Origin of the sequence: Pseudomonas sp. PA-5-4B, from assembly GCF_021606215.1 — a bacterium.
Lineage (GTDB): Bacteria > Pseudomonadota > Gammaproteobacteria > Pseudomonadales > Pseudomonadaceae > Aquipseudomonas > Aquipseudomonas edaphica.
Genome location: NZ_WKDB01000010.1, coordinates 56900 through 114283 on the forward strand (window position 1 = coordinate 56900; position 57384 = coordinate 114283).

Annotated in this window: 52 protein-coding genes and 1 riboswitch (1 of these 53 running past the window's edge); of the genes, 20 read left to right on the forward strand and 32 right to left on the reverse strand. The window is 60.1% G+C overall.

The features are described 5' to 3' along the window. A protein-coding gene (locus GIW28_RS07365; protein ID WP_099548863.1) for a hypothetical protein crosses the window boundary here: on the reverse strand, positions 1 to 227 show its 5' portion. 97 nt of this gene lie to the left of the window's left edge; 227 of the gene's 324 nt are visible here — the first part of the coding sequence; it begins with the start codon at positions 225 to 227; the stop codon falls past the left edge of the window. A 473-nt stretch (positions 228 to 700) separates the two neighbouring features. Between GIW28_RS07365 and GIW28_RS07370 the strand changes: the two genes are divergently transcribed. From GIW28_RS07370 to GIW28_RS07385, 4 genes are all read left to right on the forward strand, one after another. Then, complete coding sequence (locus tag GIW28_RS07370; protein WP_176991397.1) at positions 701 to 1006, forward strand: hypothetical protein; 306 nt, start codon at positions 701 to 703, stop codon at positions 1004 to 1006. A 440-nt stretch (positions 1007 to 1446) separates the two neighbouring features. Then, on the forward strand, positions 1447 to 1671 hold the full coding sequence (locus GIW28_RS07375) for a hypothetical protein (RefSeq protein ID WP_016972449.1): 225 nt from the start codon (positions 1447 to 1449) through the stop codon (positions 1669 to 1671). Between the two features lie 276 nt (positions 1672 to 1947). Beyond that, positions 1948 to 2430 carry a hypothetical protein gene (locus GIW28_RS07380; protein WP_017134903.1) on the forward strand — a complete coding sequence of 161 codons (483 nt, stop codon included), beginning with the start codon at positions 1948 to 1950 and terminating at the stop codon, positions 2428 to 2430. Positions 2431 to 2576: 146 nt separating this feature from the next. After that, positions 2577 to 3851 (forward strand): OmpP1/FadL family transporter, encoded by a 1275-nt coding sequence (locus GIW28_RS07385; RefSeq protein WP_017134902.1) that lies wholly within the window; start codon positions 2577 to 2579, stop codon positions 3849 to 3851. Between the two features lie 88 nt (positions 3852 to 3939). Here the strand turns inward: GIW28_RS07385 and GIW28_RS07390 are convergent, their stop codons facing one another. The 13 genes from GIW28_RS07390 to cobO all read right to left on the reverse strand — a co-directional run bounded on the left by GIW28_RS07390 (position 3940) and on the right by cobO (position 15349). Further along, positions 3940 to 4488, reverse strand: coding sequence for a glutathione peroxidase (locus GIW28_RS07390; protein ID WP_236447267.1), 549 nt, complete (start codon positions 4486 to 4488; stop codon positions 3940 to 3942). Between the two features lie 149 nt (positions 4489 to 4637). Further along, complete coding sequence (locus GIW28_RS07395) at positions 4638 to 5837, reverse strand: MFS transporter (RefSeq protein WP_178075639.1); 1200 nt, start codon at positions 5835 to 5837, stop codon at positions 4638 to 4640. Between the two features lie 64 nt (positions 5838 to 5901). Then, positions 5902 to 6306, reverse strand: coding sequence for a MarR family winged helix-turn-helix transcriptional regulator (locus GIW28_RS07400; RefSeq protein ID WP_017134898.1), 405 nt, complete (start codon positions 6304 to 6306; stop codon positions 5902 to 5904). 42 nt (positions 6307 to 6348) lie between these two features. Next, a complete protein-coding gene (locus GIW28_RS07405; RefSeq protein WP_169984838.1) occupies positions 6349 to 7077 on the reverse strand; it encodes an adenosylcobinamide-GDP ribazoletransferase in 729 nt (242 codons plus the stop codon). A gap of 2 nt (positions 7078 to 7079) precedes the next feature. Beyond that, positions 7080 to 7655, reverse strand: coding sequence for an alpha-ribazole phosphatase family protein (gene cobC, locus GIW28_RS07410; protein ID WP_138453542.1), 576 nt, complete (start codon positions 7653 to 7655; stop codon positions 7080 to 7082). After that, positions 7652 to 8707, reverse strand: coding sequence for a nicotinate-nucleotide--dimethylbenzimidazole phosphoribosyltransferase (cobT, locus tag GIW28_RS07415; protein ID WP_017134895.1), 1056 nt, complete (start codon positions 8705 to 8707; stop codon positions 7652 to 7654). Before cobT ends, cobC begins: the two co-directional genes overlap by 4 nt. Continuing rightward, complete coding sequence (gene cobU, locus GIW28_RS07420) at positions 8704 to 9225, reverse strand: bifunctional adenosylcobinamide kinase/adenosylcobinamide-phosphate guanylyltransferase (RefSeq protein WP_099548861.1); 522 nt, start codon at positions 9223 to 9225, stop codon at positions 8704 to 8706. The genes cobT and cobU overlap by 4 nt, the downstream gene beginning before the upstream one ends. Positions 9226 to 9361: 136 nt before the next feature. Further along, a complete protein-coding gene (locus GIW28_RS07425; protein ID WP_017134893.1) occupies positions 9362 to 10813 on the reverse strand; it encodes a cobyric acid synthase in 1452 nt (483 codons plus the stop codon). Beyond that, a complete protein-coding gene (gene cobD, locus GIW28_RS07430; protein WP_017134892.1) occupies positions 10810 to 11799 on the reverse strand; it encodes a threonine-phosphate decarboxylase CobD in 990 nt (329 codons plus the stop codon). The genes GIW28_RS07425 and cobD overlap by 4 nt, the downstream gene beginning before the upstream one ends. Further along, complete coding sequence (cbiB, locus tag GIW28_RS07435) at positions 11792 to 12700, reverse strand: adenosylcobinamide-phosphate synthase CbiB (RefSeq protein ID WP_236447266.1); 909 nt, start codon at positions 12698 to 12700, stop codon at positions 11792 to 11794. Before cbiB ends, cobD begins: the two co-directional genes overlap by 8 nt. Further along, on the reverse strand, positions 12697 to 13347 hold the full coding sequence (bluB, locus tag GIW28_RS07440) for a 5,6-dimethylbenzimidazole synthase (protein ID WP_236447265.1): 651 nt from the start codon (positions 13345 to 13347) through the stop codon (positions 12697 to 12699). Before bluB ends, cbiB begins: the two co-directional genes overlap by 4 nt. Further along, the gene (locus tag GIW28_RS07445; protein WP_099548859.1) at positions 13344 to 14741 is read right to left on the reverse strand and encodes a cobyrinate a,c-diamide synthase; all 1398 of its coding nucleotides are present in this window, start codon (positions 14739 to 14741) and stop codon (positions 13344 to 13346) included. Before GIW28_RS07445 ends, bluB begins: the two co-directional genes overlap by 4 nt. Beyond that, complete coding sequence (gene cobO, locus GIW28_RS07450; RefSeq protein WP_010208674.1) at positions 14738 to 15349, reverse strand: cob(I)yrinic acid a,c-diamide adenosyltransferase; 612 nt, start codon at positions 15347 to 15349, stop codon at positions 14738 to 14740. The genes GIW28_RS07445 and cobO overlap by 4 nt, the downstream gene beginning before the upstream one ends. A 78-nt stretch (positions 15350 to 15427) precedes the next feature. Continuing rightward, a riboswitch (cobalamin riboswitch) is annotated at positions 15428 to 15678 on the reverse strand. A 99-nt stretch (positions 15679 to 15777) separates the two neighbouring features. On the opposite strand from cobO, the gene GIW28_RS07455 reads away from it, so the two are divergent. Next, complete coding sequence (locus GIW28_RS07455) at positions 15778 to 17091, forward strand: PQQ-dependent sugar dehydrogenase (RefSeq protein ID WP_186617155.1); 1314 nt, start codon at positions 15778 to 15780, stop codon at positions 17089 to 17091. A 138-nt stretch (positions 17092 to 17229) separates the two neighbouring features. On the opposite strand, the gene GIW28_RS07460 is transcribed toward GIW28_RS07455, so the two are convergent. The 5 genes from GIW28_RS07460 to GIW28_RS07480 all read right to left on the reverse strand — a co-directional run bounded on the left by GIW28_RS07460 (position 17230) and on the right by GIW28_RS07480 (position 21847). Beyond that, positions 17230 to 17769: a C40 family peptidase gene (locus GIW28_RS07460; RefSeq protein WP_017134887.1), complete on the reverse strand. Its 540-nt coding sequence runs from the start codon at positions 17767 to 17769 to the stop codon at positions 17230 to 17232. A 144-nt stretch (positions 17770 to 17913) separates the two neighbouring features. Further along, on the reverse strand, positions 17914 to 18558 hold the full coding sequence (locus GIW28_RS07465; RefSeq protein WP_017134885.1) for a C40 family peptidase: 645 nt from the start codon (positions 18556 to 18558) through the stop codon (positions 17914 to 17916). A 213-nt stretch (positions 18559 to 18771) separates the two neighbouring features. Further along, entirely contained in the window at positions 18772 to 19476 is a 705-nt protein-coding gene (gene hda / locus GIW28_RS07470; protein ID WP_017134884.1) for a DnaA regulatory inactivator Hda, read from the reverse strand. A 203-nt stretch (positions 19477 to 19679) separates the two neighbouring features. Beyond that, positions 19680 to 20753 (reverse strand): AI-2E family transporter, encoded by a 1074-nt coding sequence (locus GIW28_RS07475; RefSeq protein WP_026013513.1) that lies wholly within the window; start codon positions 20751 to 20753, stop codon positions 19680 to 19682. A gap of 53 nt (positions 20754 to 20806) precedes the next feature. Continuing rightward, positions 20807 to 21847 carry a DUF2066 domain-containing protein gene (locus tag GIW28_RS07480; protein ID WP_017134882.1) on the reverse strand — a complete coding sequence of 347 codons (1041 nt, stop codon included), beginning with the start codon at positions 21845 to 21847 and terminating at the stop codon, positions 20807 to 20809. A gap of 355 nt (positions 21848 to 22202) precedes the next feature. Here GIW28_RS07480 and purM point away from each other — a divergent pair, with 355 nt between their 5' ends. From purM to GIW28_RS07515, 7 genes are all read left to right on the forward strand, one after another. Next, positions 22203 to 23261 carry a phosphoribosylformylglycinamidine cyclo-ligase gene (gene purM, locus GIW28_RS07485; protein WP_017134881.1) on the forward strand — a complete coding sequence of 353 codons (1059 nt, stop codon included), beginning with the start codon at positions 22203 to 22205 and terminating at the stop codon, positions 23259 to 23261. Then, positions 23261 to 23911 (forward strand): phosphoribosylglycinamide formyltransferase, encoded by a 651-nt coding sequence (gene purN, locus GIW28_RS07490; RefSeq protein ID WP_017134880.1) that lies wholly within the window; start codon positions 23261 to 23263, stop codon positions 23909 to 23911. Before purM ends, purN begins: the two co-directional genes overlap by 1 nt. Before the next feature lie 8 nt (positions 23912 to 23919). Continuing rightward, the gene (locus GIW28_RS07495) at positions 23920 to 24633 is read left to right on the forward strand and encodes a DUF3108 domain-containing protein (RefSeq protein ID WP_017134879.1); all 714 of its coding nucleotides are present in this window, start codon (positions 23920 to 23922) and stop codon (positions 24631 to 24633) included. A 376-nt stretch (positions 24634 to 25009) separates the two neighbouring features. Beyond that, positions 25010 to 25198: a hypothetical protein gene (locus tag GIW28_RS07500; protein ID WP_017134878.1), complete on the forward strand. Its 189-nt coding sequence runs from the start codon at positions 25010 to 25012 to the stop codon at positions 25196 to 25198. Positions 25199 to 25582: 384 nt separating this feature from the next. Beyond that, positions 25583 to 27508 carry an IucA/IucC family protein gene (locus GIW28_RS07505; protein WP_186617156.1) on the forward strand — a complete coding sequence of 642 codons (1926 nt, stop codon included), beginning with the start codon at positions 25583 to 25585 and terminating at the stop codon, positions 27506 to 27508. Continuing rightward, a complete protein-coding gene (locus GIW28_RS07510) occupies positions 27498 to 28724 on the forward strand; it encodes an MFS transporter (protein ID WP_099548855.1) in 1227 nt (408 codons plus the stop codon). Before GIW28_RS07505 ends, GIW28_RS07510 begins: the two co-directional genes overlap by 11 nt. Next, positions 28721 to 30841: a TonB-dependent receptor gene (locus tag GIW28_RS07515; protein WP_138448996.1), complete on the forward strand. Its 2121-nt coding sequence runs from the start codon at positions 28721 to 28723 to the stop codon at positions 30839 to 30841. Before GIW28_RS07510 ends, GIW28_RS07515 begins: the two co-directional genes overlap by 4 nt. 67 nt (positions 30842 to 30908) lie before the next feature. Here GIW28_RS07515 and GIW28_RS07520 read toward each other — a convergent pair whose 3' ends face one another. From GIW28_RS07520 to GIW28_RS07555, 8 genes are all read right to left on the reverse strand, one after another. Continuing rightward, positions 30909 to 31454 (reverse strand): DUF2058 domain-containing protein, encoded by a 546-nt coding sequence (locus GIW28_RS07520; RefSeq protein ID WP_017134874.1) that lies wholly within the window; start codon positions 31452 to 31454, stop codon positions 30909 to 30911. A 25-nt stretch (positions 31455 to 31479) separates the two neighbouring features. Beyond that, positions 31480 to 32313, reverse strand: coding sequence for a nucleoside triphosphate pyrophosphohydrolase (gene mazG, locus GIW28_RS07525; RefSeq protein ID WP_017134873.1), 834 nt, complete (start codon positions 32311 to 32313; stop codon positions 31480 to 31482). A gap of 161 nt (positions 32314 to 32474) precedes the next feature. Then, positions 32475 to 34718 (reverse strand): GTP diphosphokinase, encoded by a 2244-nt coding sequence (gene relA / locus GIW28_RS07530; RefSeq protein ID WP_017134872.1) that lies wholly within the window; start codon positions 34716 to 34718, stop codon positions 32475 to 32477. A 152-nt stretch (positions 34719 to 34870) separates the two neighbouring features. Beyond that, positions 34871 to 36223, reverse strand: a complete 1353-nt coding sequence (gene rlmD / locus GIW28_RS07535; RefSeq protein WP_236447082.1) for a 23S rRNA (uracil(1939)-C(5))-methyltransferase RlmD — start codon at positions 36221 to 36223, stop codon at positions 34871 to 34873. After that, positions 36223 to 37125, reverse strand: a complete 903-nt coding sequence (cysM, locus tag GIW28_RS07540) for a cysteine synthase CysM (protein WP_017134870.1) — start codon at positions 37123 to 37125, stop codon at positions 36223 to 36225. Before cysM ends, rlmD begins: the two co-directional genes overlap by 1 nt. A gap of 105 nt (positions 37126 to 37230) precedes the next feature. Further along, positions 37231 to 43224 (reverse strand): NEL-type E3 ubiquitin ligase domain-containing protein, encoded by a 5994-nt coding sequence (locus GIW28_RS07545; protein WP_236447081.1) that lies wholly within the window; start codon positions 43222 to 43224, stop codon positions 37231 to 37233. 62 nt (positions 43225 to 43286) lie between these two features. After that, positions 43287 to 43886 carry a tRNA-uridine aminocarboxypropyltransferase gene (locus GIW28_RS07550; RefSeq protein ID WP_017134868.1) on the reverse strand — a complete coding sequence of 200 codons (600 nt, stop codon included), beginning with the start codon at positions 43884 to 43886 and terminating at the stop codon, positions 43287 to 43289. 6 nt (positions 43887 to 43892) lie between these two features. Then, complete coding sequence (locus tag GIW28_RS07555) at positions 43893 to 44786, reverse strand: LysR family transcriptional regulator (RefSeq protein ID WP_017134867.1); 894 nt, start codon at positions 44784 to 44786, stop codon at positions 43893 to 43895. Between the two features lie 229 nt (positions 44787 to 45015). On the opposite strand from GIW28_RS07555, the gene speB reads away from it, so the two are divergent. The 4 genes from speB to GIW28_RS07575 are packed head-to-tail and all read left to right on the forward strand — an operon-like array spanning position 45016 to position 49420. Beyond that, positions 45016 to 45966 carry an agmatinase gene (gene speB, locus GIW28_RS07560; protein ID WP_017134866.1) on the forward strand — a complete coding sequence of 317 codons (951 nt, stop codon included), beginning with the start codon at positions 45016 to 45018 and terminating at the stop codon, positions 45964 to 45966. Then, positions 45966 to 46385, forward strand: a complete 420-nt coding sequence (locus GIW28_RS07565) for a YybH family protein (protein ID WP_138448988.1) — start codon at positions 45966 to 45968, stop codon at positions 46383 to 46385. Before speB ends, GIW28_RS07565 begins: the two co-directional genes overlap by 1 nt. 21 nt (positions 46386 to 46406) lie before the next feature. After that, entirely contained in the window at positions 46407 to 48008 is a 1602-nt protein-coding gene (locus GIW28_RS07570) for a purine-cytosine permease family protein (protein ID WP_236490388.1), read from the forward strand. Between the two features lie 29 nt (positions 48009 to 48037). Next, complete coding sequence (locus tag GIW28_RS07575; RefSeq protein WP_017134863.1) at positions 48038 to 49420, forward strand: sodium:solute symporter; 1383 nt, start codon at positions 48038 to 48040, stop codon at positions 49418 to 49420. 196 nt (positions 49421 to 49616) lie between these two features. Here the strand turns inward: GIW28_RS07575 and GIW28_RS30610 are convergent, their stop codons facing one another. Continuing rightward, positions 49617 to 49739 carry a PA1414 family protein gene (locus tag GIW28_RS30610; protein WP_017134862.1) on the reverse strand — a complete coding sequence of 41 codons (123 nt, stop codon included), beginning with the start codon at positions 49737 to 49739 and terminating at the stop codon, positions 49617 to 49619. Between the two features lie 142 nt (positions 49740 to 49881). Next, entirely contained in the window at positions 49882 to 50775 is an 894-nt protein-coding gene (ptrR, locus tag GIW28_RS07580) for a putrescine utilization regulator PtrR (RefSeq protein WP_017134861.1), read from the reverse strand. A 104-nt stretch (positions 50776 to 50879) separates the two neighbouring features. On the opposite strand from ptrR, the gene GIW28_RS07585 reads away from it, so the two are divergent. Next, positions 50880 to 52079 (forward strand): MFS transporter, encoded by a 1200-nt coding sequence (locus GIW28_RS07585; protein ID WP_236447749.1) that lies wholly within the window; start codon positions 50880 to 50882, stop codon positions 52077 to 52079. Here the strand turns inward: GIW28_RS07585 and GIW28_RS07590 are convergent. The 3 genes from GIW28_RS07590 to GIW28_RS07600 all read right to left on the reverse strand — a co-directional run bounded on the left by GIW28_RS07590 (position 51991) and on the right by GIW28_RS07600 (position 54919). After that, entirely contained in the window at positions 51991 to 53433 is a 1443-nt protein-coding gene (locus GIW28_RS07590) for an NCS1 family nucleobase:cation symporter-1 (protein WP_236447750.1), read from the reverse strand. The two genes, GIW28_RS07585 and GIW28_RS07590, sit on opposite strands and share 89 nt — an antisense overlap. Before the next feature lie 198 nt (positions 53434 to 53631). Further along, entirely contained in the window at positions 53632 to 54030 is a 399-nt protein-coding gene (locus GIW28_RS07595) for a DUF2177 family protein (protein WP_099548849.1), read from the reverse strand. A gap of 52 nt (positions 54031 to 54082) precedes the next feature. After that, entirely contained in the window at positions 54083 to 54919 is an 837-nt protein-coding gene (locus tag GIW28_RS07600) for a CvfB family protein (protein ID WP_017134857.1), read from the reverse strand. Positions 54920 to 55243: 324 nt separating this feature from the next. Between GIW28_RS07600 and GIW28_RS07605 the strand changes: the two genes are divergently transcribed. From GIW28_RS07605 to GIW28_RS07615, 3 genes are all read left to right on the forward strand, one after another. After that, a complete protein-coding gene (locus GIW28_RS07605) occupies positions 55244 to 55423 on the forward strand; it encodes a hypothetical protein (protein WP_003193095.1) in 180 nt (59 codons plus the stop codon). Between the two features lie 207 nt (positions 55424 to 55630). Then, positions 55631 to 56353, forward strand: a complete 723-nt coding sequence (locus GIW28_RS07610) for a TorF family putative porin (protein ID WP_236447751.1) — start codon at positions 55631 to 55633, stop codon at positions 56351 to 56353. A gap of 66 nt (positions 56354 to 56419) precedes the next feature. Continuing rightward, positions 56420 to 57286: a DUF6279 family lipoprotein gene (locus GIW28_RS07615; protein ID WP_236447752.1), complete on the forward strand. Its 867-nt coding sequence runs from the start codon at positions 56420 to 56422 to the stop codon at positions 57284 to 57286. The last annotated feature ends 98 nt before the right edge of the window (positions 57287 to 57384 follow it).

Below are 57384 nucleotides of genomic sequence, written 5' to 3' on the forward strand. Positions count from 1 at the left end.
TTGCCGCACTCGCGGCACATCAACTGGCCCAGCCGACTTTGAGCGGCGACCACGCCATCGCGGGCCGGCTGCTTGAGCAAGCGCCCGGCGAAGTGCTTGATGTTGGCGTTATGCCCCAGCCGCGGGCTGTCGAGCAGCCACAAGGCAACCTTCAACGAAAATCGCTTGGGTGTGGTAACAGTTTGAGGGGTATCGGTAACAGAGGGTGATACTGAGCGAAACTTCATAAAGCACTGTGGGACAGATTGGAAGGCGCGCCACTCTACTCTTTTTTTCGCGCAGGTAAAGCTGGATAAATCCTACACGCCCGTTCTAGAGCAAGCGCTCGGGACAATCCACAGAAGCTGTGGATAACTCAGTGGACAACCCACCTTGAACCCGCTCAAAGCCCCATGAAACGGGGGCCGCAGTCAAACTGACGATTTTTTCACCAATAAAAAAAAGCGATGTTTTTCATTGACTTAAATTTTCGTTGCAGGCAAACGACGGCACTTGCGGGCAGTTGACAGAGTGGTTACACACCGCGCAACGAATGTGCACAAGTACCCATCCACTGGTTATATCGCCGACACTTTTTGCTTCAATCTGTCCGAAAATGTTACCGCCACAGAGCAACCAGCCTGCAAAACAGAGCACTTTTCAAAACCGCCCGCGCTCGCCACACTGCTGCACCAACGATGTCACTCTCCTGTAGGCGCAGATGAAAGGAATCCTGTTGTTCGCCGTGTTGTTGCTCGCCACCTGCGCGACATCATTGGGAATCAATGCAGCTTTGCCCTCGCCTGACGGGGCGTTGTTTGCCATCGCCATCCTGTTATCAGCGGCCTTTACTGCGGTAAGCCTGTGCATCGAGCTGGGTGAAGGCCGGATCAATGACATGCGCGACGTGATGAAGGTGATCGAAACCGGCCGCTCCTGGCGCCTGACCCTCGCGGCCTACGTGCTGGGCTGCTCGCTGGCGGCCGCCGTAACAGTGCTGGTCTATCGTGGTTTTCTAGGCAGCTGATAAAAGTTTTTTGCTCAGCCGCTTCCCTTCCCGGTTTCGATCCGTTACTATCCGCGGCGTTAGTACCAAGCTGAAAGTCAATTCTGGTCGAACAACTCCCCTGAACAACACGGGACCGACCACCTCGATGGTTTCCAGGTATCACTTGCGACGACACTGCCTTTGAACATGCAAAGGGTGCCGCGAAGTCTCAATACTCTGACCGAACCAACCTGCAAATTGATCAGGATCTTCACCCCGGGCCCAGAACCTTTGCCCCTGTTGTGCTGCCTGCCCTCCTAAGTACCTACCTGCCAGCCCAAGCGCGCCAACTTAATAGCGCTTCAAACTGGCTGCTTTGTTCCAGTCGGTTCTTCGTTTGATCAATGGTGATCAACGTTACTGGAACGTTTTAACGCTGCACGGTTCTTATCCGTGTCATTTGTAGGAACACCAATAATATGAACACTCAAATCCACACTCAGGATGCCATTCGCACCCTCACCAACGCTTTTGCACCAATGAACTGCCTGATCATGGCCGCTCGCAAAGGCTGCTTCAGCTTCACCCTGGTCAACGAACACGGCATCGCTCGTCACAGCGAACGCCTGTACCCCGATCAATACTCCAGCGCAGAGCCGCTGCAGGCCGTGATCGAGCGTACCCGTCAGGCACTGACTGCCTGATCGACCCGAGTCGCTGAAACACAAAAACCCTGTTTAAAAAGCAGGGTTTTTTATTGCCTGAAATTCGGCATTGAAACATTTTCGCTAAGTTCAAATAGATATAAACGTTATAACTAAATGAAGAAGATGTTTTAAAAACAGTCCTTTACATCGTAAATATGACACTACACTTCAACTCAAGCGGCTTGATCCGCTTGCGACGGGCCTGAGATCCGATTCACAGCTGCCAAGCCCCCTCTCAGGCACCGTCGACCACTTTCATGGACCGAGGCTTGTATGGGTATCGCCGCCAGCGAATTGTGTCGTTATGTGATCCGGCCGACGTTGATTTACCTCGGCCGCCATAATGCGACAGCCGAAGCCCTGCTGCTGGGCATTGCTGCCAGCCAGTCGGAACTCGGCTCGGCCCTGCACGACCGTCGTGGCCACGGCCTGTACAGCATCACCGAACCGCGCCACCGCGCCCTTTGGGACCATTACCTGGCGCGCGACCCCGAGCGCGCCAGCCTGGTACGCGGCCTGGCCAGTCAGCACGCATTCCTCAGTGCGCCCCAGCTTGAGTTAACCGTCAATCTGCGTTACGCCACCGCCATCGCCTGGCTGCTGGTGGAGCAGCACAGCCCTGCCCTGCCGCAGCCGGGCGATGTACTGGCAATGGCACGTATCTGGAAAGAAATTTTTCACCCACAAGGTCGGCTGCGGGACTTCACCCAAGCCTGGCAGACCTGTGTTTCACCCATGAATCAGGTCACTTGTTGACCAGGCGTTTTGCAAGATTCGGCTAAAAACCCCGATTTTGGTCGGATTGTCCTACAAAACCGCTCTATCTCCTGCATTACAGCCTATAGCGCTAACCTAAATTTATTGTTACTTTCCGCAGCGGTGATCACCACGGAGTTCTAATAATGAAAAAAGTAATGCTCAAGACCACACTTAGCCTCGCCGTTGCCATGGCCTCCACCCAACTGTTCGCGAGCGGCTTTGCCCTCAACGAGCAAAGCATCAGTGGGATGGGTACAGGTTTCGCCGGGCGCTCTTCATCTGCCGATGATGCAAGCACTGTCGCTGGCAACCCTGCCGGCATGTCACGCCTCAAGCGCGATCAAATCACTGCCGGTGTCGCAGCTATCGACGCCAAGACCGATATCAAAAACACCAGCGGTGGCCCACCCGGCAGCAGCAACGACGGTGACATGGTTCCTTTTACCAAAGTCCCGATGTTGTTTGCCGTGAAAAAAGCGACCGATGACCTGGCGTTCGGCCTGGGCGTGTATGCGCCGTTCGGCCTGATCACCAACTACGAAGACAGCTTCGGCGGCCGTTACTACGGCAAGAAGAGTGACGTTAAAGTCGTCACCCTCCAGCCGACTGTCAGCTACGCCTTCAACGAATACGTGTCCGTGGGTATCGGCCCGACGTTCAACAAGATCAGCGGTAACCTGACCTCGTCGACGCCGCTGGCGCAAACCTTCGGCCGCAATGATGGCCTGGTGGACATCAAGGGCGATGACACCGCATGGGGCTACAAAGTCGGTATCCTGGTGACGCCATGGGCGAGCACCAACATCGGCCTGACGTACACCTCCAAGGTTTCCTACAACCTGTCGGGTCACACCGATATTTCCGGCCGTGGTTTTGGTCCGTTCAACGGCGGGCGTTTTGACGCCAAGTTGAACATCACCACCCCAGAATCCTACGACATGTCCATCACCCACAAGCTGGATGACCAATGGACGTTGTATGCGGGTACCACATGGACCCGTTGGAGCCGCCTGAAAGAAATCACCGTCAACAACTCGGGCGTTTCGCCTGCACTGGGTGGCGCGGCTGGCCCGATCGGTCGCATCAACGAGCCACAGAACTGGCATGACACCTGGGCCTCGGCCATCGGTGCTTCGTTCCAGGTCAACAAACAGTGGGTACTGCGCACCGGTTTCTCGGTTGACCAATCGCCTACCAACAACACCGACCGTTCGGTGCGTATCCCGACTGGCGACCGTAAGGCTGTCAGCTTTGGTGCCGGCTTCAGCCCTACTGAAGACTGGACGATCGACGCTGCCGTCTCCTACCTGTGGGAAGAAGAAGTCAACGTCAACCGTACCGGCAAGGGCAACGCCTACAACGCCGAGTACAAAAACAGCGCTTGGGGTTACGGCCTGGGTGCGACTTACAAGTTCTGATTCACTGCGAGCCTGACCGGCTCGCCAGCTGAATCTAAAAAAGCCCCGCTCTCCTGCACAGGAGGCGGGGCTTTTTAATCGCCGACGATCAGGGTTTGGAAGCCAAGGCTTCTTCCACTGCATTGATCAAGTCCGGGCTGTCCGGCTTGGTCAAACTGGAGAAGTTGGCAATTACCTTGCCTTGGCGGTCGACCACGTACTTGTAGAAATTCCATTTCGGCGCGCTGGTCTGCTGCGCCAGCACCTTGAACAGGTGTACCGCATCCGGTCCTTTGACTTTTTGCGGTTCGGTCATGGTGAAGGTCACGCCGTAATTCACGTAACAGACCTTGGCGGTCTCTTCACCGGTCTTGGCTTCCTGCTTGAAGTCATCGGACGGCACGCCAATCACTTCCAGCCCCTGGCCCTTGTAGCGCTGGTACAAGGCTTCGAGGCCTTTGAACTGTGGCGCGAACCCGCAGAAGCTGGCGGTGTTGACGATAACCAGGGGTTTGCCGGCAAAGCGCTGGCACAAATCGATGGATTCCTTGGCGCGCAGCTTGGGCAATTGGCCCTCAAGCAACGGTGGGCAATCAGCGGCCATGGCAACACTGCCAATGGCCATCAGGACGGGTACTGCAAGCCAGCGCATCTGCATGTCGTGAGTCCTTAACATTTCCAGACCACGAACTTAACAGATCGACATACCCAGTTGCATCAATGCCAGCCCACCACGCTGCCAGCCCCACCAGGCCAGCAGCATCAGCACGACCAGCGCCGCTACCGTCAAACACCGTGCCGTCACACTCATGCCGCCTCCATCTGCGCCTGCAAGCGCGCCACCGGCCGCTCGCGCACCGGCCAGTTCAGCGCGGCGGCGAGCACGCTCAGCAGAATCGCCACCTGCCAGATCAAATCGTAGTTGCCGGTTCGATCATAGACCACCCCGCCCAACCAGCCGCCGAGGAACGACCCGATTTGGTGGAACAGGAACACGATCCCACCGAGCATCGAGAGGTTTCGCACACCAAACAAGGTTGCGACGGTGCCATTAGTCAGCGGCACCGTAGACAGCCACAAAAAGCCCATGGCCATGCCAAACAGGTAGGCCGTGATTTCGGTGACCGGCGCCCACAGGAACAACACAATGACGACCGCACGCAGCAGGTACAGGCCGGTAAGCAAGCGCGGCTTGGACATGCGCCCGCCGAGCCAGCCGGCGGTGTAGGTGCCGAATACATTAAACAGACCGATCAAGGCCAGCACCGTGGTGCCCACCGTGGCCGGCAAATGCTGGTCGACCAGATACGCCGGCAGGTGCACGCCGATAAACACCACCTGGAAACCGCACACAAAAAAGCCGAATGCCAGCAACCAGAAGCCGGAATGGGAACAGGCTTCCTTCAAGGCTTCACGCAAGGTTTGCTGGCCAGTCACCACCGGCAGCGGCTTGTCCTTGAGCATCGCCACCAGCGGCAGAATCAGCGCCACCATCAGCCCCAGCGCCAACAAGGCGGCCGACCAGCCCAGCCAGCCGATCAAGCCCAATGTGCCGGGCACCATGGCGAACTGACCAAAAGAGCCTGCGGCGCTGGCGATGCCCATGGCCATGCTGCGTTTTTCCGGCGGTACGGCGCGGCCCACCACGCCGAGAATCACCGAAAACGAGGTGCCCGACAGGCCGATACCAATCAGCAAGCCGGCACTTAGTGACAATGACCACGCCGAATCGGACATGCCCATCAACACCAGGCCCACGGCGTACAGTACGCCGCCGACGAACACCGTTTTGGTCGCGCCGAAACGGTCGGCCAGGGCGCCGGTAAACGGCTGCGCCAAGCCCCAGATCAGGTTCTGCAGGGCAATCGCGAAGGCAAACGTCTCACGCCCCCAGCCAAATTCGTTGCTCATCGGCGCCAGGAACAGGCCGAAACCGTGCCGCACGCCCAAGGACAACGCCAGGATCAGCGCACTCCCCACAAGGATCCAACCACTGGTGCGCCACATCGAGGTCATGTTCTTATTCTCCGCTCGCGGGTATATACCCGCTTGTAATCGAACAAACCCGCGCTCAGGCGAGTTCATCCAGCAAGGCCAGCAAGGTTTCGCGCTTTTCGGCGCCTAACTGATCAATCAATTTTTGCTGCGCCGCTTCCCACGCCGGCAACGCCGCAGCCAGCCGTTCTTCGCCGGCTTGCGTCAACAGCACCAGGCGGTTGCGCAAGTCATCACCCTCGACCAACTGCACCAGGCCTTCGCCTTCCAGCACCCGCAAGTTGCGCCCCAAGGTGCTGCGATCCAGGCCCATGGCGTCGGCCAGGCTGGAAATGCTCGGTTGGTCGAGACGCTGCAAGTTGCACAGCAAAGAATACTGGGCGACGTTGATCCCGAAGCCGTCGAGAGCGCCGTCGTAATGCCTGCTGACGCCACGGGCGGCACGTCGCAGGTTGGTGCATAAACATTGGGAGGCAAGCATGGAACGTGTATATACCCGCGATTAAGGAAATGCAAGAAAGTGTTACAGAGCCAAACCGATCAACACCGCGACTTCCAGCAACTCCAGGAGTGCGCCAGCTGTGTCGCCGGTGGTGCCACCCAGCCGGTTGACCATCAATTGGCGCAGGCCGATAAAACACAGCGCCGTCAGCAGAACAGCCATGCCGCCGCTGAAACCGCCGATCAGAATGCAGGCCAGGCCACTGAGGATCAGCACCTGTTGGCCGACAACCCGCGGTAAATGGTCCGACAGCGCCTGACCCAAACCGCCTGCACGCACATAGCGCGTGGTAAGGAACAGCGCCAGCATCGACGCCCGCCCGATCAACGGCGCCAGGATCAATGCCGCGTCATTACGTTGCTCGATCAACGCCACCAGCGCGGTGAACTTGAGCAACAGCACCAAGCCCAGGGTAACCACCGCAATCGGCCCGCTGCGCGGGTCTTTCATGATGGTCAGGGTGCGCTCGCGGTCGCCGAAGCCACCGAGCCAGGCATCGGCGCTGTCCGCCAGGCCGTCCAGGTGCAGGCCACCGCTAAGCAACACCCACGCGGTCAGCAATAAGGCGGCATGCAGCAACAACGGCGCGCCCATCAATACGCTGTTCAGCGCCCATAACAGCACGCCGAATAACAGCCCGACCACGGGATAAAACAGCAGCGAACGCCCCAACTCTTGTGGCTGCGGCATGCCCGGCAAACGAATCGGCAGGCTGCTGAGAAATTGCAGGGCGATCCAGAATGGCAGCATCGTCAGGTTCCTTCCTTCAACACACCATCGGCAGCCACATGCAGGCTGAACAGCCCACCATGGCCGACCTCGACATTCAACAACTGCTCGCGCGGCAAACCTCGCGCTCGCGCCAATAGCAGACGCATCACACCACCGTGGCTGATCAGCAACACGCGCTCACCGGCGTAAGCCTGGTGCAAGCGCGAGACGGCGCTGAGGACACGGTGTGAAAAGTCGCTGACCGGCTCGCCCTCAGGCGGTGTGAAGCTGTAGGGGTCGGCCCAGAACAGGCCGAGCCCTTCGGCGTCGGTTTCCATCAGCGCCGCTGCGCTATGCCCTTCCCAGGCGCCGAAGTGCAATTCCTGCAGGTCTTTTTCCAGGCTCACCGGCACATCGAGGCGTGCGCCCAACTCTTGGGCGAACATCGCGCAACGTTGCAGCGGCGAGCTGACCAGGCGGTCCCAAGGGCCCTGCTCTGCTACGGCGGCGCGCATCTGCGCCCAGCCCTTGTCGGTGAGCGCGTCGTCGAGGCTGCCGCGCAGGCCGCCGCCCAGCTCGGTTTCGCCGTGGCGCAACAGGTCCAGGTGCAAGGTCATGCCGGGCGGTCTGCCACGGCCGCTTCGGCGAATGTCGCCATTTGCCCGTGGAGCGCACACGCAAGGCGCAGCAACGGCACCGCCAGCGCCGCACCACTGCCCTCGCCCAGGCGCAGGCCGAGCTGCAGCAAGGGTTCGGCGTTGAGGCTTTGCAGTACGTGACGATGGCCCGGCTCGGCGCCACCATGGCCGAATACCAGCCATTCTCGACACGCCGGGTTCAGGCGCGTGGCGACCAGTGCGGCGACGGTGCAGATAAACCCGTCCACCAGCACGACGATGCCTTCTTGTGCGCAGGCCAGGTAGGCACCGACCAGCGCGGCAATTTCAAACCCGCCGAGGTTGAACAGGGTGTGCAATGCGTCATCGCGCTGTCCGGCATGCAGCGCCAGTGCGCGCTCGATAACTGCCACTTTGTGGCTGACGCCCTGGGCGTTCAAACCGGTGCCCGGGCCTGTAAGGTCGCTGACCTTGCAATCGAGCAGCGCACAGGCCAAGGCGCTGGCGGCGGTGGTATTACCGATGCCCATTTCACCGCCGATAAACAGCTGGGCGCCACCGGCCAAAGCGCGCCGAGCGCTATCGCGACCGGCTTGCAGCGCCAGGCAGCCCTGAGCTTCAGTCATGGCTGGGCCGTTGACGAAATTGGCCGTGCCCGCGCCGATGTTCAGGTGACGCACTCCGGGCAGGTTCAGCGAGGGCGTCACCGTGCCGAGGTCGACCACTTCCAGCTGCGCATCCAGCTGACGTGCCAACACACTGATGGCCGCGCCGCCAGTGACGAAGTTGTGCAGCATCTGCCCGGTCACTTCCTGGGGAAACGCCGACACGCCTTCTGCGACGACGCCATGGTCACCGGCAAAAATGGCGATCCACACTTGGTCCACCAACGGTTTGACCTGGCCTTGCAGGCCGGCCAGTTGCACCGCTACAGCTTCGAGCTGGCCGAGCGAACCGGCCGGTTTGGTCAGCTGTTGTTGGCGCGCCAGCGCTTGTTCGTACGCTGAGGCGTCGACAGCCTTACAAGGGTTGAGCCACCAGGTGTCAGTCATAACGCAGTACCTTTCAAAGTCAGGGGCAGGCCGGCAACCGTCAGGACAACACGCTGACACCGCTCGGCCAAGGCTTGATGCAGCCAACCGGCTTCATCCACATAGCGGCGAGTCAATTCGCCCAGCGGCACGACACCCATTCCGGTCTCGTTGCTGACAAAAATGATTTCACCCGGCAGTGCAGCCAGGGTTTGCAGCAATTGATCGCGCTCCAGCGCCAGGCGCGCCGGGTCTTCGAGCATCAGCAGGTTGGTAAGCCACAGGGTCAGGCAGTCCACCAGCAGGCAGCGATCGGCAGCGGCGTTTTCGCGCAGTACGCGGGCCAGCTCGATGGGTTCTTCAATCAGGCCCCAATGATCGGGACGCCGCGCACGGTGATGCGCGACGCGCGCGCTCATCTCGCCATCCAGCGGCTGGCTGGTGGCGATGTAGATGACGGGCAAGGTGCTGTCGCTGGCAAGTTTTTCGGCCAGGCGGCTTTTGCCGGAGCGGGCACCGCCGAGGATTAATTGATGCATGGGGTGGCACCTTGTTCGGCGGGTGGAGAGGTTGAAGTGTGCCGCGGCAAGTGGGGTGAGTCAGATAGGCATGCAGTGGCTGAGCCATGGCCATCGCAGGCAAGCCAGCTCCCACATTTGGACTGGGTGTACACCGTCAGAGCCCGCATAGCTTGCGCAACAACGCGGTATCCAGATGATTTTCCACCAGGTCCGCCAAACGCTCGATATCGCGCTCGCGCAAGGCGTGGTAATCCACCTCCTGCACGTCCTGCAACCCAGCCCAGCGCAACAAGGCGCTGCACGCCGCGGGGCTTTCGAACAGGCCATGCAGGTAGGTGCCGAGAATCTGCCCGTCGGCACTCTGGGCGCCGTCACTGCGGCCGTCATCCAACCGCACGGCGGCGTTCGCCAGCGCTTCACCGCAAGTCACGCCGGCGTGAATCTCATAACCACTGACCTCGGCATCTTCCAGCAACAAGCGCCCACGCACATTGCGCAGCTGCTTCTCTTCCTCCAGCGTCGTACTGAACGCCAACAGCCCCAAGCCTTCACTGGAGCCAGCCGGCCCTTCCAGCCCGAGCGGGTCATGCAGCTGCTCGCCGAGCATCTGCAAGCCGCCGCAAATCCCCAGCACCTTGCCGCCATAACGCAAGTGCCGCACCACGGCAGTGTCCCAGCCGTTGGCGCGCAAATAGGCCAAGTCACTGCGCACGCTTTTGGAGCCCGGCAGGATAATCAGGTCGGCAGGCGGAATCGGCTGGCCCGGCCCGACAAACTGCAAATCCACCTGCGGGTGCAGGCGCAGCGGGTCGAAATCGGTGTGGTTGCTGATGCGCGGCAATACCGGCACCACCACCTTGAGCACTTGGGCGGCCTTGTCGATCTGGCGCTGGTCGATGCCGTCTTCGGCTTCCAGGTGCAGGTCCATCACGTAGGGCAGTACGCCCACCACTGGCTTGCCGGTGCGCGCTTCCAACCAGTCGAGGCCAGGCTGCAGCAAGGCGATGTCGCCGCGAAAACGGTTGATAATGAAGCCCTTGACCCGCGCCTGTTCGGTTGGCGAAAGCAATTCCAGAGTGCCGACCAGATGGGCGAACACGCCGCCGCGATTGATGTCGGCAATCAGTAGCACCGGGCAATCCACAGCCTCGGCAAAACCCATATTGGCAATGTCATTGGCGCGCAGATTGATCTCGGCGGGCGACCCCGCGCCTTCCACCATCACCACCGGGTAAGCCGCGCTCAGGCGTGTGTGAGAGGCTAGCACCGCCTGCATCGCGATGGCTTTATAGTCGTGATAGGCCACGGCGTTCATGCTGGTCACGGCGCGGCCATGGATGATGACTTGGGAGCCGGTGTCGCTGTTGGGTTTGAGCAGCACCGGGTTCATGTCAGTGTGTGGCGCCAGGTTGGCGGCCTGGGCTTGCACCGCCTGGGCGCGGCCGATCTCGCCACCTTCAGCGGTCACGGCACTGTTGAGCGCCATGTTCTGCGGCTTGAACGGCGCCACCGCGATGCCTTGGCGCACCAGCCAGCGACACAGCGCGGTCACCAGGGTACTTTTGCCCGCGTCGGAGGTGGTGCCTTGCACCATCAGCGTACTCATGGTGCTTCCTTGTAGACAGCCAGGGCTTCGTCGAGTCGCAGCCAATCTGCCTCGGTATCGGGCAAGCCAAAGCGCAGGCTGCTGTCGTGGACAAACAGGCGCAGCAGAATGCCGCGCTGGGCCATGAATTCATGCATGCGTTCGGCGTGCGGGGTGATCAGCCACTGGAACAGGGCGCAGCCACCGTGGGGTTGAAAGCCGTGGCGTTCGAGCAGGTCAAACAAGCGCCGGCCCGCTTCGACACAGCGCTCACGCTGACGAACCTGCCCGGCGGTATCACGCAGGCACACTTGCCCGAGCACGCGGGTCGGCCCGCTGACGGCCCACGGCCCAACCTGCTCGGCCAACAGCCGCAGCAACCGGCGCTCAGCCAGCACGAAGCCCAGGCGCACACCGGCCAGGCCGAAAAATTTGCCGAACGAGCGCAATACAATCAGGCCGACATGATGGGTGTGGCTGGCCAGGCTGAGCTCTGGTGTGACGTCCATGAATGCCTCGTCCACCACCAGCCAACCGCCGCGTTGGGCCAGCCGCGCGTGCCAGTCCAGCAGGCGTTGCGGGCTCAGGCTAAGGCCGGTGGGGTTGTTGGGGTTAACCACCACCAGCACGTCAAGGCTGTCGAGAAAGAAGTCGACTTCCTGCTCCTGCACTTCGCGCACTACATACCCGGCGCGGCGCCAGGCTTCGGCGTGCTCGGCGTAACAGGGCGACAACACGCCAACCTTGCCGGAGCGGCGCAGGCGCGGCAGCAGCTGGATCGCGGCCTGGGAGCCCGGCACCGGCAGCAGGTGGGCGGCACCGTAATAGTCGCAGGCGGCCTTTTCCAGGCCGTCGTCGGCTTCCGGCAAACGCGCCCAGGCGCGCAGCGGGATGTCCGGGATCGACCAGGGCCAGGGCGCGAGGCCGCTGGACAGGTCAAGCCAATCGGCCTCGGCAATCCCGTATTCAATCACCGCCTTACGCAGGCGCCCACCGTGCTCAAGCATACAATTGCGCCCCCGCGCAGAGGATCAACAGCCATAACCAAACGCCACGCTGCACCAGTTGCCAGCCACGGTCGATGGCGTCGGCATCGGCGGCCGGGCCTTCGCCCAACTGCGGACGCTGATGCAGCTCGCCGTGATAGATCGCCGCGCCACCCAGCTCGACGCCCAGGGCGCCCGCCCCGGCCGCCATCACCGGACCCGCGTTGGGACTGTCCCAGGTGGGGCCTTGGGTGCGCCAGCATTTGAGCGCCAAGCGAGTTTTGCCTAAAACGGCGTAGGTCAGCGCCACCAGCCGTGCAGGAATATAGTTGAGCACATCGTCGATCTTGGCCGCTGCCCAGCCGAAGCGCTCGAAGCGTTCGTTGCGATAGCCCCACATGGCGTCGAGGGTGTTGCTCAGGCGGTACAGCACCACGCCCGGCACACCGGCGACCACAAACCAGAACAACGCGGCGAATACCGCGTCGCTGCCGTTCTCCAGCACTGACTCGGTGGCGGCGCGGGCGACTTCGGTGCTGTCCAGCTCGCTGGTCTGGCGACTGACCAGATAACTCACACGTTTGCGCGCTTCATCCAGGTCACCGCTGCGCAACGCCTGCGCAACCGGGATCACATGTTCACCCAGGCTGCGCATGCCGAGCGCCAGGTACAGCGCCAGGATTTCCAGGACCCAGCCGATATAGGGCGCCCACGATAACGCGGTCGCCAGCAGTGTCAGCGGCACCACGGCGATAAACCATGCGGTCACGCCGTGGCTGCGCCAGCCACGGCCACCGGTGTTGAAACGTTGCTCGATGCGCCCGGCGAAATTGCCGAACGCCACCAGCGGATGCCAGCGCCTGGGTTCACCCAGCAGCGCATCCAGCGCCACCGCAGCGACACACAGCAAGGCCACACTCATTGACTCACTCCCCACACATTCTCATACAACATGTCACTCAGCGGCCGTGGTTCGGTCCAGCCTTCGAGTTGCAACATCGGTGCCGGGTAGAACTCGGCCACCGGGCCCAGGCACAACACGGCCAGGGGTTTGGCGCCGGGCGGCAGACCCAGCAGGTCGGCCAGGGCTTGTGGCTCGAACAGCGAGACCCAGCCCATACCAATGCCCTCGACACGGGCGGCCAGCCAGAGATTCTGGATCGCGCAAGACAGCGACGCCATGTCCATCTCCGGCAAGGTGCGCCGGCCAAAAATATGGCGCTCGCGGTCGTCCATCAACGCGGCCACCAATACTTCGGCGCAGTCGTGGATGCCTTCGACCTTGAGCTTCATGAATTCGTCGGAGCGCTCGCCCAGGGCTTCGGCGGTGCGCACGCGTTCTTCCTCCACCAATTGCTGAATATTCCCACGCAGTTGACGGTCGCTGATGCGGATAAACCGCCAGGGTTGCATCAAGCCCACGCTGGGCGCCTGGTGTGCGGCCTGGAGCAGGCGGTGCAGCAATTCGGGCGCGACCGTGCCGCCGGTGAAGTGGCGCATGTCGCGGCGTTCGGCGATGGCGCGGTAGACGGCTTGGCGGTCGGCTTGGGGATAGGCGTTGTCCGTCATGGCCCTATCGCGGGCAAGCCCGCTCCCACATTTGCAATGCATTCCCCTGTGGGAGCTGGCTTGTCGGGTCGCCGCATCGCTGCGATAGCGGTCTCAATGCTCGGCGCAAAGAGTGCGGCCACCGCCGTCGGGTTAGACGGAAAATAAAAGTGCACATATGAAGCCGTCATCCGCCCCTGCCGATACACCGCCTCCGCCCCGCGCCCGCCATTGGGGCTCAGGCCGCGGGCAATCGGCTGCCATTCGGTGCTGGTCAGGGAATGGTGATAGGTATGGCCGCGCAGCACGCCTTCGGGCAACTCGACACTTTGCAGGGCCAGGGCGGCAAGTTTCTTTTGCATCACCGCATCGCCTTGCAGCAGGCCGACCAGTTCGGCACGGGCGCCGTCCACATCGGTGAGCGAATCCAGCAGGTAGAGCATGCCGCCACATTCAGCCAGCAGTGGTTTGCCAGCCGCATGATGGGTGCGAATAGCCGCAAGCATCCGGGTGTTTTCAGACAGTGCCTGGTGATGCAATTCGGGATAGCCGCCGGGCAAGTACAGGCTGTCGGCGTCGGGCAATTGGTGATCATGGATCGGCGAGAAAAACTTCAACTCAGCGCCCATTGCCCGCAACAGATCCAGGCTGGCGCCGTAGGTAAAAGCGAAGGCTTCATCACGGGCTACGGCAATACGCACACCGGCCAACAGCGGCTCAGCCTCAATCAGTTGCGGCGCGGCGAACGTCACCGGCGGCGGCAACGCCACTTCGCAGCTGCTGCCCAGCGCCTGGGCTGCGGCGTCCAGGCGCGCATCGAGGTCATTGAGTTCACTGGCTTGCACCAGGCCCAGGTGACGACTCGGTAATTCAATCCCGGTTTCACGGGACAGCGCGCCATACCAGCGCAGGCCTTCGGTGAGGCTGCCCTCGAGCAGCTGCGCATGACGCAGGGTGCCGACACGGTTGGCCAGCACACCGGCGAACGGCAAGTCCGGCTGGTAGCGCGCCAGGCCCAAGGCCAAGGCACCAAAGGTCTGGGCCATGGCGGTGCCATCAATGACCCCGAGCACCGGCACACCAAAGTGCCGCGCCAGGTCGGCGCTCGACGGTGTGCCGTCAAACAGCCCCATTACGCCTTCGATGAGAATAAGGTCAGCCTCGCCGGCTGCTTCCCACAGCAAGCGGCGACTTTCTTGCTCGCCCACCATCCACATGTCCAACTGATACACCGGCGCACCGCTGGCGCGCTCGTGGATCATCGGGTCGAGAAAATCCGGCCCGCATTTGAACACGCGCACCTTGCGCCCCAGGTTGCGGTGCAAGCGGGCGAGCGCGGCGGTGACGGTGGTTTTGCCCTGGCCGGACGCCGGTGCGGCGATCAATACGGCTGGGCAATGACGGGGCTGATTCAAAGTTCGACGCCCTTCTGTGCCTTGATACCGGCTTGGAACGCGTGCTTGAGCATGCCCATTTCGGTGACGGTGTCGCCCATTTCGATCAGTTCAGGCTTGGCGCCACGGCCAGTCACCACAACGTGCTGCATGGGTGGGCGGGCCTGCAGGTCGCTGAGCACCTGGTCCAGATCGAGGTAGCCGTGCTTGAGGGCGATGTTCAACTCGTCCAGCACCACCAGGCCGATGGACGGGTCTTGCAGCAATTCGCGGGAAACTGCCCAGGCGGCTTCGGCGGCGGCGATGTCGCGCTGGCGGTCCTGGGTTTCCCAGGTGAAGCCTTCGCCCATTACATGGAAACGCACTTGCTCGGGGAAACGCCGGAAGAACAACTCTTCGCCGGTGCTGTTACGCCCCTTGATGAACTGCACCACGCCGCACTGCATGCCGTGGCCCATGGCGCGGGCGAGCATGCCGAATGCCGAGCTGCTTTTGCCTTTGCCGTTACCGGTCAGCACCAGCAGCAAGCCGCATTCGTTTGGGGAATTGGCGATACGCTCGTCGATCACGGCTTTTTTGCGCAGCATGCGCGCCAGGTGGCGTTCGTCGCGGTCGGGGGAATCAGTCATGGCAGCTCTCCGTTGGGGCTGGACAAAAACGGCGGGCAGGAAAAAGAAAAACAGACAGCCAAGCATCGCCCACCGTGATGCTGTTGGATGATCCAGGCCGGTCTCCGGGCTCATGAGTGGCGCTCTGCTGATAGCGCGAGCAGGCCAACGGCGCGCCTTCCCATATCACGCGGATACAGTGGCAAAAGGCACCGTTTTGACTCATTTACCGTTGCGGGGGCAGCGCCGGAATTGCGGCTGCGCTGTGTACAAACGCGCTCACTCACCGGCTTCCCTGTTTCACTCTGTCGGCACATGGGCCACAGAGCACCTGGAACAAGCCGCGAAGGTTAGTGGGTTGGGGGTGGAGCGTCAATTAAAGCTGGCCTTGCACTTGAACCATCCGACTGCCGCGCTTCTCTACCTTTACAGGTATTAAGGAGAAAACCATGTACAAAACCAGACTCGCCTTACTGATCATGCTGGCAGGCACCCTCGCCGCCTGCGGTGAAAGCTCTACCCTGCAGGTCTCGGACGGCACCGGGCCATCGCCCAACCTGCCGGAGCCGAACAAAACCCTGATCCCCACCGTAAACATCGCCCCGGCGATCGGCTGGCCGGAGGGTGCCAAGCCGACAGCCGCTGCCGGGACTCAAGTAGCGGCATTTGCCGAAGGCCTGGATCACCCGCGCTGGCTCTACGTTTTGCCTAACGGGGATGTGCTGGTAGCCGAAACCAATTCGCCACCCAAACCGGATGACGCCACGGGCATTCGTGGCTGGGTGATGGAGAAGGTCATGGGCCGCGCGGGCGCGGGCGTGCCGAGCCCGAACCGCATCACACTGCTGCGCGATGCCGACCATGATGGCGTGGCCGAGACGCGCACGGTGTTTCTGGAGAACCTCAATTCACCGTTTGGCATGACCCTGGTGGGTAACGACCTGTACGTCGCCGATTCGGACAAGCTGCTGCGCTTCCCTTACCAGCCGGGTGAAACCGCGATCAAGGAGGCCGGTACCAAGGTGGTCGACCTGCCGGGCGGCAGTATCAACCACCACTGGACCAAAAATGTGGTGGCCAGCAAGGACGGCAGCAAGTTGTATGTGAGTGTCGGCTCCAACAGCAATGTCGGTGAGAACGGCCTGGCGGCGGAGGAAGGCCGAGCGGCGATCTGGGAGGTCGACCGCGCCACGGGCCAGCACCGTATCTTTGCCTCCGGTTTGCGCAACCCCAATGGCATGGCCTGGGAACCGCAGAGCGGCAAGCTGTGGACGGCGGTCAACGAGCGCGATGAAATCGGCAGCGACCTGGTGCCGGACTACATCACCTCGGTCAAGGATGGCGCGTTTTATGGCTGGCCCTTCAGTTACTACGGCCAACATGTGGACGTGCGGGTCTCACCGCAAAACCCCGACCTGGTCGCCAAGGCCATCGCCCCGGACTATGCCGTGGGGCCGCATACCGCGTCCCTTGGGTTGACGTTTGCCGAGGGCAGTAAACTCCCGGCACAGTTCAGCAACGGCGCTTTTATTGGCCAGCATGGTTCGTGGAACCGCAAACCGCACAGTGGCTACAAGGTGATCTTCGTGCCGTTCGAGGGTGGGCAACCCAAGGGGCAGCCGGTGGACGTGCTGACCGGGTTTCTCAATAAAGACGAAAAAGCCATGGGCCGGCCGGTGGGCGTGGTGATTGATCAGCAAGGGGATTTGCTGGTGGCCGATGATGTGGGGAATAAGGTGTGGCGGGTGTCGGCGGTTAAGTAACTGCCTTGTATGGGGCCCATGTGGGAGCTGGCTTGCCTGCGATGGAATCGCCTCGGTTTAACTGACAGACCGAGCCGCCTGAATCGCAGGCAAGCCAGCTCCCACACAAGCCGGCTCAGACACTTGGGCCCGAGTGGCTTAAGGATTACGCGCCAGGCTTGCCGGCAACACGCGCTTGGCGCTCAGGTAGGCATTCTGCCAATAGGCCTTGGACAAGGTGTCCAACTTCACCGTACCGCCCGTTTGCGGGGCATGTACGAATCGCCCCTCACCCACGTAGATACCTGCGTGGCTTACCCGCGAGCCGCCACCGGTGGCGAAGAAGATCAAGTCGCCGGTTTGCAGGTTGTTCTCGCTCACATCCTGAGCGCGCATCACGATCAGTTCGCGGGTGGTGCGCGGCAGGCTGATGCCGGCGGCGTCACGGTACACAAAGCCGATCAGGCCGCTGCAATCGAACCCGGAGTCCGGGGTGTTGCCGCCCCAACGGTAAGGCGTGCCGACCAGGCCCAGCGCACGGAAGAGCACGTCTTCGGCAGCTGGCGAGAAATTTTGGGTCGAATAGTTGAACACCGGCCTGGGCTTGACCGCGACAGGCGCAGGCGGCGGTGGACGGCTTGCGCAGGCGCTGAGGAGCGCGGCGCAAACAAGAAGAATGAGGCGGGCTGAGGTCGACATGGGCAGAACAATCCTGATCTGGATGCGGCTTTCGCTGCCGAACGCTGAAAACCAGAACGCGCAAGCAAAGCTCGCGCGAACGGATTACAACAATGTCCAGGGATTCTAGCGCTTACGCGTCAAACTTCAAGTATCACTTTAACTTTACTTACTAGCGGTAACCGTAGTCGGGGCCATGGCGAGGGCGCGCTTGGCTTCGATGAAGGTTTTGCTCCAGTAGCTGTCACCCAGGTTGTCGACTCGAACACCGCCACTGCGACGGCTGCTGGAGTGGATAAACTGGTTATCGCCCAAGTAGATACCGGCGTGGCTTACACGACCACGGCCTGCCGTACTAAAGAAAAGCAGATCACCGGGCTTGAGGTTGTTGCGTGCGACCAACGGTGCATCCACGTTGATCATTTCGCGTGTCGAGCGTGGCAAATTCATGCCGGCTTCTTCACGGAACAGGTAGCCGATAAAGCCGCTGCAGTCGAAACCGGCTTCAGAGGTACCGCCGAAACGGTAACGGGTACCGATCAGGGACATGCCGCGTTCGAGGATGCTGTCGGCCAGAACGGGAAGCTGGTAAGGCTTGTTGCCGGCGAAGGCAGCCAGTTCTTTCTCAGTAGCCTGCTCTTCTTTATAAAGAGCTTCTTCATAGACAGTAGAAGACTGCGCTGCAACGAACTTTGCCTGATTTTGAACCTGTGGTTTTTGCTGCTCAGCCACGTTTTGAGTGTGGGTGGCGCAACCAAACAACAGGGTAACGAGTGCGAGAGGCACGAGGGGTGCGAAGCGATTTAGCATGGGCACGACCGTGGCTGATGTGTAAAGAAGTCGAGACTATGCCCTCTATCACATCGATTTGCAAATTCAATCGTGATCTATGTGACTTCTGGTTTGGACTATGACATCTAAGCCCTTAACACCCTATTCATGCCTGTTGCGTGGCCAAACCGGCCCAAACGCAGGTTTTCTGGCGCCTGGAAGTTGCCGAAAACCCCACTGGACAAGGGCTGGCTACCAGCCGAGGGTTTCCTTGAGAAACGGAATGGTCAGCTTGCGCTGGGCCTGCAGCGAGGCCTGATCGAGCTGTTCGAGCAAATCGAACAACGCGCTCATGCTGCGGGTGCCACGGGTAAGGATAAAGTGCCCGACCTCATCGGTCAGGTGCAGGCCACGACGCGATGCACGCAATTGCAGGGCACGCAGCTTGTCTTCGTCGGAGAGTGGGCGCATTTGAAAGATGAGCGCCAGGGTCAGGCGTGACTTGAGATCAGCCAGTTTCACCGGCAGCTCACGCGGCGAGGTGGACGCAGCAATCAACAAGCGCCGGCCGCTGTCACGCAGGCGGTTGAACAGGTGAAACAGCGCCTCTTCCCAATCTGCCTTGCCGGCGATGGCCTGCAGGTCATCCAGACACACCAGTTCGTATTGCTCAAGGTGGTCGAAGATGCCGATGCCACGGTCCATCAGCTCAGCCAGCGGCAAGTAAACCGCCGGCTCGCCCATCTGCTCGAAGCGCAGGCACGCGGCCTGCAACAGGTGGGTACGCCCCACGCCGTGTTTGCCCCACAGATAGATCAGGCTTTCAGTCCACCCGGCGTCGGCTTCGCAGAGTCGCTCGACATAGCCGAGTGCAGCGGCATTGGCGCCTGGGTAGTAATTGATAAAGGTGGCGTCGTCACGCAGACGCACACCCAAGGGCAGCTGAATCGGTTTCATGCTGACTGAACGGCTCCAAACGAACCGTTAGTGGCCTCTGTGTAAAGTTTGCAAAGTTTATACCCGTGAAGCCGGGCGCACAATGCAGCAGACCACAAGCAAAATCAAAGGTTTGCGTTAACTTGGGGCGATTTGCGCAATTTGTTTGACACCCCGCCCCAGAAACAACAAACCCGGCTTAGGCCGGGTTTGTTGCGAAACGGTTACAGGTCCGGGTCTTCAACCCCGGTATACGCATCCGAATCCTTATATAGATCATGGACGTGACGCACCAACACCATGATCACCGCCGCCACCGGCAGCGCAAGCAAGATGCCAGTAAAGCCAAACAGCTCACCACCCGCCAGGATCGCAAAGATCACCGCTACCGGGTGCAAGCCAATGCGGTCACCCACCAGCAACGGCGTCAGTACCATGCCTTCCAAAGCCTGGCCGACCATGAATACCGCCACGATCCCAAGCATCGGGTACAGGTCGCCGCCAAACTGGAACAGCCCGGCCACCAGCGCGGCGCCGATGCCAATCACAAAGCCCATGTACGGCACGATGGCGGCCAAGCCGGCGATCAAGCCGATCAACAGTCCCAGCTCCAAACCAATCGCCATCAAGCCGGCGGCATAGATGATCCCCAGCGCCAGCATTACCAGCAACTGACCGCGTACAAACGCGCCGAGCACCTCATGGCACTCTTGTGCCAGGGAAACGATGCGCTCTTCGTTATTGCGTGGCAGCAGGCTGCGGATCTTGGCCATCATGATGTCCCAGTCACGCAGCAGGTAGAACGCCACCACCGGGATCAGCACCAGGTTGGTCAGCCAGCCGATCAATGCAAGGCTGGAGGCCGTGGCCTGACTGAGCACCACACCGACAATGTCGGTGGTCTGGCCCATATGCTCACTGATCGCGGCCTTGACCTTGTCGAACTTCCAGAAGCCATCCGCCAGCCCCAGCTTGGCCTGAGCCCACGGCATCGCCGTGTGCTGCAACCAGTCGAGCATTTGCGGCGCCAGCTCATAGAGACGGAACAGCTGCTTGGCCAGCATCGGCACCAACACCAACACCAGCACCGTGATGATCAATGTGAACAGCGCAAACACCGTCACCACACCCCAGGTGCGCGACATGCCGATTTTCTCCAGTCGATCCACCACGGGATCGAACAGGTAGGCGAGCAGCAACGCCACCAGGAACGGCGTCAGGATCGAATGCAGCAAGAACACAAAAACGCACAGCAGGACAACCCCACCAAGCCACACCCAACGACGCGTATCCGCCATAAACCACTCCATCTATCATTTGTTTCCTTCTATCTATATAGAAGGAAGATCACCTACCAACGAAAACGTAACTGCGCCTGGGGCTCCGGGGCAGCCGGCGGCTGCGTACCATCGGCCACCGGCGGTTGAACCGGCGCTTCGCCCGCAGGCACTTCCTGCAACTTGGCCAGGCTCAACTGAGTGCGCAACTGATCGGCACTGCCGTTGACCCGATACACAATGCGATTGCCATCCACCCGCTGTGGCTGAGCGCCAAAGGGTTCAAGCAGATGGCCCAAGGCGGCATAGCGCTCCAGATTCATGCCCTGCACTTCGAGCAGCTGTTCGGTGCTCACACCTGGTTTGACGGCAAAACGCGGTGCCAGTTTTTGACTGACCGCCAACATCACGGCATCGGCCACCGCGCCAGTGTCAGCGCCCTGGGCGGTGCCCTGCTCGCTTTTGTCGCCCAGCCACAGGCGCCATTTGGCCTGCCACTGGCTGCCTTCCTGGCGCGCGTGCACGGCCAGCAACGCGTCGGCGCCGTAGCGTTCGGAGGCGGCGCGCAAGGGCGTGGCATCGGCACTTTCCAGATTCGGTGCAGTGGCGACGACCTGCTCATCCAGGTCACCCAAGGGCAAACGCAGCGGCAAGCCGCGGTGTTGCGCGGCACGACGCAGTGCACCGGCTATCGCCTGGCCATCACCGACCAGGCTGCTGCCGTCAGTGGAATCGTTGAGCCACCAGCCGAGGATCGACGGCCGATTGCTGCCCCAGATCGACAAGCCGGCCTCACGCAATGCGCGATCAGTGCTCACAGGGTCGAAGTCTACTTGCAGGCTTTCCGGCGGGCCGGCGTCGTAGCCGTATTGGCTGATGATTTGCTGCGGGTCTTTGCGAATCGCCGCCAGGCCTGGGCCGTCGGCAGCCTTGGCATCGCCGGTCAGGCGGATCACCAGGGTTTGCACGGCGCGCTGGGTGGCCTGGTCACGCTCTTGGGGCGACTGGCTGGCAACCGGTTCAAGTACTTGATAAAGGCCATTGAGGGTTTCGGCATGACTCGCCAGGCTGACCAACGACAAGCAGCCTACAAAGAAGAAATTACACAGACGCATGGAAGATTCCCGAACGACAAATTTAGCGGCTGGAACAGACCGCGTGAACTCGGCTTGGCAAGGCTGTGACCACAGCAGCCGGTAAAACATTCACAGGGTCATGGCAGTTTTTGTACTGTCATAACGATAGCGGGTTAAAGGCTATACCTTAATACACGCCATTACCGGCACGTTTAGCATTTTTTTAACCGGCTTTTTTAACCTATATGGCCCTGCCCGTCGGCCCGAGGATGGCCGCTGCCCCTCAAGCCTGATAAAATCGCGCGCCTTCGCAGACCGTCAGCGGCTGGGCCTTTTACCAAAAGCGCCTGCCGGCTCGGTCGTTACCCAGAAATCCCCCCTAAAGGCCTGGATCATGAGCAAGCAACCCTCCCTGAGCTACAAGGACGCCGGTGTAGACATCGACGCCGGTGAAGCATTGGTCGAACGCATCAAGAGCGTCGCCAAGCGCACTGCGCGCCCCGAAGTCATGGGCGGCCTGGGCGGTTTTGGCGCCCTCTGCGAAATCCCGGCCGGCTACAAGCAGCCTGTGCTGGTGTCCGGCACCGACGGCGTGGGCACCAAGCTGCGCCTGGCGCTGAACTTGAACAAGCACGACACCATCGGTATTGACCTGGTTGCCATGTGCGTCAACGACCTGGTGGTGTGTGGCGCAGAGCCGCTGTTCTTCCTCGACTACTACGCCACCGGCAAGCTGAACGTGGACACCGCTGCTCAAGTGGTCACCGGCATCGGCGCCGGCTGCGAGCTGTCGGGTTGCTCTCTGGTCGGCGGCGAAACCGCTGAAATGCCAGGCATGTACGAAGGTGAAGACTACGACCTGGCCGGTTTCTGCGTCGGTGTTGTCGAAAAAGCTGAAATCATCGACGGTTCCAAAGTCGCAGCCGGTGACGCCCTGCTCGCCCTGCCATCGTCCGGCCCGCACTCCAACGGCTACTCGCTGATCCGCAAGATCATCGAAGTGTCCGGCGCCGACATCGAGAATACCCAGCTCGACGGCCAGCCGCTGACCGACCTGCTGATGGCCCCGACCCGTATCTACGTGAAGCCGTTGCTCAAGCTGATCAAAGACACCGGCGCCGTTAAAGCCATGGCCCACATCACCGGTGGCGGCCTGCTGGACAATATCCCGCGCGTGCTGCCAAAAGGCGCACAGGCGATTGTCGACGTGGCAAGCTGGACCCGTCCTGCCGTGTTCGACTGGCTGCAAGCGCAAGGCAACGTCAACGAAACCGAAATGCACCGCGTACTGAACTGCGGCGTAGGCATGGTTATCTGCGTGGCTCAAGAGCACGTTGAAACCGCGCTGAACGTACTGCGTGAAGCGGGCGAGCAGCCTTGGGTTATCGGCCAGATCGCAACCGCTCCAGAAGGCGCGGCCCAGGTTGAACTGAAGAACCTCAAGGCTCACTGATGCCTGAGACCTGTGATGTCGTGGTGCTGCTCTCCGGCACCGGCAGTAACTTGCAGGCCCTGATCGACAGCACGCGCACCGGCGATAGCCCGGTGCGCATCGCTGCGGTGATCTCCAACCGCAGCGACGCCTACGGCCTGCAACGCGCCAGGGACGCGGGTATCGACACCCGCTCCCTGGATCACAAGGCTTTCGAAGGTCGCGAGGCCTTCGACAGTGCCTTGATCGAACTGATCGACGCCTTCAACCCCAAACTCGTGGTCCTTGCCGGCTTCATGCGCATCCTCAGCGCCGATTTCGTGCGGCACTACCAAGGGCGCCTGCTCAATATTCACCCGTCCCTGCTGCCCAAATACAAAGGGTTACACACACACCAACGCGCCCTTGAGGCCGGCGACACGGAGCATGGCTGCAGCGTGCACTTTGTCACCGAGGAACTCGATGGCGGGCCTCTGGTCGTACAGGCAGTGGTTCCGGTAGAGTCTGCAGATTCGGCGCAGACACTTGCGCAACGGGTTCACACCCAGGAACACAGGATTTACCCGCTGGCTGTTCGCTGGTTTGCCGAGGGACGATTGATTCTCGGCGAACAGGGTGCATTATTGGACGGTCAGTTACTCGCGGCCAGCGGCCACTTGATTCGAACCTAGGAGATTTTATGCGTCGCGCCCTGCTCTTCGCTTTTGCGCTGTTCGCCTTGCCCGCTGTGCAAGCAGCAGACCTTCACCCGTTCTCCGCCAGCTACACCGCCGACTGGAAGCAGTTGCCCATGAGCGGCTCGGCCGAGCGCAGCCTGGTCAAGAATGACAATGGCTCGTGGACCTTGAATTTCAAGGCGTCCATGATGATCGCCAGCCTCACCGAGACCAGTGTTATCCGTCTCGACAAAGATGCCCTGCAGCCCGTGAGCTACAGCTTCGAACGTGGCGGCCTGGGTAAGTCGAAGAAGATCAACCTGGACTTCGACCAGACGGCCAAGAAAGTCACCGGCTTTGAAAACAAAGACCCGGTCAACGTCGCCCTGCAAAGCGGCATGCTCGACAAGTCGACTTACCAGTTGGCACTGCAACGCGATGTGGCGGCCGGCAAGAAGAGCATGAGCTACATCGTCGTTGAAGGCACCGACACCGACACCTACGACTTCCGCGTGATCGGCCCGGAAAAAGTCCAGACCAAGGTCGGCGCCATCGATGCGATCAAGGTTGAACGTGTACGTGACCCGACGCAAAGCAAGCGCATCACCCAGATGTGGTTTGCCAAGGACCTGGGCGGCATTTTGGTAGCCTTGCGCCAGGTGGAAACCGACGGCAAGGAATACAACATCATGCTGCAGGACGGTACCGTTGATGGCCAGGCTATCAAAGGTAGCTGATACCGTGATGTGATTAAAAAGAGCCTCGCTGAATGCGGGGCTTTTTTTCGCCTGGAGGTTTTGTGTTGAAACCACTACCGCTATCGCAGGCAAGCCAGCTCCCACAGGTGAATGCATTTCAAATGTGGGAGCTGGCTTGCCTGCGATAGGGCCAACACGGTCACCACAAGACTTTAAGCCCATCCGAACATGAAACTTTTGTCATAAAACTCAGCACCCTGCGACGCAATGTCGCGATTTGCGTGGCCTGCAGCACTGTTGCATTTCCTGCAATAAATAGTTGCGCGCAAAATCGGTTTACTTAGCAAGCTAACAAAACATATAAAAGAGACCTGCGACGACTTGCCGCAGATCAACCAGAGATTGGAGCAAGCAGATGACTGTAAAAGTAACTGAACGCGACGATGCACACATGTCCCACGAAGCACTGGGCCATGGGATTCACATCTGGGATGTACATCAACAAGACCAACTGGTCGGCATGTTCCACAACGAGAACGAAGCCCACAATTATAAAAACGAGCTCGAATCTCTTGAGATGAAACGCCAGGCTGAAGGTTCCTGAAACTCTGAAATCTGCCAGTCACCCAGCCCCACACAGCAGCTGGTGTGCCTACACACAAAAACCCCGCCTTTGAGCGGGGTTTTTCGTTTCTAACAGCCACCGTTTTCCTGTGTTCTGCCACGACCGCATGAAAGCAGATACACCCTACAGAACCCCAGGCTTCGTACTACAAGTCACCTCAAAGACACTGAACCAGCCTGACTTAGCCCCTTCAACCCTGATTCCAGACCTGCATGGTCGCTCTCTCCGGCTTCGAACCGCCCTCCTTTCGCCCCTGAATAATCGTTTCCGCAAAAAGCGTAACAACAAATAGACATTTGGTAATGATTCTCGATAGTATCCGTTCGCTTTTCACTCAGCCCTACGGATAAGGAGTTCGATTTGATGCACGGACAGGTCGCCACACCGGAAAAACTACTGCTGGAACGCTGGGGTGAAGCACTCTCCACTCGCCAATTCCTGGCTAAGCACGTCACGCTTGATGCCCTGATCGATACCCTCGCACCTGCCGCCGAACGCAGCTTCCAGCGCCTGATCCAAGCCCTGTTCCGTGAAGGCCTGCTCAACCCCACCACACGCACTTATGACGAACACAATCGCTGCTGGCTGGAGCTACCCGACCACACCCGCCTATGTTTTGATCACCTGCGCCCAGGCCGCATGGCCAGCTGGGATTTGCGCGGCACGGTGAGTGTCCTGCGCGCTGGCCAGCCCGAACAGAAAATCCGATTCCCCTCGCAGTTGCTGACATTACTCAACAGCAGCCTCGAATCATCTGCCGCCCCAGACGTCTTGAGCCGCCTCAACCGGGAGATAGACGACAGCTTTATCAACGATACGCTGTGCCTCGCCTTCCACGAGCAGTGGACCCTCGAGCTGCACGCCGCAATGGCCCCCGCGCATCAAAACAATTTGCTCAGCTACCTCAAGAACAACCCAAGCGTTTCCAACCCGACATCAGTACTCGAGCAGTGGGGCACCTTGGGCCATCCATGGCACCCCAACTACAAGACGAAGTTGGGCTTGGGTACAGAGCAGGTGATTGAATTCTCGCCGGAGTTCGAGGCGCGCTTTCCGGTATTACTCTGCGCGCTGCACCGCCAGTTCGCCCATGTCGAAAGCCTGGCCGGTACTGCAGATTACTGGCAGTGGTGGCAAAACCACTTCCCGCAGGCCGCCCGCCAACTGACAGCGCACTTAAGCGCTCAAGGCCTTGAGGCTGGCGACTACCTGCCGATGCCCGCTCACCCTTGGCAAGCTCGCCAAGAGCTGCCGCAACTGTTCGCCAATGAAATCGGTGACAGGCTGCTGGTGCTGACCGACATCGTCGCGTTCACCGCCCACCCCACCATGTCATTCAGGACCGTGTTGCCTGAAGGCCGGTGCGACGCGCCAATGGTTAAACTTCCCGTGTCGCTGCGCTTGACCAGTGTGCAGCGCACAGTGTCGCCACGCTCCGCGCGCATGGGGCCACGGATCAGCCATTTACTGCAAACCATCCTGGCACGCGAGCCACACATTCAAAAAATCCTGAGCATCGTGCCCGAACGACTCGGCGTGCATTTCCAACCACAACCTGCCAATGACGAGCACTCCCGGCACCTGGCCGTCCTGTACCGTGACAACCCGCAGAGCCTGCTCGAACCGGGCGAAATGGCCATTCCGGTAGGCAGCCTGTTTGCCATTGATCAGCATGGGCACCCCTTGCTCAAGCAGTGGGTACGCCTGAGCAAAGGCGCTGATGACGCGCAGGCCATGCAGGCGTTTTTTAAAGACTATGCATCGATTGCAGTGCCGGCACTGCTGGGCATGTACTTGCGTTATGGCGTGGCCTTCGAGGCCCATCAGCAGAACTCCTTTATGGTCATGGGCACAAACGGGCAAGCAAACCGCCTGTTGCTGCGTGATTTCGGTGATATCCGCATCGACCGCAAGACCTTGCATGCCCATGGCCTCGACATCGAACTGCACGACCCGAAGATGACCTTGTACGACGATGCCGGCTTCGTGCGCGACAAGTTGCTGCACACCGTGTTCATGTGCCACTTGGGCGAACTGGTATTGCTCAGTGCGCGCCATTTCGATATTCCGGAGGGGCTGCTGTGGGACGAGCTGTCAGCCCAGGTCCGCGAGTGTTTCGATGATTTGCGCAGCCAGGTCGAACCCCAACGTTGGCAGACCGAACGTGCCGCGCTGCTGGAGCAGGACTGGCCAGCCAAGTCGTTTATGCGCATGCGCCTGATGGAAAGCCACGCCGATATCGTCGGACGCCTGCCGAACCCGCTGAGCACTGCCGCCAATGTCGGCTAACAACACTGCATTGCGCCTGTTGGTGGTGATTCAGTTGGTGTCGATGGGCGCCATGGAGATGAGCGGCCCCTTCTGGCCGTTGCAGATCCAGAAACTGCTGGGCGTTGCCAACGCCCAGTACACCGGCCTGCTGTCGTCGCTGGTGTATGCCGGGCCGATGATGGCGGCGATGATCCTCACGCCAATGTGGGGGCGCCTGGGTGATCGTACCGGCCACAAGCCGATGATCATTCGCGCGCTGCTGGCCCTGGCGGTATGCCAGGCGCTGGCCGCTGTCACCACCGACCCGTGGCTGCTGGTGGTCATCCGCGTGGCGCAAGGCGCGCTGGCAGGTTTTATTGCAGCGGCCCAAGCCTATGCGCTGGCGTACTGCGCCGAAGGTGGGCGCGGGCACATTCTGGCGCGGCTGCAATCGGCCACCGCCGTGGGCTCGCTGGCCGGGCCGGTGCTGGGTGGCTGGCTGATGGATATTTCCGGTTTCGCGTTGCTGTGCTACAGCGCCACGGCGGTCTGCCTGCTGTGCGCGCTGATCAGCCTGTTTCTACCCAGCGATGCGCCGCGCTCAAGACCGGTACGCGCCTCAACGCCTACGGCACTGCCCAAAGGCTGGCTCGGCGCAATGCTCGCCATCATCGTGCTGATCCAGGCCGCCAAGATGATGCCCCAACCGTTTTATGCCCTGTACGTCGCCGATGTTCTACACGCTCCTGCCTGGCTGATCGGCGCCAGCTACGCCGCCAGCGCACTGACGCTCGCGCTGTCCGCGCCGCTGTGGGGCCGCCTGTTTGACCGACACCCCGCGGCGCAAACATTACGCATCATCGAATGGGTCACGTGGTTTTGCGCCTTGACGCTGGCCTTCACGGCGATGGCCGGCGAATGGCTGGGGTTCCTCGCCAGCCGGCTGCTGTGGGGCGTGTGGCAAGGCGCGCTGCTACCGGTCGCCTACACGTTGATCGCCAATACCGTCGCACCCAGCCAGCAGGGGTTTGCCTTGGGCCTGGGCAATAGCGCCGCAAAAGGTGGCGCGTTGTGCGGTGCACTGTTGGGTGGCGTCGGCATGGCAATGGTGGGCTTGGCGCACAGCTTTTGGCTGGTGGCACTGACCTATGCCTTGGCGGCCCTGGGTATCCGCGCCATCCGTTCGTTCACCCGAACACCTGAGACTACCGATTTTTCTGTCAATACTTCTAATAACTCAAAGGCAAGATCATGAACAAATCACAATGGGCCGTCCTGCTGCCCCTGCTCGGTTCGATAAGCGCGCCTGTCTGGGCCGATCAACCTGAAGACGCGCCAGCGGCGGCTACCAACCTGCAATTGCAGGCGACGGTCGTTTCGGCCACTCGCAGTGAAACCAGCATTGCCGCGATCCCAGGCTCGGTGCAGGTCATCGACGAAGCACAGATCCGCCAGCAGACAGCAGCAGGACGCCGGGTTGCCGATATCCTCGGGCAACTGGTCCCGGGCATAGCACCCTCCAGCGGTGGCATGAGCAACTTCGGCCAAACGCTGCGCGGGCGCAACACGCTGATCCTGATTGATGGCGTGTCCCAGAACGCCACGCGTGACAACTTCCGCCAGCTCAACAGCGTGGCACCGGAAAGCATCGAGCGCATCGAAGTGATTTCCGGCGCCAGCAGCGTCTACGGCGCCGGCGCCTCAGGCGGCATCATCAACATCATTACCAAGCGCAACAAAGGCGAAGACCTGGCCTTCAGCAGCAAGATCGGCATGACCGCCGGTAACAATTTCAGCCACAAGGGGTTTTCCTACGAAGCTTTCCAAAGTGCCACCGGCCGCAAAGGCCCGGTGGACTGGTACGTGTCGGGCAATACGGTGCAACGCAACGACCAGTTCGACGGTAACGGCAAACGCATTCCCCAGGACACTTCCCAGGGCAGCAACATGGACACCGACACCTACGACCTGCAAGGTCGCTTCGGCTACGAGCTGGATGACGACAAGAAGATCAGCCTGTCGCTGCAAGACTATAAAGATGAACAGGACACCCGCTACACCAAGAACCCACGCATCACCAGCACTGCCGTCGCGGTAAAAGGCCTGGACCTGGATGACCAACCCTTCACCCACAACCAGGCGGTCAACCTCAATTACGCCGACAAGGACTTCTACGGCCAGGGCTTGCAGGTCGAAAGTTATTGGCGGCGTGCCGACGCACTGTTCTTCCCCGACCTGTCTCGCGGCCGTGCCGGGGTGTCCGACAACAACAGTGTGCAAGACGTCTATGGTGTGCGGGCAGCGATTGATACACAAATGCCGGACATCGGCTCGGCGACCGGTAACCTGGTCTGGGGCGCCGACTATGACCATGAAACCTCGCGCCAACGCGGCGACCAATACCGGGTCAACGGCCTGAGCTATACCAAGACCGGCACCACCTTTGAGATGGGCCCGGACATCGCAACCGCCACCAAAGCCATTTTTGGCCAGCTGTCCTACGATATCGATGACTGGACCTTACGTGGCGGCATCCGTCGTGAGTGGATCGAAAGCGAAGTGTCCGACAGCATTGCCTACGGCGAGATCGTGCAGACCGGCAACCGCGCCACACTGCCGGGCGGCACCCTCAAATACGATGACACGCTCTACAACCTGGGTGCGGTGTACCACCTGAATGAAAACCAGGATGTGTTCGTCAATTTCAGCCAGGGGTTTTCCCTGCCGGATATCCAGCGCTTCCTGCGTGACGTCAACAGCAAGTACGACATCCAGGACCTGAACGCCCAAGCCCTCAAGGTCGACAGTTACGAGCTGGGCTGGCGTGGCAACTGGGACAAGTGGCTGGCCAACGTCACCGCGTATGAGAACACTTCGGACGTCACCCAGTTCTATGATGCCAATGACCGTGTGTTGCGCCTGATCAACCAGAAAGAGCGCGTGCGCGGCATCGAAACCAGCCTGACCTACAACGTCACCGATCAATGGTCGGTAGGCGGCACGTACGCCTACGCCAAAGGCGAGACCCAGCAAAACGGCAAATGGATCGACCTGCCCGCCACACGTATCTCGCCTGCCAAGACCACCGCCTTTGTCGGCTATGACCGTGGCGACTACAGCCTGCGCCTGCAAGGCATGCAACTGGCCGACTATGATGCCGCGGCCAAAGACAACAACGGCCGCGATATCAAAGGTTATACGCTGGTCGATCTGCTCGGTTCGGTCAGGTTGCCAGTCGGTCGCCTGGAAGGCGCGATCTACAACCTCAGTAACCGCAATTACCAGAACATGTTTGCCCAGGCCAACGCCCGTGCGCCGTACCCGAACGCTGAAGGGCGTACCTTCAGCGTGAGTTATGCAGTGGATTGGTGATCGGCTGAAGCTGCAGGTTAAAAACACAAACCCCGCCTTTTGAGCGGGGTTTGTTGTTTTTAACGCCTTACCACATCAGATCATCCGGGATCTGGTAGGCCGCGTATGGATCGTCCTCATCCGGCACCTGGCTTTCGGTGAGGATATTGAGCTGCACGATACGCTCTGGTGCGCGCTCCTGGATCTTCAGCGCCGCTTCACGCGGGATCACCTCGTAGCCGCCACCGTGGTGCACGATCGCCAGGGAGCCGTTGCTCAGTTTGTTGCGCATCAACGTGTTGACCGACAGGCGCTTGACCTTCTTGTCATCCACGAAGTTGTAGTAGTCCTCGGTAGTCAGCTTGGGCAGGCGCGAGGTTTCGATCAGTTGTTTAACCTGAGCCGTGCGGGCCTTGGCCTCGGCTTTTTCCTGCTGCTGGCGGTTCAGTTCCTGGTCGCGCTTGACCTTTTCGGCATGCGCTTCGGCGGCCAGGCGCGCCTGGGTGTCATCAGCCTCGATCTGGCCTTTGTGGACCAGGCGCTGCTGCTTCTGTTTGTCTTTGCCGACCTGCTTGGCCTGCTTTTGGTTGACCAGACCTGCTTTGAGCAACTGGTCGCGAAGGGAAAGGCTCATGGTGCTTACTCACTTAGGCAACTGCTCAACCGCAGCTGGACACATTCTTTTCCTGGCGTTTGGCTTCGCCCCACAGGGCGTCCAACTCTTCGAGGGTGCAATCTTCTATGGGTTTGTGCGTATCGCGCAATGCCTGTTCGATAAATCGGAAACGTCGTTCGAACTTGGCGTTGGCGCCACGCAGCGCGGTTTCCGGGTCGACCTTGAGGTGACGGGCCAGGTTGACCGCCGCAAACAACAGGTCACCGACCTCATCGGCGATCGCCACCGAATCGTTATCAGCCATGGCTTCGAGCACTTCATCCAGCTCTTCACGCACGTTGTCGACCACCGGCAAGGCAGCCGGCCAGTCGAAACCTACCTGGCTGGCGCGCTTTTGCAATTTGGCGGCGCGGGATAACGCGGGCAAGGCCGCAGGTACGTCATCGAGCAGGGACAATTGCTCGGGTGCGTCGGATTTTTCTGCGCGCTCCTCAGCCTTGATCTGCTCCCAGCGTTCTTTAACCTGTTCTTCGCTTAACTGGGGAATATCCAGCGGCGCGTACAAATCACCCGTCGGGAATACGTGCGGATGGCGACGAACCAGCTTGCGCGTAATGCTGTCGATTACCCCGGCAAACTCAAAGCGCCCTTCTTCCCGCGCCAGCTGGCTGTAATACACCACCTGGAACAACAGGTCGCCCAACTCGCCTTGCAGATGATCAAAGTCGCCGCGCTCGATGGCATCGGCAACCTCGTAGGCTTCTTCAAGGGTGTGCGGCACGATGGTCGCGTAGGTTTGCTTGATGTCCCACGGGCACCCGTATTGCGGGTCGCGCAGGCGATTCATCAGGTGCAGCAGGTCTTCAAGTGAATACATCGGTCAATCTCTGCCCATTGTCTGGAACCGCTGAAGATCTAATGTGGGAGCTGGCTTGCCTGCGATAGCCTCGACTCGGTCTATCAGACAGACCGAGTCGCCTGCATCGCGGGCAAGCCCGGCTCCCACAGAAAGCAGCCCACAGATATTTTCAGACCGCATCAAGGTGTGCGATTACGCCGCGTCTCGATGATGTTCGGCAACTGGGAAATCCGCCCCAGCAACCGCCCCAACGCGTCCAGCCCCGGGATCTCGATGGTCAGGGACATCAACGCGGTGTTGTCCTCTTTGTTCGAGCGGGTGTTGACCGCCAGCACGTTGATGCGCTCGTTGAGCAGCACTTGCGACACGTCACGCAGCAAACCGGAACGGTCGTAGGCACGGATGATGATGTCCACCGGATACGTGAGCACCGGCACCGGGCCCCAACTGACCTGGATGATGCGCTCGGGCTCGCGCCCTCCCAGTTGCAGCACCGAGGCGCAATCCTGGCGGTGAATGCTCACGCCACGCCCCTGGGTGATGTAGCCGACGATGGCATCGCCCGGCAATGGCTGGCAGCAGCCGGCCATTTGCGTCATCAGGTTGCCCACGCCCTGGATCTGGATATCACCGCGCTTGCCAGGCTTGTAGCCGGTGGCTTTGCGCGGAATCAGTTCCAACTGCTCGCTGCCGCGCTCCGGCTCGACCAGTTGCTGGGCCAGATTGACCAATTGCGCCAGGCGCAAGTCGCCAGCACCGAGGGCTGCGAACATGTCTTCGGCGATCTTCATGTTGGCTTTTTCGGCCAATTTGTCGAAGTCCACCTGTGGCAGGCCCAGGCGCGCCAATTCGCGTTCAAGCAAGGTCTTGCCGGCCGCGACGTTCTGGTCGCGTGCCTGCAACTTGAACCAGTGAACGATCTTCGCCCGCGCCCGCGACGTGGTGATGTAGCCCAGGTTCGGGTTCAGCCAGTCGCGGCTCGGTGTGCCGTGCTTGCTGGTGATGATCTCGACCTGTTCACCGGTTTGCAGGCTGTAGTTGAGCGGCACGATGCGCCCGTTGATCTTGGCGCCCCGGCAGTTGTGGCCGATTTCGGTGTGCACGCGGTAGGCGAAGTCCAGCGGCGTGGCGCCCTTGGGCAGGTCGATGGCGTGGCCGTCGGGGGTGAAGATATAGACCCGGTCCGGCTCGATATCCACCCGCAGTTGCTCGGCCAGGCCGCCGATATCGCCCAGTTCTTCGTGCCATTCCAGCACTTGGCGCAACCAGGAGATCTTCTCTTCGTACTGGTTGGACCCGGCCTTGACGTCGGTGCCCTTGTAGCGCCAGTGCGCGCAAACTCCAAGCTCGGCCTCTTCGTGCATGGCGTGGGTGCGGATCTGCACTTCCAGCACCTTGCCCTCGGGACCGATCACGGCGGTGTGCAGCGAGCGATAGCCGTTTTCCTTGGGGTTGGCGATGTAGTCGTCGAATTCCTTGGGGATGTGCCGCCACAACGTGTGCACGATGCCCAGCGCGGTGTAGCAGTCGCGCATTTCCGGCACCAGTACGCGCACGGCGCGCACGTCGTAGATCTGGCTGAAGGCCAGGCCCTTGCGCTGCATTTTGCGCCAAATGGAATAGATGTGCTTGGCGCGGCCGCTGATGTCGGCGTCGACGCCGGTGGCTTGCAACTCGGAACGCAGTTGGCCCATCACGTCGGTGATAAAACGCTCACGGTCGAGCCGCCGCTCGTGCAACAGCGTGGCAATTTGTTTGTATTGGTCGGGTTCGAGGTAGCGGAAGGACAAATCCTCCAGCTCCCACTTGATATGGCCGATGCCCAAGCGGTGCGCCAGCGGCGCGTAGATGTCGAACACCTCGCGGGCCACGCGGTTGCGCTTTTCGTCGTCGGCGGTCTTCACCGCACGGATCGCGCAGGTACGTTCGGCCAGCTTGATCAGCGCGACGCGCACGTCGTCGACCATGGCCACCAGCATTTTGCGCAGGTTTTCGACCTGGCCCTGGGTGCCCAGCACCATGGACTGACGCGGGCTGAGGCTGGCGCTGATGGCGGCCATGCGCAGCACGCCGTCGATCAGCTTGGCCACCACCGCGCCGAAACGCTGGCTGACCGTCGGCAACGGGATATGCCCTTCACGCACGCCACGATAAAGCACGGCGGCGATCAGCGAATCCTGGTCCAGCTTGAGATCGGCGAGGATCTCGGCGATTTCCAACCCGGTGCGAAAGCTTGAAGTGCCTTCGGCCCACAGGTTCTTGGCCGCATTGTCTTGCTGTTCAGACTCACGAGCGAACTCGCAGGCTGCTTTCAAGGCTTCACGGTCCAGTGCCGGGTCGACACTGACGGCATGATCCAGCCATGCCTCGAGATTGATACTGCCGTCGGTGTTGATCGGCTGGTGTGCTCTCACCTGTACCATCTTGCTTACCTTCCCTACGACGCACCTTGGATGCGCCAAAAATCATCGCTGACCTGCTGCGTAACCCTAGCGGTGCAACCATTAGGCTAGGTACCACTCCCTGACAGGTCACGGCCCAGGAGACGACAGGCCAGTCGGATTAAACGGGCATCCTAGCCCGCTTCAAATAACGCCATGGCCTCGACATGCGCTGTTTGCGGAAACATGTCGAGGATCCCGGCACGTTTTAGCCGGTAGCCTTGCTTGACCAACTCAACCGTGTCCCGCGCCAGCGTGGCCGGGTTGCAGGACACATACACCAAGCGCTTGGCCCCCAGGGTGGCGAGCTTGCGCACAACCTCCAGGGCACCGTCACGGGGTGGGTCCAAGAGTACCGCAGAAAAGCCCTGTTTGGCCCACTCCGCGTCGGTCAAAGGCTGGGACAGATCGGCCTGAAAAAACTGCACATTATGCAAATTGTTGCTGACGGCGTTCTGCGCCGCCCGCTCGACCATGGCTTGCACGCCCTCTACCGCCACCACTTCGCGCACCTGTTTGGCCAGTGGCAGGGCAAAGTTGCCCAGCCCGCAAAACAGGTCCAGCACCCGTTCTTCGGCCTTTGGCGCCAACCACTCCAGGGCCTGGGCGACCATCGCATCGTTGACTCCGGCGTTGACCTGGACAAAATCTCCCGGACGGTAAGCCAGTTCCAGATCCCACGCCGCCAGTCTAAAACCAAGCGCCTGACCCGGCTCTACCGGCTCCGGCTGGCCCTCGCCATGCAGCCACAATTGGGCGTCATGGAAGGTGCAAAATTCTTTCAATACCTGCAGGTCCGCTTCGGACAGCGGCGCCATGTGCCGCAGCAACACGGCAATCGACGAACCACTGAACAACTCCACATGCCCCAACGCCTGTGGTTTGCTCAGGCGGCGCAGCATGTTCGGCAAACGCTGCATGATCGGTTGCAAGGCTTGTACCAGCACCGGGCAATCATCGACAGCGACGATATCCTGGCTGGCCACGGCGCGAAAACCCACCTCAAGCTGTTTGGCCTTGGCATCCCAGCGCACCGCCACACGGGCGCGGCGACGGTAGCCGAACTCCGGCCCGCTCAACGGTGCCGCCCACTGTTGCGGTTCTACACCGGCCACACGGGTCAGTTGCTCGGCGAGCATGCGCTGTTTCAGGGCAAGTTGTTCGTCATGGGGCAGGTGCTGCACGCTGCAACCGCCACAGCGGCCGAAGTGCGCGCACGGTGCCGGGCGACGCAGTTCGCTGGCCTTGAACACACGCTCGGTACGCGCCTCGACGATTTTGCCGTGGGCGCCCAACACCCGCGCTTCGACTTCTTCGCCGGCCAGCGCGCCATTGACGAACCAGGTGCGGCCTTCAAAGAACACAATGCCGCGGCCATCGTTAGCCAGGCGCTCGATGGTCAGGCGTTGCTTCTTGCCCACCGGAATCTGCGGGGCGCGGCTGCCGCCCGTCGGCTGAAAGCGCAGGCCTCTCTCGTGCTTGGCCATCAGTTGGGTTCGTCGAAGATGCCGGTCGACAGGTAGCGGTCGCCTCGGTCACAGATGATCGCGACGATCACCGCGTTTTCAACTTCTTTGGACAGACGCAACATACCGGCCACAGCGCCACCGGAGGACACGCCACAGAAGATGCCTTCTTCACGCGCCAGACGGCGGGTGGTGTCTTCGGCTTCACGTTGGGCCATGTCGATGATGCGGTCCACGCGCGTCGCGTTGTAGATCTTGGGCAGGTACTCTTCTGGCCAACGACGGATACCGGGAATGGCCGCGCCTTCCATCGGTTGCAGGCCGACGATCTGGATCGCCGGGTTCTGCTCCTTGAGGTAGCGCGAGTTACCCATGATGGTGCCGGTGGTGCCCATGGAACTGACGAAATGGGTGATGCTGCCTTGGGTCTGGCGCCAGATTTCCGGGCCGGTGCTGGTGTAGTGTGCCTCGGGGTTATCGCCGTTGGCGAACTGGTCGAGCACCACGCCACGGCCTTCGGCGGCCATGCGCTCAGCGAGGTCACGCGCGCCTTCCATGCCTTCTTCCTGGGTGACCAGGATGAGTTGGGCGCCATAGGCGGTCATCGCCGCCTTGCGCTCGGCACTGCCGTTGTCGGGCATGATCAAGACCATCTTGTAACCCTTGATCGCCGCGGCCATGGCCAGGGCGATGCCGGTGTTACCCGAGGTGGCTTCGATCAGGGTGTCGCCCGGCTTGATCTGCCCACGCAGCTCGGCGCGGGTGATCATCGACAACGCCGGGCGGTCCTTGACGGAGCCGGCCGGGTTGTTGCCTTCGAGCTTGAGCAGCAAGGTATTGCTGGTTTCACCCGCCATGCGTTGCAAGCGGACCAGGGGCGTGTTGCCGACGCAATCGGCGATTGTAGGGTACTGCAAGGTCATGGCGTATTCGCAATCCAGACTGCGGGGGCGAACATCATACCGGGAAAGGCCGGCGGGCCATATCACGCAAAGTGTGGTGCTTATTCAATACAGATATAAGCGCAGTCAGTCGCTGCCGACAAAAGCCGCCCATTCCTGCGCCGTCAACTGCAGAACGAGGTCATTCTTGGCTAAGAGCATTGCCACAGCAATCTCGCCCCCCTTGATAAAGTAAGAATTTTCGCTCAAATCCCCGACTTGGACTTGCTCTAAAGCCTGCTGATACCGCTCATCGTACGGGCTTCGCGCCGCCTCAAACATTAAAGGGTATTTGAGCTCCAGAAACGTCACCCAATATTCTTTATCCTTGAGTAAATCCGGCCAATTGATTCGAGCCTCATCACGAATAATGGCCAGGCGATATTCATTCAACACCTGCGGATCAATTTCCACGACGGGTGTAGAAAAGCGCATCGTGAGCGGCAGGGGTAGATTCAGATCCTGCGCCAGGGCGAGCCGACAACCCAGCAAGAACATGCTGTGTTCAACGCCTGAATGGGCTGGATAGTCTAAAGTGGCTCGCTGCTTGATGGACGCGATCCGATTAGATCCTCGGTAATAATTCAAAAAGTCTGCTGCCACGGCTTGACTGCCTGGTGCCAGCATCTGCAACGGCAACACTGCAAGCTCCAGATCATTCAGGCACAGCAGCCAGCCATCAGCCTGGGCCCGGATGTACTCCAAGGGCTGCTCAAACAAAACCCGTTCAATGTGTGTGTCATGGGTGGCGCAGTCAATCAATTGCCAGACTCTGCGGCTGATGTCCTCGCGCAATGCTCGATACTTGGCAGCTAAAAATGGCGGATAGGCGGCAAAAACCCCTAGCAGCACGCGAAAGTTCTGGGAATTACGATTCGCATCGATCAAAGACCAAAGCGCTCGACGTTGCGCTGTCTCGCCGGCGGGAATCGATATCAACCAGGGGTCAACGGAAGACAACACCGTGAGTGGAGCGTCCGACACGCCGAAATGAACATTCTGGTAACCCGGTCTTTGTTGGTATTGGCGGATCACCTCCAATGTGCTCGCAGCCAACTCGTTGCCCTGCAAATCCATTGCACGATGGACATTGAGGTTCAGGCCCAGATCCATTTCGGTCAGTACATGAAGCTGATTGTCGCGCAGATCGAAGGTACTCAGACGTCGCAGAGTCACCGCGCCCCGGGGCAACTGATGGATGTGTGTATTCTTGAGGTTGAGGACTTCCAACGCCTTCAGACGATACAGGTTCAGCCGGCTGCCTTGCCCCAGAGGGTTATAGGACAGGTCCAGCCAGGTCAGGCGTGTCAACTCTTTCAGACCCAGAACATCCTGCAAATTGGGCCGAATACGATTGTTCGACAAATTCAGTTGCTGCAAATACCGCAGCTCTGACAACCCTTGAGGCAGATGATCCAACAGGTTGCCATCAACAGAGAGACTGCGCAGAAACCCAAAGCACCGGAGGAACTCTGTCGGCAGTGTTTGCAACTGATTGTTCCTCAAGCTCAGCAGATCGACGTGGGAAAAGCTCGCAGTCGTCACAGGCAGGTCATTCAGGGCAAGGTCGTCGAGGTAAAGCTCATAGGGCATACCACGTACGGACTCCTGTCGGCTCCAGCAACGTCGAATACGTTCAGAGGCTTGAAGGTGTGCGCTCAAGTTCACACTATCGCCCAGCAAGCACCATCGCTCCAGGCTGGCATTCAAGGCCTCCTGTTCAGAAAAAAGTTGATTGATGGCGGACTGTCGCTCCGCGAAGGATTCCCCCAGGTTGAGGACTCTCTCACTCGCCTCTGCATCGGTCTTGGTCGGAAACAACTTGCGCCACTGCGCCACCTGCGCAGCCGCTACGCCACCTGAACCGCCATCGCCGCTCAGCGGATAACCAATACGCCCATCACTGAGCCGTTGCGGCGGGTTAAACCAGGGGCGTGGCTCCATACCGAGCAGCTTTTCAATATTAAACCGAGAGTCGCCGAGCGCTGGCTGGGTTTCCAGTCGCCGCGCAATTTCCTGTGTCAGTTCTTCAACACCCGTCACATGGGTGTAGCCCAAGGCCTGGCGCTCCGCCGTCGGCAGTGCATTTAACAAAACCACCAGAAACTCACCGTAGCCGCCTATCGGTTGGCGCCCGCCGTTGATTTGCGCCGTGTACGCCTGGTACTGACCGTCCTGCACCTCCAGCACACGCTTATGCGGCGAGTCAGTGGCGCCGATGCTGTCAATCAGACGCCCTCTTTCCCACACCTCGACCCGCAGGTTCTTTGGCCATCCATTGATGTCCGACAGTGTCCGCAGGATTAATTTCGCGCTGTCTTCATCACCGGTGATAGGCATATGTACCCCCTCCAAGGCGCGCGCCTTGCGCAGAGAATGCAACCACCAACGCACGAGTGGCGTAAGCGTCAACGGCACGCGACCGGCCTCCAGACTACTTCGCTCAGCAGGCGTGGACTGACTCACCAAGTCTTGGGCAATGACCGCAGTCAAACCGGGAAAATCGCGCTGCAGCACTTGCGCCAGAGGGTCGGACGACTGCGCGCTTTTATGACACAACGCCTTGAAAAAAAGCCGCTCCATCCTGGGTTTATTGGTCATAACCTTGGCCTCCAGCACGGACACCTGGTCCGCCCTGCTGACTCCGGCGCGCCCGACCAGTGCATCGGCATTGGCCGGCCCAATCTCTCCCAGCAGTTCATCAAGGAAATCGCGCCCCAACGCGGTGCCCTCAAGCGTCTCCATGCCTTCCAGGTGCGTCTTGAGCCGCTGATGAATCGTGAAGCGCTCGACGGTCTCTCTCAGGATAGCGGGAGGCCGTTCATTACGTGCGTGCATCCGGCGCAGGATGTCCGGCGTCACTCCACTTATCTGCTGGATCTGCACAATGGCATCCGGCGTCAACGCACGAAACGATGGCCCCAGGCGATAAAACGGCTTCTGCCCGTCCCAGGTCAGCGGGTTCTCCCATTCGTGGCGCCAGGCGCCCGCGCCATTGTGGGTCAGCACGGGTGCATAGGCCTGCTCCAGCAATGGGTGTTGAATACGCCAGGGGACCAGCCCTTGCCCCTGGATGACTTTGAAATAATTTCCCTCGATAAACACGAAGCGATCGTTGCCCGGGCTGTAAAGGCCGAGCGCGTCAGGCTCGGGCACCATATTTGGCGTCTCGACAACGCTGGCGTATTGCCCGATCTCACGGCGTGCCGGATAAAACCTGCCATCGGCCGTACGGTTATTGAGCAAGGCCTGGGCGACTGTGTGCCGGAACTGAGAGGCAGCGCCCTGCTCGTCCCACCCCAACCGTAACAGGTCGGTTTCAGAGATTTGGCTCACGACCGTTTGATATAAATCATCGGTTTCGGTCGACCTTGGTTTGGGGGATTGAATGTCAAACAACGAGAACTGTCCGCGCCCGTGATCGATCACGACGATGGTTTTGTCCAGCGGTCCCCGTGAAACATAAGGTATCGCTTGCGCTTCAGGGCTGATGACGAGTACCTGGCCGGTCAGGTCGCGCAGTGCTTGGACGGCAAACTCCGTAGCCCAGTTCTGAATTTTCTGACTGAAGCGCCGAGGATGGAGTACGCCGTCAACCATGGTTTCTGCGCGTGCCACCTGACGGGCAGAGCGCAGCGCGGTGTAAAGCGCTTCGGGTTGCAGTTGCGATTGCAGGAGTTGTGCCTGCTGATGTTCCGACAACGGATTTCGGCGCAGCACTTCCAGCAACCGTGCCCGGCTCAATCCGGGGTGCAAGGTATGTAACTGCTCAATCACGGGGTGCGGCGGGGTAGCGCTGGCAACGCTGTCAGGCAGTAATCGAAGCACTGATGCTGGTGCGCCCGTGGCCGCGGATCGACTGGTATCGGCATACACCGTGAGTGCCTCAAACAGATCAATGCGCAACGCGTCGGCTTTATCGGCAAGTTGCTCGACCAACGTCGACCTGCGCGATAAAAAAACGTCGGGTAGCAAATCGACAATAGCCTGGGGCAAATGAGCGCTGATCCGGCGTGGCGTTGAATAAGCGAACAGTCCGCTTTCCAACACGGTGACCGTGACCACTGCCGTGGTCTTGTGATCCGCACGTTTGCTATAGCGCCGTACTTCCACGCCTTGCGGGTTTTGAATGCTCAAGGATGTGCTTTTCGGCCAATCCTTATGCTGGGTGAGTAGCGGAGCGAGAATCTCAACGGCACCGACCGCCTCGGGAAGGTTAGCGTCGGCCCCCTTGGCAGCCCAGTCGATCAGCTTGTCGACGTTAAACCGATTCACCGCCTCAACCAGCGATGCCGAGGGCGGTGCTCCATCCCATACCTGGTCCAGGTCGGCTCGCGAGCTATTACTGAGGCTGACGATCCGCTCTAACGTTTGTGTGGGTACGTCGGTGGCGCCCATCATTTTTTCAACCAGTTGGCCGCCTGTCTGACTCTTGCGCTCAGTGGTCGTCATCAGTCTGCTTTGCTGGGCCAGCCGGCTATACAACGCTTGATGCCGGCGCCTGACCGTCGGGGCCAAACGTCGGTGCAAAAACCTGCTGCTGAGCAAGTCAGCGATATCTATCGCCAATTGCACCAAGTTTGCGCGGCTATCCTCTTGCAGCGCCTGGAAAAATGTCAGCCCTATTGAAGTGAACAGGGCGAACGCTCTCAACCGCCCAAGGCCTTTCAAAGGCCCTGGCACCGGGATCAACAGCAGGTTGATGATTTCACCGAACAGCGTCTGGGAAAACTCAAGCAAGGTGGCCATGGCGCCCGGCGTTTCATGCGCCAATACCTTGAGGTTGGCTCGGCAACGCTCGATGTAAAAACGATAGAGGCTGACTGTCGGCGCGTTGTAAACGCTATCGCGCTTGTAGCCGATGTGGTTGACCTGGGTAAGCCTGCTTGCACGCCCGCACAACCGGTGTAAGAACTGCGCAAATGCATTGAGCTCCTCCGGCCTGCTTTCTTTCGCCGGCCTGGCGTTCAAGCGCGCGTAGTCGGACAGCGACATGGACTGATACAACCACCCCATTTCCTTTCGCGCATGAAACGCCTTGAAGCCGACATAAAATTCGTTGGCAGCCTCCGAAAACTTGTCGTAGTGCTTGAGGGCACCGCCAGGCCGGTCGGGGAAATAGCTGAACGCGCCTTTGCATCCTTTGACCGAGAAAATCACATAAGGAATGCTCAGGTAGTCACCTCTTGGCAGGTCCGTGTATACGCCAAGCAGGCCATAGCGTTCGGTCCCATTGATATTGTTCGGGCCATAGGGAATGAACAGTTTCACTTCTTGAGTGACATCCCAAGGCGACTCGCCTGACAACGCACCCACCACAGCGTGGTATTTTTCCCGGTCAACCCGGCTTCGGTCGGTGGTCCTCAAGGCCTCTATCAACGCGAATTCAAGTTCTGCAGTTGCCAGCGCCAACACCTGCGCCCCCAATAGCGTAGAGCTCTGCAGCGCGCTGTCCAGGCGCGTGCGCAATTGGGTGCCAAGATTGAGTTCGCGCACCAGCTCGATGAAATCCGCCGCGCTGATTCCGACATTCGAATCCAGATAGCTGGCCTCCTTCAGGCTGACATGCCCCGGAAAGCCCCACCCCGACAAACCGCTGTAGTTCATGCAGGCGGCCTCCCACAGGGTGACGCTGGACAGGCCCTCGCTGTCCACGCGGTCATCTATCGCGCGTGGAACTCGCAGGGTTGGGTTGTTTGGCGTCGATGTATCAGCCGGTTTCACATAGCGGGTATGGATACGCGCAACCTTGGGATCAACCTCTTTGCCGGCCAGTGCTTTCAGCCTTGCAGTCAGGCTCGCCAACAAGGTGGTTTCAAGGTCCGCGCCGAGTTGCTTGATAGCCGCTTCGAATGTGGTTTGTGCGCTGACGTAGGCCTTTTGCAAACGTATGTAGTCTTGCTGCTCTTGCTCATCAAGGCCGCCGAAAAAGCGCTCAAGTGTCTTGCGCAAAGGTAACAAGACGCGTGTTATGGACCACTCTGCGCCAGTCATCAACGGCCCTTGGGCTTGTTGTTCCTGGATATACGCAGACAACGTATCCATGGGTCGAAGTGGGAGTGTCTCTTCAGGCTCTGTCATTTTTCCCTCAAAGGGTGTGATAAATGACGAGCCTAATCAGCGGCGCTTACGCCAGGCGGTAGCTATGTAGCCTCTACGTGATTACGCTGGTAGACCGCCTCGCCCATGGCGGCAATCTGGCCTTCGATCAACGCATCGAAAGGCTTGAGCAACGCGTCAAATGAAGCCGGGGCTTCGAGTACCTGCAACGCTTGCACGATTGCTTCCACCGTCGACAAAGCGCCCGGGCCGGGTGCCTTGCGTAACCGATAACGCGACACGCGCTCGCCCGCCAGGGCCACGCGCGGCAAAGCCGCCAACAGCGGGTTGAGGTGCAGCAGCTTGCGCGCCTTGCGCCAAGTGCCATCGGGCACCACCAGCAACAGCGGTTGATCGCTCGGCGTATAGGTTTGCAACGGCTCAGCATCGTCCGCCGGGAACAGCAGGCGTGCCTGATAACCCGGCGGGCTCAACAGCATGGCCAGGTCATCAAACACCTCGCCCACCACCAACTGCGCATTGTTCAAGCCCAGTGCCGCCAAGCGCGCAGTATTGAGCGCGTGATTGACCTCACTCGGGTGCTGCAACAGCAAGATGCGGGTGCGGCTGTCGAGGCTGGGGATCAGCGCGCACAGACAGTGGGTAACGGGCCTGAGGCAGCGAGGGCATTGGGGTCTGGACATGGTTTATCAGGCCTGGTTGAGCTGCGCTTTGAGCAGATCGCGGAAAGTCTGGATCAGCGGTTCGCGACTGCGGCCACGGCGCATGATCATGGAAAACGGCGCCTGGTAACCGAAGGTTGCCGGCAACAAAACGCGCAGGTCACCCTTGTCGGCCCAGGCCTGGGCGTAGTGCTCGGGCAGGTAGCCGATATAGGCGCCGGACAGCACCAGGATCAACTGGGCTTCCATACTTTCCACGGTGGCCGCGCTGTGTTTGAAACCATGCCGCGCCAGTTCGGCCTGGCTCCAATAGCCACGGCCGACCATGCGTTGCTGGGTGATCACTTGTTCGGGGATACGCCGCTCGTTGAACAGCGGGTGGCGCGTGCTGCAATACAGCCAGTGCTGTTCGCGATACAGCGGCATGTAGATCAGCCCGCTCATGCGGTTGGAGAACGCGCCGATGGCCAGGTCCAGGCGATTGTCCTGCACGCCCAGTTGCAGCTCGTAAGGGCTCATCACCGACAGATGCAGATGCACGGCCGGGTGTTCGAGGCTGTAGGCGCCGATCACTTCGGCGAACGGCAAGGCCTTGTCGCTGACGGTGGAGTCCAGCACGCCCAGCTTGAGGGTGCCGCGCAGCTCGCCTTTGAGGGCGGCGGCGTATTGCTCGAAGCCTTCGAGTTCACCTAAGAGACGCAAGGTTTCCTGATGGAACAGCTCGCCTTTGCTGGTCAGGCTGAATCCGCCCCGGCCGCGATGGCACAGCACCAGGCCCAAGGCCGATTCGAGTTGGCTCATGTAGGTGCTGATGGCCGACGTCGACAGGTTGAGTTCGTGCTGGGCATTGGCAAAACCCTGGTGGCGCACGACGCTGACGAAGATGCGCAGGAGTTTCAGGTCGGGCAAGGCGTTGGCCATTTGTTCTCCGCGGAACACAAAAATCCTGTGGGGGCTGGCTTGCCTGCGATAGCAACAGTGAAATCAACGCCGCCATCGCAGGCAAGCCAGCGCCCACATTTGGACCGAGTTTACCCCAAGCATTAGTTTAGAAAAATCTGAACTAAGTATTTGCCTCTGCCGATTCTTCCCGCCACGGGCTTTTCGCAGAATCGGCCCCTAATAAACAAAACAACGATGAGGCACTCCCGTGGACAAGATTTTCCACCAACCACTGGGCGGCAACGAAATGCCGCGCTTCGCCGGCATCGCCACCATGATGCGACTTCCCCACCTGCAAACGGCCAAAGGCCTGGACGCTGCCTTTATCGGCGTGCCTCTGGATATCGGCACGTCGCTGCGCGCCGGCACCCGCTTCGGGCCACGTGAAATCCGCGCTGAATCAGTGATGATCCGCCCTTACAACATGGCCACCGGCGCCGCACCGTTCGACTCGCTGTCGGTTGCGGACATTGGCGATGTGGCGATCAACACCTTCAACCTGCTCGACGCCGTACGCATCATCGAAGAAGCCTACGACGAGATCCTTGAGCACGACGTGATCCCGATGACATTGGGCGGTGACCACACCATCACCCTGCCGATCCTGCGCGCTATCCACAAAAAGCACGGCAAGGTCGGGCTGGTGCACATCGATGCCCACGCTGACGTCAACGACCATATGTTCGGTGAGAAAATCGCCCACGGCACCACCTTCCGCCGCGCCGTGGAAGAAGGCCTGCTCGATTGCGACCGCGTCGTACAAATCGGCCTGCGCGCCCAGGGCTACACGGCCGAAGACTTCAACTGGAGCCGCAAACAGGGCTTCCGTGTGGTCCAGGCCGAAGAATGCTGGCACCACTCCCTCGCGCCGCTGATGGCCGAAGTGCGCGAAAAAGTCGGCGGCGGCCCGGTGTATCTGAGCTTTGATATCGACGGCATCGACCCCGCCTGGGCGCCCGGCACCGGCACACCGGAAATCGGCGGGCTGACCACTATTCAGGCGATCGAGATCATCCGTGGTTGCCAGGGCCTCGACCTGGTTGGTTGTGATCTGGTAGAAGTTTCGCCGCCTTACGACACCACCGGCAACACCTCGCTGCTCGGCGCCAACCTGCTGTACGAGATGCTCTGCGTACTGCCCGGCGTGGCGCACCGCTGATGAGCGCCCATGAGGTGCTGAAAGCCGCCGCCGACCTGGTGGCGGCCTTCGCCGCTAATGACCGCGAGGCTTACTTTGGCGCGTTCACGGCCGATGCCAGCTTCGTGTTTTACACCCTGCCCCAGCCTCTGCTCAGTCGCGATGCCTACCAGGCGTTGTGGGACAGCTGGCGCGCGGACGAGGGGTTTGAAGTGCTGTCCTGCAGCTCAAGCAATGCCGCTGTCAGCCTGCAGGGTGACGCGGCGATTTTTATTCATGACGTGGCCACCGAGCTGCGCATGAACGGGGAGCAATTTTTTAGCCAGGAGCGCGAGACCATTGTCTTCAAACGGCAAGCGTCTCACCTAAAACAACAAGGCCTGTGGCTGGCCTGTCACGAACATTTGTCCGCTATGCCGGAAGGGCTGCCGCCCCCTTAGCCAATGTGATCGGAGCTGATCATGAATAATAAAAACAACGAAAACAGTATTCGCAGAATAGAAACCAACGGGGTCGAACAGATCCCGGACCACGAACGTACCGCCAGACCCAAGGATCTGTTTCGCCTGATCTTCGGCGGTGCCAACACCTTTGCCACCGCCGTGCTGGGCTCGTTTCCGGTGCTGTTCGGTTTGTCGTTCCAGGCTGGGGTCTGGGCAATTGTGCTGGGCGTGTTGGTGGGCGCGCTGATCCTGGCGCCCATGGGCCTGTTCGGGCCGATCAATGGCACCAACAACGCCGTGTCTTCCGGTGCGCACTTTGGTGTGCATGGGCGGATTGTCGGCTCGTTTCTGTCGCTGCTGACGGCGATTGCCTTCTTCTCACTGTCGGTGTGGAGTTCGGGTGATGCGCTGGTCGGTGGTGCGAAACGCCTGATTGGCCTGCCGGAAACCGACCTGACGCTGGGCTTGGCCTACGGCCTGTTTGCCTTGCTGGTGCTGACCGTGTGCATCTACGGCTTTCGCTTCATGCTGTGGGTCAACCGCATTGCGGTGTGGGCGGCGAGCCTGCTGTTTCTGCTGGGCATCTTCGCGTTCGCACCAGCGTTCGACAGCCACTTCGCCGGCAGCGTCGCCATGGGCCAGGCTGGTTTCTGGGCTGCCTTCATCGGCTCGGCGCTGGTGGCTATGAGCAACCCGATTTCCTTCGGCGCGTTCCTGGGTGACTGGTCGCGCTACATCCCGCGTGAGACGCCGAAAATGCGCATCATGCTGGCGGTCGTGCTGGCGCAGATCGCCACCTTGATTCCGTTCCTGTTCGGCCTCGCCACCGCGACCATCGTGGCGATCAAGGCGCCGGACTATATCGCGGCCAACAACTATGTCGGCGGTTTGCTGGCCGTATCACCGAGCTGGTTCTTCCTGCCGGTGTGCCTGATCGCGGTGATCGGCGGCATGTCCACCGGCACCACCTCGCTGTATGGCACCGGGCTGGACATGTCCAGCGTGTTCCCGCGCTTGCTGTCGCGGGTCAAGGCCACGTTGCTGATCGGGGTGATGTCGATTGCCTTCATCTTTATCGGACGTTTCGCCGCCAACCTGGTGCAGAGCGTGTCGACCTTCGCTGTGCTGATCATCACCTGCACCACGCCGTGGATGGTGATGATGATCATCGGCCTGATCGTGCGCCGCGGTTTCTACTGCCCGGATGACTTGCAGGTGTTCACTCGCGGTGAGACCGGCGGGCGCTACTGGTTCAGCCACGGCTGGAACTGGCGCGGCCTGGGCGCCTGGGTCCCGAGCGCACTGGTGGGCCTGTGCTTCGTCAACCTGCCGGGGCAGTTTGTCGGGCCGCTGGGCAACCTGGCCGATGGCATCGATATCAGCCTGCCAGTGACGCTGGGGCTGGCGTCGGTGGTGTACCTGACCTTGCTTCGTGCGTTCCCGGAGCCGGCCGAAGTCTATGGCCCGGCCGTAGTGGCGAGGGAGCTTGCTCCCGATGGGGTGCGGAGCGGCCCTAAAAAAGCCGGCTCCAGCTTCGCTGTCGAACGGGAGCAAGCTCCCTCGCCACAGCAAGCTCCCTCGCCAGAGCAGGCTCCCTTCCTGCAGAAAACCTCTCAATAGCCTAAAAAAATAAACGGAGAACCGCCGTCATGGCTTTGGATTTATTCGTCGTACTCATCTACGCCGCCGGCATGCTCGTGCTCGGCTATTACGGCATGCGCCGTGCCAAGACCCACGAAGACTACCTGGTGGCCGGTCGTAACCTGGGCCCGTCGCTGTACATGGGCACCATGGCCGCCACCGTATTGGGCGGTGCATCCACCGTCGGCACCGTGCGCCTGGGTTATGTGCATGGCATTTCCGGCTTCTGGCTGTGCGCCGCACTGGGCGCGGGGATCATCGCGCTGAACCTGTTCCTGGCCAAGCCGCTGCTCAAGTTGAAGATCTTCACCGTCACCCAGGTGCTGGAAAAACGTTACAACCCGATGGCCCGCCAAGCGAGTGCGGTGATCATGCTGGCCTACGCGCTGATGATCGGCGTGACCTCGATCCTGGCCATCGGCACCGTGCTGCAAGTGCTGTTCGGCCTGCCGTTCTGGGTGTCGGTGCTGCTCGGCGGTGGCGTGGTGGTGGTGTATTCGACCATCGGCGGCATGTGGTCACTGACCCTTACCGATATCGTGCAGTTCGTGATCAAGACCGTCGGCCTGATGTTTATTCTGCTGCCGATCTGCCTGTACCGCGTCGGCGGCTGGGATCAACTGGTGGCCAAGCTGCCGGCGTCGAATTTCAGCTTCACCGAAATCGGCTGGGACACGATCATCACCTACTTCATGATCTACTTCTTCGGCATCCTGATCGGCCAGGACATCTGGCAACGCGTGTTCACCGCCCGTGACGAAAAAGTCGCCCAGTACGCAGGCACGTTCGCCGGTTTCTACTGCATCCTCTACGGCCTGGCCTGTGCCCTGATCGGCATGGCCGCGCATGTGCTGCTGCCGAACCTGGACAACGTCAACAACGCCTTCGCCGCCATCGTCAAAGCCTCGCTGCCAGACGGCATCCGTGGCCTGGTGATCGCCGCCGCACTGGCCGCGATGATGTCCACCGCCAGCGCCGGCCTGCTCGCCGCTTCCACCGTACTGACCGAAGACCTGCTGCCACGCCTGCGTGGCGGCAAGCAGTCGAGCCTGAGCATCAACCGTCTGTTTACGATGCTGACCGGTATCGCCGTGCTGGGTATCGCGCTGGTGGTCAACGACGTGATCAGCGCCCTGACCCTGGCCTACAACCTGCTGGTGGGCGGCATGCTGATCCCGCTGATGGGCGCAATTTTCTGGAAGCGCGCCACCACCTCCGGCGCCATTGCATCCATGACATTGGGCTTTGTGACGGCGCTGGTGTTTATGTTCAAAGACGGCTTGGACGCGAATACGCCGATCTACTACAGCCTGGCGGTTGGGCTGGTGAGTTTTGTATTGGTGAGCTTGTTGTCACGTCGGCCAGAGGCTTCGGTGGCCAGGGCCATTTGACAGGTAACAGGATTTAAAGCGGTTTCTTCAGCGGGCGCGACGTCGGATGTCGCGCCCGTTTTTTTGCCTTGCACAAAACGACTGTGGGAGCGGGCTTGCCCGCGATAACTGTGTGTCAGTCAACTTTAAATCGACTGATACACCGCTATCGCGGGCAAGCCCGCTCCCACATTCTAAAACCTGTTGCTAACTGAGCTTAGCGGCGACGCGGACGACGCTGCTCGTCATCCGTGCGAATCGGTATCGGCTGCAGTGGCGGTTCAATCAGGCCCAGCGCAACGCCGAGGTCGTGGAGCCAGTTTTGAATTTTCTCTTTCATGGTTGCCCCCTTTGAGGGTAATGCGGCTAGGCGGGAGTTCTGTCGCCTTTTCCTACAGTGATAGTAGCTCTAAGTCTTACGTAATGCTTGAACGAAACCACAACGAACTATTACAGGATTGATCTGAATCCTGACAGATCGTTCAAGCAATCGCGCGCGCGTCTTGCAGGAAATCGGCCTTGCCCTCTTGTTGCAGATCGATCCATGCATTGAGGTTAGCGCCGAGCATGCCCTTGCGCCACATTAACCAGGTAGTAGCAGTGGCAAAAGGCCCGGTCAACGGATGAACGGACACACTGTCCTTGCCTGGCAGGCTGTCGAGCATTGATTCTGACATCAATGCCACGCCGGAACCGGCGATCACGCAGGCGAGCATGCCTTGGTAAGACTCAATCTCGATGGCGCGGCCCATGGCCACACGCTCGTGGGAAAACCAGGTTTCCAGGCGCGCACGGTAGGCGCAACTGCGTCGGAAGGTGAACACCGAGCGGCCGGCGACGTCCTGGGGGCCACGCACGGGCGGGTGATCCGCCTCGCAAATGATCACCAGGCGCTCTTCGCACAGCGGCACGCCGTCCAGCGTCGCGATCGTTATCGGGCCATCCACAAAGGCCGCGTCCAGACGCCCGGTGATCAAGCCCTCTAGCAACTCGCCGCTGGGCGCCGATTGCACCTGGAGGTTCACCATCGGATACGCCTTGTGATAGCGCGCCAACAGTTTGGGCAAATGCACTGCGGCCGTGCTGTACATGCTGCCCAATACAAAATCGCCCGCCGGCTGCCCTCCTTGCACCGCGCCGTGGGCTTCATCATGCAGCGCCAGCAGTCGAGTGCTGTAGTCCAGCAACACTTTGCCTGCGGGAGAAAGCTGCAAGCGCTGGCGTTCGCGCACGAACAACTCGACGCCCAGTTGCTCCTCCATTTGCTTGAGCCGTGTCGACAGATTCGAGGGCACGCGATGCAGGCGCTCAGCCGCGCGGGTGATGGAGCCCTCTTCCGCCACGGCCTGGAAGATGCGCAATTGACTGAACTCCATACCTTTCTCCAAAACTGAACAAGTTACTCACTATTATTCATTTTTACAGAAAGTCAATCCGCTTTAGCCTAAAGGTCATTCGCTTCCCCGTAGGAAACCTGCACATGTCACCGCTGATTCGCTTAACCGCCAGCTTTATCGCCCTGATGATGGCCATGGGCATTGGCCGCTTCGCCCTCACCCCGCAGATGCCGCATTTGCTCAGCGAGGGGCAGATTGACCTGACGGGCGCGGGCCTGATTGCCGCCGCCAACTACCTGGGCTATTTCGTCGGCGCGGTGGACTCGGTCTTCGCCCGCAGCGATCACCACATAAAAGCGCGTTTGTATGGCGGGCTGTGGCTGTGCGTGCTGCTGACCCTGGGGTCGTACTGGGCGCATGGCTTCTGGCCGCATTTGCTGCTGCGCTTTGGTACCGGCGTGGCGAGCGCCTGGGCGCTGGTAATGATCACCAGTTTGAGCCAGCCGCTGGCAATAGCCGCCGAGCGTCCGCGTTTGGGAGCATTGGTGTTTGCCGGGCCTGGCCTGGGGATTCTGCTGACAGGATTGCTGGCACTGGGCTCCAATCTACTGGGCGAAGACTCTGCGACCTTGTGGCTGGTCTATGGCGTGGTGGCATTGGTGATGTTGCTGGCCATCCTGCCCTTTTTACCGAAACCGACCGTGACGGTGACCCATGCCACTAGCGCGGGCAGCGACGCCAGCATCGCGCACCTGTGCTGGATCTACTTCTTGTATGGCCTGGGCTACATCATCCCCGCAACCTTCTTATCGCAGATGGCCAACGCGCAGTTCAAAGGCGCCTGGCAAGCCGACCTGTTCTGGCCGTGCTTTGGCCTGGCGGCGGCGCTGGGTGTGGTGGTGGCGAGCCTGCGTCGCAAGGACCCGGACACCACCCGCCGCTGGTTGATGACGACGTTATGGCTGCAAGCGGCCGGGGTATTCGCCTGCCTGCTGGGCAATGGCTGGGGCCTGGCCCTGGGAGTGTTGCTGTGTGGTGCGCCGTTCCTGGCATGCATGCAACTGGTGATGGCGCGTTTGCGCGAGGTGGCGCCCCACGGCTACCAGCGCAGCACCGGGCTGCTCACCGCCAGCTTTGCCATTGGCCAATTGTGCGGCCCATTGCTGGCCTCGGTGAGCAGCCACTTAAGCGGCGGCCTGCAACCGGCGCTGGTGATCGCCGGCTGTGGCTTGGTGTTGGCGGGCGCGGTGTTGGTCAACCGGCAACCAGCGACGTTGGCGCACGAACCCGCTCGCGCCGTGCCAGCACCAGGAAAAACAGCCCTCCCAGGAAGCACCCGGTAAACCAGGCGAAGTTGGCCATGCCCTGCAACGCGGGCGTGAAGGTGATAGCGACGCCCACCAGCGTCGCAGGCACCAAGGCTTTGACGGCGGTCCAGTTCACGCCGCCGTCGTAGTAATAACGGCCGTTGGGGCTGTCGTCGAACAGGGCATCCACGTCGATTTTCTGCTTTTTGATCAGGTAGAAATCCACAATCAAAATCCCGAACAGCGGGCCGATAAACGCAGCGAGAATGTCCAGGGTGTAGTGGATCATCAGCGGGTTGTTGAACAGGTTCCACGGCGTGATAAAGATTGAGGCCACGGCCGCGATCATGCCACCTGCGCGCCAACTGATCTTGCTCGGCGCGACGTTGGCGAAATCAAACGCCGGTGACACGAAGTTGGCGACAATGTTGATGCCGATGGTGGCGGTCACGAAGGCAAAGGCGCCGAGCAGCACGGCCATGCTGTTGTCGATGCGCGAAACCGTAGCGATTGGGTCATGCAACATTTCGCCAAACACCGGCAAAGTGCCCGAAACGATGACGACAGTCACCAGCGAGAACGCCAGGAAGTTAACCGGCAACCCCCAGAAATTGCCGCGTCGCACGTCGTGCATGCTGCGGCAGTAGCGGCTGAAATCACCGAAATTGAGCGTAGGCCCGGAGAAGTACGACACCACCAGCGCCGTCGCCACAATCACTTGGCCAAATGCCTGCCAGCCTGACAGGGATTTTTCCGCCAGGGTGAAACTGATATTCGCCCAACCTGCCCTCCACACGATCCAGCCGGCCAGGGCAAACATTACCGCATAGACCACTGGCCCCGCCCAGTCGATAAAGCGGCGGATGGACTCCATGCCGGCCCAGAATACGGCTGCCTGCAGCGTCCATAAGCTGAGGAAGCCAAACCAGCCCAGGTAGGACAGGCCCGCAAAGTGCGGCTCTGCATACACCGCCATCTGTGGGAAAAAGCGCAGCACTACGATAATCAAGGCACTCGACGCCAAGTACGTCTGGATACCGTACCAGGCCACGGCGATCAAACCGCGAATCACCGCCGGAATATTCGCCCCAAACACGCCAAATGCCAGCCGGCAGATGACCGGGTATGGCACCGCCGCTTGCTGGCTCGGCTTGGCCACCAGGTTGGCAATCAACTGCACGATGCAAATGCCGGTGAGCAAGGCGATCAACACCTGCCAACTGGCCAACCCGAGGGCAAACAGGCTGGCGGCGAACACGTAGCCGCCGACGCTGTGCACGTCGCTCATCCAGAAGGCGAAAATGTTGTACCAGGTCCATTTCTGCGGCAGCGGCCCGAGGTCCTGGTTGTACAGGCGCGGGCTGTAGCCTTTGGGCAATTGTTCGGTCATCGCTTGGCTCCTCGAAATACCGGCCTGCGCTGCCGTAACGGTGTGCATACGGGAGGCGGCCTGGTTTGTATACGAGGTATTCAGCAGAATATGTGCCAATGGCACACAATCCCTCTGAAACGGTGTTCCAAAGAGATTTATGAAGGGTTGTTGGCGGGGGTTATGCTCAGCAACGGTGCACGTCAATCCTGTACACAATCAATGCCGCACCCGATGTGCACACAAATAGCCGACACTGCAACAGACGGCCGTCAGGAAGGTGCCCCAGGCCATGTCCATCAGTGCCAGTCCGGCTGACCAACCTTGCAATGTGGCCCAGTTGCTCAGGTCATACGTGCCGTAGGCCACCAGGCCGAGCAGAGCGCCAAGGCCTGCTGCACGTTGCCAGCTGCCGCTGGGCAAAACCACTAACACCACACAACCGAGGGCATACAGCAGATAAAACAGCACAGCAGGCAGCAAGCGAGGCTGATCAAGCATCAGCGAGCCGAGCAGGGATCTGTAGGTCTGGCCCATGAAAACGCCGAGCCAGAGGCCGTCGAGCACCAGAAACGCGAGTAAAGTGCCGAGGTAAGCGAAGCGTATTTTGCGGGTCATGGTTGCAGCCTCCATAGGCGCCGAGCGGCACCTACAGAAGAGCAAAACGCGATCAGCTTAGTTCAATGCGATCGGCGTGAATCACAATCTGGCCCTGCTTGTAGAGCGCACCAATGGCTTTCTTGAAGTTGCCTTTGCTGACACCGAACAAATTGCTGATCACCGCCGGGTCGCTCTTGTCGCTGACCGGCAGGGTGCCGTTGTTTTCACGCAACTTGGCGAGGATCTTCGAGTTCAGGCTCGAGGCCGCTTCCTGGCCAACCGGTTGCAGGCTCAGGCTGATGTTGCCATCGGCGCGAATCTCTTTAATGAAGCCTTTCTCTTCCTTGCCCGGGCGCAGGAACTTGAACACTTCGTTCTTGTGGATCAGGCCCCAGTGCTTGTTGTTGATGATCGCCTTGAAACCCATGTCGGTGGCTTCGGCCACCAGCAGGTCGACTTCCTGGCCCACCTGGTAGTTGGCAGGTGTCTTATCCAGGTAGCGGTCAAGTCGCGCGGTGGCGGTGATGCGTTTGGTGTGCTTGTCGAGGTAGACGTGCACCACGCAGTATTCACCCGCAGTCAGCTGGCGTTTTTCTTCCGAATACGGCAGCAACAGGTCTTTTGGCAAACCCCAGTCGAGGAATACGCCGATGCTGTTGACTTCGACGACTTTCAAACTGGCGAATTCGCCGACTTGAACTTTCGGCTTTTCAGTCGTCGCGATAAGTTTGTCATCGCTGTCCAGATAAATGAAAACGTTAAGCCAGTCTTCATCTTCACTGGGAATATCTTTGGGGATATACCGATTAGGCAAGAGGATTTCGCCATCTTGCGCACCATCCAGGTACAAACCAAAGTTAGTGTGTTTAACCACTTGCAAGCTGTTGTAGCGCCCGACTAAAGCCATTTCCAGATACCTTCGTTACGTGGGCGGCATTCTACCCGAGTTGCGCCCGCCACGCGCGTGCGCCTGAAAAATCGCGGGCTGGCGTGGCCTCGTAATGGCACCGCCCCGCTCGTCTGATCAATCGATCGAATTTTACCCGCGGGCAGCAGCCGAATAAACCCTGTGGTTTCGAGTTAAAACAGTAAGTTAGGGGCTTATTTCAAGGTAAAATTTTGGCCGATTACATCGGCTATGGTTATTCCCAGAGGATATTTGCCAAGCAATTGTCAAGTATTTCCTGTACGATGCCTGGCCAAGTTAATTTTCTACAGGTTAGTGGCCGCCATGCGCGTAAAAGCATCCAACAGCAAAGCAAAGCCAGCTCCCGCCGTTGAAACCAGCGAATCGATCAACAGCCAAATTGCTGCTTTCCTCAAGTCCGGCGGCGAAATCCAGCAAATTGCCAAGGGCGTGAGCGGCCAGACTTTCGGCCCGTCCAAGCAGATCAGCCTGGGCAAAAAGTAATACCCGCACGTCGCATCTAGCTCCTAAGCGTCTTGCCTTCCAAGGCGCCAGGACTAGAGTCTGAAACACCCTCCTGCTACCTCTCCTGATGCGCTAATCGACGAACGGGGCTCACCGCGAAGCATTCGCCGGTATGCTTGCACCCGTCTAGCACGGGCATCTGTCCGATTTTTTCATTACTGCTCCTCGCTTTTCATGGAGTGAAGCATGCTCAAGCCCTGCTTGTTTCTCATCGCAGCCCTTACAGCAAGCCCCCTCGCATACGCGCAGATTTTTCAGCGTGAACTGGGTGACTTCGACCTCAAATTAGGCACCACGCCCAGTCGCAGCATGGCCCAGGGGTTGGTCAAGCCCACCTCGCCGGGCAGCGATTCCTTCCACGGCGGCCTGGACCTGAGCCACGACAGCGGCCTGTATTTCGGCCAGTTTTCGCCCAATTTGGGCCTGTCCTCGGCCAACAACCTTGAAGTCGACTCCTACATGGGCTTCAAGCGCCCCTTCGACCAGACCCTGGGCTACGAAGTAGGCATGATCCACTACAGCTACCCCAAGCTCAGCCCGCTCGACAGCCAGGAGTTCTACGGCGGCTTGAACCTGCTGGGCAATCGCTTCGGTGTGTCGTTCAGCAACGATCCGGATCGCCAGGACAGCACGCTGTTTGCCGACCTCGGCGGTACACAGCCCTTCGGCATCGGCGTCAGCATGAAGTACACCACTCACCAGCTCGGCACTCCAACTGCGGTGGAAGGCGGCACCATCAGCAACTTCAGCGACTGGTCAGTGCAGTTCTCCCGCGCATGGAAAGGCGTTGACCTGGACCTGATCTATAGCGGCTCCAGCCTCAGCGGTGGAGACTGCTCGGCCTACTCCGGACACAATTCGCAATGCGACGGCCTGTTGACCTTGAAGGCCGCGCGGTCGTTTTATTGATGGGCTGAACTGTCGCGCCTCGCACAGGTTCACATGCATGAACCCTCCCTGCGCAAGGACACGCCCATGCTGCGTCGGATCAAATTACTGGTGGTATTACTGACGTTGAGCCTGGTGCTCGCCGGCTGCAATCGCGTGGGCCTGGCCTACCGCAACCTTGATGTGATCATCCCCTGGACGCTCAACGACTACCTGGACATGAACGCAGGGCAAAAGAGCTGGTTCAACGACACCCTCAAGGGACATCTGGCCTGGCACTGCACCACCCAATTACCGGGTTACCTTGACTGGCTTGATCGCCTGCAACAGATGGTCGACAACAACCAGGTTACCGACGCGGCACTACAAGCGCGCACCGTGGAAGCCAAACAGGCCATCGCCGAGGTGGCCCGTGAGATCACCCCGTCAGCCATCCAGTTGCTGCAGGGCCTGGATGATCAACAAGTCAAAGACATGGGGGATGCGCTGGCCAAAGACCTGCGCAAGCGCCAGGACGAATACCTCAAACCGCCACTGGCCCAGCAGATCAAGGAGCGGGCCGAGCGCATGAGCAAACGCCTGGATGCGTGGATGGGGCCGTTGAGTCCCCGCCAGCAGAGCCGGGTGACGGCGTGGTCAATCGCGCTGGGTGAACAGAATCAGGAATGGATCGGTAATCGCGCCCATTGGCAGGCGCAATTTATCGTCGCCTTGCAGCAGCGTCACAGCGCTGACTTCCCACAGAAAATCCAACAGCTGCTGGTGGATCGCGAGAGCCTGTGGACCCCGCAATACCGCACCGCCTATGCGCAAACCGAAGCCGCTGCGCGCAGCCTGATCATCGACCTGATGGCCGAAAGCACGGCGCAGCAGCGCCAGATACTCACACAAAAAATCGGCAAGGTTCGCAGTGACTTCCAGGCCCTCAAATGCCTCAAGGCCGCCTCGATTTAAAAATGTGGAAGCGGGCTTGCTCGCGAATGCGGTGAATCAGTCGATGAATCTATTGACTGACACACTGTATTCGCGAGCAAGCCCGCTCCCACATTTTG

Bases quoted from the DNA above. Each gene is read 5' to 3' on its own strand.
- GIW28_RS07610 (WP_236447751.1), top strand. From the start codon at position 55,631: ATGCTCAAGCCCTGCTTGTTTCTCATCGCAGCCCTTACAGCAAGCCCC.
- GIW28_RS07425 (WP_017134893.1), bottom strand. From the start codon at position 10,813: ATGAGTACGCTGATGGTGCAAGGCACCACCTCCGACGCGGGCAAAAGT.
- cobU (WP_099548861.1), bottom strand. From the start codon at position 9,225: ATGCATCAATTAATCCTCGGCGGTGCCCGCTCCGGCAAAAGCCGCCTG.
- GIW28_RS07505 (WP_186617156.1), top strand. From the start codon at position 25,583: ATGCACGGACAGGTCGCCACACCGGAAAAACTACTGCTGGAACGCTGG.
- GIW28_RS07465 (WP_017134885.1), bottom strand. From the start codon at position 18,558: ATGCTAAATCGCTTCGCACCCCTCGTGCCTCTCGCACTCGTTACCCTG.
- mazG (WP_017134873.1), bottom strand. From the start codon at position 32,313: ATGTATTCACTTGAAGACCTGCTGCACCTGATGAATCGCCTGCGCGAC.
- GIW28_RS07575 (WP_017134863.1), top strand. From the start codon at position 48,038: ATGGCTTTGGATTTATTCGTCGTACTCATCTACGCCGCCGGCATGCTC.
- GIW28_RS07375 (WP_016972449.1), top strand. From the start codon at position 1,447: ATGAACACTCAAATCCACACTCAGGATGCCATTCGCACCCTCACCAAC.
- GIW28_RS07385 (WP_017134902.1), top strand. From the start codon at position 2,577: ATGAAAAAAGTAATGCTCAAGACCACACTTAGCCTCGCCGTTGCCATG.
- relA (WP_017134872.1), bottom strand. From the start codon at position 34,718: ATGGTACAGGTGAGAGCACACCAGCCGATCAACACCGACGGCAGTATC.
- GIW28_RS07570 (WP_236490388.1), top strand. From the start codon at position 46,407: ATGAATAATAAAAACAACGAAAACAGTATTCGCAGAATAGAAACCAAC.
- GIW28_RS07510 (WP_099548855.1), top strand. From the start codon at position 27,498: ATGTCGGCTAACAACACTGCATTGCGCCTGTTGGTGGTGATTCAGTTG.
- GIW28_RS07590 (WP_236447750.1), bottom strand. From the start codon at position 53,433: ATGACCGAACAATTGCCCAAAGGCTACAGCCCGCGCCTGTACAACCAG.
- GIW28_RS30610 (WP_017134862.1), bottom strand. From the start codon at position 49,739: ATGAAAGAGAAAATTCAAAACTGGCTCCACGACCTCGGCGTTGCGCTG.
- GIW28_RS07405 (WP_169984838.1), bottom strand. From the start codon at position 7,077: ATGCTGCCATTCTGGATCGCCCTGCAATTTCTCAGCAGCCTGCCGATT.
- GIW28_RS07390 (WP_236447267.1), bottom strand. From the start codon at position 4,488: ATGCAGATGCGCTGGCTTGCAGTACCCGTCCTGATGGCCATTGGCAGT.
- cobD (WP_017134892.1), bottom strand. From the start codon at position 11,799: ATGCTTGAGCACGGTGGGCGCCTGCGTAAGGCGGTGATTGAATACGGG.
- GIW28_RS07460 (WP_017134887.1), bottom strand. From the start codon at position 17,769: ATGTCGACCTCAGCCCGCCTCATTCTTCTTGTTTGCGCCGCGCTCCTC.
- GIW28_RS07500 (WP_017134878.1), top strand. From the start codon at position 25,010: ATGACTGTAAAAGTAACTGAACGCGACGATGCACACATGTCCCACGAA.
- GIW28_RS07520 (WP_017134874.1), bottom strand. From the start codon at position 31,454: ATGAGCCTTTCCCTTCGCGACCAGTTGCTCAAAGCAGGTCTGGTCAAC.
- GIW28_RS07370 (WP_176991397.1), top strand. From the start codon at position 701: ATGAAAGGAATCCTGTTGTTCGCCGTGTTGTTGCTCGCCACCTGCGCG.
- GIW28_RS07565 (WP_138448988.1), top strand. From the start codon at position 45,966: ATGAGCGCCCATGAGGTGCTGAAAGCCGCCGCCGACCTGGTGGCGGCC.
- rlmD (WP_236447082.1), bottom strand. From the start codon at position 36,223: ATGGCCAAGCACGAGAGAGGCCTGCGCTTTCAGCCGACGGGCGGCAGC.
- GIW28_RS07400 (WP_017134898.1), bottom strand. From the start codon at position 6,306: ATGCTTGCCTCCCAATGTTTATGCACCAACCTGCGACGTGCCGCCCGT.
- cobO (WP_010208674.1), bottom strand. From the start codon at position 15,349: ATGACTGATTCCCCCGACCGCGACGAACGCCACCTGGCGCGCATGCTG.
- GIW28_RS07380 (WP_017134903.1), top strand. From the start codon at position 1,948: ATGGGTATCGCCGCCAGCGAATTGTGTCGTTATGTGATCCGGCCGACG.
- cobC (WP_138453542.1), bottom strand. From the start codon at position 7,655: ATGACCTTGCACCTGGACCTGTTGCGCCACGGCGAAACCGAGCTGGGC.
- GIW28_RS07555 (WP_017134867.1), bottom strand. From the start codon at position 44,786: ATGGCCAACGCCTTGCCCGACCTGAAACTCCTGCGCATCTTCGTCAGC.
- GIW28_RS07600 (WP_017134857.1), bottom strand. From the start codon at position 54,919: ATGGCTTTAGTCGGGCGCTACAACAGCTTGCAAGTGGTTAAACACACT.
- GIW28_RS07475 (WP_026013513.1), bottom strand. From the start codon at position 20,753: ATGGCGGATACGCGTCGTTGGGTGTGGCTTGGTGGGGTTGTCCTGCTG.
- GIW28_RS07545 (WP_236447081.1), bottom strand. From the start codon at position 43,224: ATGACAGAGCCTGAAGAGACACTCCCACTTCGACCCATGGATACGTTG.
- GIW28_RS07395 (WP_178075639.1), bottom strand. From the start codon at position 5,837: ATGTGGCGCACCAGTGGTTGGATCCTTGTGGGGAGTGCGCTGATCCTG.
- GIW28_RS07550 (WP_017134868.1), bottom strand. From the start codon at position 43,886: ATGTCCAGACCCCAATGCCCTCGCTGCCTCAGGCCCGTTACCCACTGT.
- cobT (WP_017134895.1), bottom strand. From the start codon at position 8,707: ATGACTGACACCTGGTGGCTCAACCCTTGTAAGGCTGTCGACGCCTCA.
- GIW28_RS07515 (WP_138448996.1), top strand. From the start codon at position 28,721: ATGAACAAATCACAATGGGCCGTCCTGCTGCCCCTGCTCGGTTCGATA.
- GIW28_RS07495 (WP_017134879.1), top strand. From the start codon at position 23,920: ATGCGTCGCGCCCTGCTCTTCGCTTTTGCGCTGTTCGCCTTGCCCGCT.
- cbiB (WP_236447266.1), bottom strand. From the start codon at position 12,700: ATGAGTGTGGCCTTGCTGTGTGTCGCTGCGGTGGCGCTGGATGCGCTG.
- hda (WP_017134884.1), bottom strand. From the start codon at position 19,476: ATGAAACCGATTCAGCTGCCCTTGGGTGTGCGTCTGCGTGACGACGCC.
- GIW28_RS07455 (WP_186617155.1), top strand. From the start codon at position 15,778: ATGTACAAAACCAGACTCGCCTTACTGATCATGCTGGCAGGCACCCTC.
- cysM (WP_017134870.1), bottom strand. From the start codon at position 37,125: ATGACCTTGCAGTACCCTACAATCGCCGATTGCGTCGGCAACACGCCC.
- purN (WP_017134880.1), top strand. From the start codon at position 23,261: ATGCCTGAGACCTGTGATGTCGTGGTGCTGCTCTCCGGCACCGGCAGT.
- GIW28_RS07480 (WP_017134882.1), bottom strand. From the start codon at position 21,847: ATGCGTCTGTGTAATTTCTTCTTTGTAGGCTGCTTGTCGTTGGTCAGC.
- purM (WP_017134881.1), top strand. From the start codon at position 22,203: ATGAGCAAGCAACCCTCCCTGAGCTACAAGGACGCCGGTGTAGACATC.
- ptrR (WP_017134861.1), bottom strand. From the start codon at position 50,775: ATGGAGTTCAGTCAATTGCGCATCTTCCAGGCCGTGGCGGAAGAGGGC.
- GIW28_RS07595 (WP_099548849.1), bottom strand. From the start codon at position 54,030: ATGACCCGCAAAATACGCTTCGCTTACCTCGGCACTTTACTCGCGTTT.
- bluB (WP_236447265.1), bottom strand. From the start codon at position 13,347: ATGACGGACAACGCCTATCCCCAAGCCGACCGCCAAGCCGTCTACCGC.
- GIW28_RS07585 (WP_236447749.1), top strand. From the start codon at position 50,880: ATGTCACCGCTGATTCGCTTAACCGCCAGCTTTATCGCCCTGATGATG.
- GIW28_RS07615 (WP_236447752.1), top strand. From the start codon at position 56,420: ATGCTGCGTCGGATCAAATTACTGGTGGTATTACTGACGTTGAGCCTG.
- GIW28_RS07605 (WP_003193095.1), top strand. From the start codon at position 55,244: ATGCGCGTAAAAGCATCCAACAGCAAAGCAAAGCCAGCTCCCGCCGTT.